At 37.5% G+C, this 56664-nt stretch carries 63 protein-coding genes, 1 rRNA gene, 1 pseudogene and 1 other annotated feature (1 of these 66 only partly in view); of the genes and pseudogenes, 50 read left to right on the top strand and 15 right to left on the bottom strand.

Annotated features, from left to right (window positions below):
* Positions 1-1143 carry the 3' portion of a Na+/H+ antiporter gene (locus ACFX4E_RS11135; protein WP_028409002.1) on the top strand. It extends 891 nt beyond the left edge of the window, so the window shows 1143 of its 2034 coding nt (coding positions 892-2034); its start codon lies off the left edge, out of view; the stop codon is at positions 1141-1143.
* A 47-nt stretch (positions 1144-1190) separates the two neighbouring features.
* Here ACFX4E_RS11135 and ACFX4E_RS11130 read toward each other — a convergent pair whose 3' ends face one another.
* Positions 1191-1727, bottom strand: coding sequence for a histidine phosphatase family protein (locus ACFX4E_RS11130; protein ID WP_060746841.1), 537 nt, complete (start codon positions 1725-1727; stop codon positions 1191-1193).
* A gap of 263 nt (positions 1728-1990) precedes the next feature.
* Between ACFX4E_RS11130 and ACFX4E_RS11125 the strand changes: the two genes are divergently transcribed.
* A complete protein-coding gene (locus tag ACFX4E_RS11125) occupies positions 1991-2872 on the top strand; it encodes a M23 family metallopeptidase (RefSeq protein WP_263034065.1) in 882 nt (293 codons plus the stop codon).
* A 30-nt stretch (positions 2873-2902) separates the two neighbouring features.
* Here ACFX4E_RS11125 and ACFX4E_RS11120 read toward each other — a convergent pair whose 3' ends face one another.
* On the bottom strand, positions 2903-3361 hold the full coding sequence (locus ACFX4E_RS11120; protein ID WP_028408998.1) for a hypothetical protein: 459 nt from the start codon (positions 3359-3361) through the stop codon (positions 2903-2905).
* Positions 3362-3560: 199 nt separating this feature from the next.
* On the opposite strand from ACFX4E_RS11120, the gene ACFX4E_RS11115 reads away from it, so the two are divergent.
* The 4 genes from ACFX4E_RS11115 to ACFX4E_RS11100 all read left to right on the top strand — a co-directional run bounded on the left by ACFX4E_RS11115 (position 3561) and on the right by ACFX4E_RS11100 (position 6495).
* On the top strand, positions 3561-4205 hold the full coding sequence (locus ACFX4E_RS11115) for a GntR family transcriptional regulator (RefSeq protein ID WP_255257722.1): 645 nt from the start codon (positions 3561-3563) through the stop codon (positions 4203-4205).
* 78 nt (positions 4206-4283) lie between these two features.
* Complete coding sequence (locus tag ACFX4E_RS11110; RefSeq protein ID WP_098334469.1) at positions 4284-5315, top strand: zinc-dependent alcohol dehydrogenase; 1032 nt, start codon at positions 4284-4286, stop codon at positions 5313-5315.
* Positions 5312-6073: a glucose 1-dehydrogenase gene (locus ACFX4E_RS11105; RefSeq protein WP_028408995.1), complete on the top strand. Its 762-nt coding sequence runs from the start codon at positions 5312-5314 to the stop codon at positions 6071-6073. Before ACFX4E_RS11110 ends, ACFX4E_RS11105 begins: the two co-directional genes overlap by 4 nt.
* A 62-nt stretch (positions 6074-6135) precedes the next feature.
* Entirely contained in the window at positions 6136-6495 is a 360-nt protein-coding gene (locus ACFX4E_RS11100) for a hypothetical protein (RefSeq protein WP_098334470.1), read from the top strand.
* Between the two features lie 44 nt (positions 6496-6539).
* Here ACFX4E_RS11100 and ACFX4E_RS11095 read toward each other — a convergent pair whose 3' ends face one another.
* Positions 6540-6770: a hypothetical protein gene (locus ACFX4E_RS11095; protein WP_043981603.1), complete on the bottom strand. Its 231-nt coding sequence runs from the start codon at positions 6768-6770 to the stop codon at positions 6540-6542.
* Between the two features lie 263 nt (positions 6771-7033).
* On the opposite strand from ACFX4E_RS11095, the gene ACFX4E_RS11090 reads away from it, so the two are divergent.
* Entirely contained in the window at positions 7034-7546 is a 513-nt protein-coding gene (locus ACFX4E_RS11090; protein WP_377238113.1) for a P-loop NTPase family protein, read from the top strand.
* Between the two features lie 78 nt (positions 7547-7624).
* Here the strand turns inward: ACFX4E_RS11090 and ACFX4E_RS11085 are convergent, their stop codons facing one another.
* Complete coding sequence (locus tag ACFX4E_RS11085) at positions 7625-8296, bottom strand: hypothetical protein (protein ID WP_060746834.1); 672 nt, start codon at positions 8294-8296, stop codon at positions 7625-7627.
* 39 nt (positions 8297-8335) lie between these two features.
* Positions 8336-8737 carry a hypothetical protein gene (locus ACFX4E_RS11080; RefSeq protein ID WP_060746833.1) on the bottom strand — a complete coding sequence of 134 codons (402 nt, stop codon included), beginning with the start codon at positions 8735-8737 and terminating at the stop codon, positions 8336-8338.
* 130 nt (positions 8738-8867) lie between these two features.
* Between ACFX4E_RS11080 and ACFX4E_RS11075 the strand changes: the two genes are divergently transcribed.
* Positions 8868-10103, top strand: coding sequence for an MFS transporter (locus ACFX4E_RS11075; RefSeq protein WP_098524681.1), 1236 nt, complete (start codon positions 8868-8870; stop codon positions 10101-10103).
* Positions 10100-10552 carry a GNAT family N-acetyltransferase gene (locus tag ACFX4E_RS11070; RefSeq protein ID WP_377238110.1) on the top strand — a complete coding sequence of 151 codons (453 nt, stop codon included), beginning with the start codon at positions 10100-10102 and terminating at the stop codon, positions 10550-10552. The genes ACFX4E_RS11075 and ACFX4E_RS11070 overlap by 4 nt, the downstream gene beginning before the upstream one ends.
* A gap of 109 nt (positions 10553-10661) precedes the next feature.
* Here the strand turns inward: ACFX4E_RS11070 and ACFX4E_RS11065 are convergent, their stop codons facing one another.
* Both ACFX4E_RS11065 and ACFX4E_RS11060 read right to left on the bottom strand, forming a co-directional pair.
* Entirely contained in the window at positions 10662-11573 is a 912-nt protein-coding gene (locus ACFX4E_RS11065; RefSeq protein WP_060746831.1) for a DMT family transporter, read from the bottom strand.
* 167 nt (positions 11574-11740) lie between these two features.
* Positions 11741-11887, bottom strand: a complete 147-nt coding sequence (locus tag ACFX4E_RS11060) for a hypothetical protein (protein ID WP_013057506.1) — start codon at positions 11885-11887, stop codon at positions 11741-11743.
* 220 nt (positions 11888-12107) lie between these two features.
* On the opposite strand from ACFX4E_RS11060, the gene ACFX4E_RS11055 reads away from it, so the two are divergent.
* Together ACFX4E_RS11055 and ACFX4E_RS11050 are read left to right on the top strand one after the other, a co-directional pair.
* A complete protein-coding gene (locus ACFX4E_RS11055) occupies positions 12108-12998 on the top strand; it encodes a LysR family transcriptional regulator (protein WP_098659255.1) in 891 nt (296 codons plus the stop codon).
* An 84-nt stretch (positions 12999-13082) separates the two neighbouring features.
* Positions 13083-14255, top strand: coding sequence for an iron-containing alcohol dehydrogenase (locus tag ACFX4E_RS11050; RefSeq protein ID WP_377238109.1), 1173 nt, complete (start codon positions 13083-13085; stop codon positions 14253-14255).
* A 38-nt stretch (positions 14256-14293) separates the two neighbouring features.
* On the opposite strand, the gene ACFX4E_RS11045 is transcribed toward ACFX4E_RS11050, so the two are convergent.
* Entirely contained in the window at positions 14294-14626 is a 333-nt protein-coding gene (locus tag ACFX4E_RS11045; RefSeq protein ID WP_098433166.1) for a hypothetical protein, read from the bottom strand.
* A gap of 199 nt (positions 14627-14825) precedes the next feature.
* On the opposite strand from ACFX4E_RS11045, the gene ACFX4E_RS11040 reads away from it, so the two are divergent.
* The 7 genes from ACFX4E_RS11040 (at position 14826) to ACFX4E_RS11010 (ending at position 21346) form a co-directional block, all read left to right on the top strand.
* Positions 14826-15863, top strand: a complete 1038-nt coding sequence (locus ACFX4E_RS11040) for an EAL domain-containing protein (RefSeq protein WP_377258961.1) — start codon at positions 14826-14828, stop codon at positions 15861-15863.
* Positions 15864-16035: 172 nt separating this feature from the next.
* Complete coding sequence (locus tag ACFX4E_RS11035; RefSeq protein ID WP_098248237.1) at positions 16036-17280, top strand: YeeE/YedE family protein; 1245 nt, start codon at positions 16036-16038, stop codon at positions 17278-17280.
* A gap of 301 nt (positions 17281-17581) precedes the next feature.
* Entirely contained in the window at positions 17582-18688 is a 1107-nt protein-coding gene (locus tag ACFX4E_RS11030) for a CapA family protein (RefSeq protein WP_377238107.1), read from the top strand.
* Positions 18689-18779: 91 nt separating this feature from the next.
* Positions 18780-18965, top strand: coding sequence for a DUF4083 family protein (locus ACFX4E_RS11025; RefSeq protein WP_050690497.1), 186 nt, complete (start codon positions 18780-18782; stop codon positions 18963-18965).
* 100 nt (positions 18966-19065) lie between these two features.
* Positions 19066-19299, top strand: a complete 234-nt coding sequence (locus tag ACFX4E_RS11020) for a hypothetical protein (protein ID WP_377238106.1) — start codon at positions 19066-19068, stop codon at positions 19297-19299.
* A 102-nt stretch (positions 19300-19401) separates the two neighbouring features.
* Positions 19402-19887 (top strand): GNAT family N-acetyltransferase, encoded by a 486-nt coding sequence (locus ACFX4E_RS11015; protein WP_342839818.1) that lies wholly within the window; start codon positions 19402-19404, stop codon positions 19885-19887.
* Between the two features lie 127 nt (positions 19888-20014).
* Positions 20015-21346 carry a TIGR00366 family protein gene (locus ACFX4E_RS11010; protein WP_098332891.1) on the top strand — a complete coding sequence of 444 codons (1332 nt, stop codon included), beginning with the start codon at positions 20015-20017 and terminating at the stop codon, positions 21344-21346.
* Between the two features lie 70 nt (positions 21347-21416).
* Here ACFX4E_RS11010 and ACFX4E_RS11005 read toward each other — a convergent pair whose 3' ends face one another.
* A complete protein-coding gene (locus ACFX4E_RS11005) occupies positions 21417-22256 on the bottom strand; it encodes an SDR family oxidoreductase (protein WP_377238104.1) in 840 nt (279 codons plus the stop codon).
* Between the two features lie 224 nt (positions 22257-22480).
* On the opposite strand from ACFX4E_RS11005, the gene ACFX4E_RS11000 reads away from it, so the two are divergent.
* From ACFX4E_RS11000 to ACFX4E_RS10990, 3 genes are all read left to right on the top strand, one after another.
* On the top strand, positions 22481-23443 hold the full coding sequence (locus ACFX4E_RS11000; protein WP_028408977.1) for a carbohydrate ABC transporter permease: 963 nt from the start codon (positions 22481-22483) through the stop codon (positions 23441-23443).
* Complete coding sequence (locus ACFX4E_RS10995; RefSeq protein ID WP_013057493.1) at positions 23443-24270, top strand: carbohydrate ABC transporter permease; 828 nt, start codon at positions 23443-23445, stop codon at positions 24268-24270. The genes ACFX4E_RS11000 and ACFX4E_RS10995 overlap by 1 nt, the downstream gene beginning before the upstream one ends.
* A 70-nt stretch (positions 24271-24340) precedes the next feature.
* On the top strand, positions 24341-25624 hold the full coding sequence (locus tag ACFX4E_RS10990) for an ABC transporter substrate-binding protein (protein ID WP_377238103.1): 1284 nt from the start codon (positions 24341-24343) through the stop codon (positions 25622-25624).
* Between the two features lie 122 nt (positions 25625-25746).
* Here ACFX4E_RS10990 and ACFX4E_RS10985 read toward each other — a convergent pair whose 3' ends face one another.
* Positions 25747-26070 (bottom strand): YnfA family protein, encoded by a 324-nt coding sequence (locus tag ACFX4E_RS10985; RefSeq protein ID WP_377238102.1) that lies wholly within the window; start codon positions 26068-26070, stop codon positions 25747-25749.
* A gap of 277 nt (positions 26071-26347) precedes the next feature.
* Between ACFX4E_RS10985 and ACFX4E_RS10980 the strand changes: the two genes are divergently transcribed.
* Positions 26348-27334 carry an MBL fold metallo-hydrolase gene (locus ACFX4E_RS10980; RefSeq protein WP_377238101.1) on the top strand — a complete coding sequence of 329 codons (987 nt, stop codon included), beginning with the start codon at positions 26348-26350 and terminating at the stop codon, positions 27332-27334.
* A gap of 40 nt (positions 27335-27374) precedes the next feature.
* Here ACFX4E_RS10980 and htpX read toward each other — a convergent pair whose 3' ends face one another.
* Positions 27375-28247 carry a protease HtpX gene (gene htpX, locus ACFX4E_RS10975; protein WP_377238100.1) on the bottom strand — a complete coding sequence of 291 codons (873 nt, stop codon included), beginning with the start codon at positions 28245-28247 and terminating at the stop codon, positions 27375-27377.
* A gap of 252 nt (positions 28248-28499) precedes the next feature.
* On the opposite strand from htpX, the gene ACFX4E_RS10970 reads away from it, so the two are divergent.
* Both ACFX4E_RS10970 and ACFX4E_RS10965 read left to right on the top strand, forming a co-directional pair.
* Complete coding sequence (locus ACFX4E_RS10970; RefSeq protein ID WP_028408974.1) at positions 28500-28838, top strand: PadR family transcriptional regulator; 339 nt, start codon at positions 28500-28502, stop codon at positions 28836-28838.
* The gene (locus tag ACFX4E_RS10965) at positions 28828-29505 is read left to right on the top strand and encodes a DUF1129 family protein (protein WP_377238099.1); all 678 of its coding nucleotides are present in this window, start codon (positions 28828-28830) and stop codon (positions 29503-29505) included. Before ACFX4E_RS10970 ends, ACFX4E_RS10965 begins: the two co-directional genes overlap by 11 nt.
* Positions 29506-29677: 172 nt before the next feature.
* On the opposite strand, the gene plsY is transcribed toward ACFX4E_RS10965, so the two are convergent.
* Positions 29678-30265, bottom strand: a complete 588-nt coding sequence (plsY, locus tag ACFX4E_RS10960; RefSeq protein ID WP_016764546.1) for a glycerol-3-phosphate 1-O-acyltransferase PlsY — start codon at positions 30263-30265, stop codon at positions 29678-29680.
* Between the two features lie 609 nt (positions 30266-30874).
* Between plsY and ACFX4E_RS10955 the strand changes: the two genes are divergently transcribed.
* The 16 genes from ACFX4E_RS10955 (at position 30875) to ACFX4E_RS10880 (ending at position 43052) form a co-directional block, all read left to right on the top strand.
* Positions 30875-31063 carry a hypothetical protein gene (locus ACFX4E_RS10955; RefSeq protein WP_225049418.1) on the top strand — a complete coding sequence of 63 codons (189 nt, stop codon included), beginning with the start codon at positions 30875-30877 and terminating at the stop codon, positions 31061-31063.
* A 306-nt stretch (positions 31064-31369) separates the two neighbouring features.
* Entirely contained in the window at positions 31370-31681 is a 312-nt protein-coding gene (locus ACFX4E_RS10950; protein WP_098248245.1) for a hypothetical protein, read from the top strand.
* A gap of 129 nt (positions 31682-31810) precedes the next feature.
* On the top strand, positions 31811-32551 hold the full coding sequence (locus tag ACFX4E_RS10945) for a GH25 family lysozyme (RefSeq protein WP_377238193.1): 741 nt from the start codon (positions 31811-31813) through the stop codon (positions 32549-32551).
* A 34-nt stretch (positions 32552-32585) separates the two neighbouring features.
* Positions 32586-32912: a nucleoside triphosphate pyrophosphohydrolase gene (locus ACFX4E_RS10940; protein ID WP_098248247.1), complete on the top strand. Its 327-nt coding sequence runs from the start codon at positions 32586-32588 to the stop codon at positions 32910-32912.
* Between the two features lie 38 nt (positions 32913-32950).
* On the top strand, positions 32951-33925 hold the full coding sequence (locus ACFX4E_RS10935; RefSeq protein WP_252123374.1) for an HNH endonuclease: 975 nt from the start codon (positions 32951-32953) through the stop codon (positions 33923-33925).
* 138 nt (positions 33926-34063) lie between these two features.
* On the top strand, positions 34064-35008 hold the full coding sequence (locus ACFX4E_RS10930; RefSeq protein WP_026106623.1) for a DNA-binding transcriptional repressor DeoR: 945 nt from the start codon (positions 34064-34066) through the stop codon (positions 35006-35008).
* 5 nt (positions 35009-35013) lie between these two features.
* Positions 35014-35337 (top strand): hypothetical protein, encoded by a 324-nt coding sequence (locus ACFX4E_RS10925; protein WP_334036353.1) that lies wholly within the window; start codon positions 35014-35016, stop codon positions 35335-35337.
* A gap of 182 nt (positions 35338-35519) precedes the next feature.
* Positions 35520-36821: a pyrimidine-nucleoside phosphorylase gene (locus ACFX4E_RS10920; RefSeq protein ID WP_016764541.1), complete on the top strand. Its 1302-nt coding sequence runs from the start codon at positions 35520-35522 to the stop codon at positions 36819-36821.
* Between the two features lie 21 nt (positions 36822-36842).
* A complete protein-coding gene (deoC, locus tag ACFX4E_RS10915; protein ID WP_013057476.1) occupies positions 36843-37517 on the top strand; it encodes a deoxyribose-phosphate aldolase in 675 nt (224 codons plus the stop codon).
* A gap of 59 nt (positions 37518-37576) precedes the next feature.
* Positions 37577-37975, top strand: a complete 399-nt coding sequence (locus ACFX4E_RS10910) for a cytidine deaminase (protein WP_013057475.1) — start codon at positions 37577-37579, stop codon at positions 37973-37975.
* A gap of 19 nt (positions 37976-37994) precedes the next feature.
* Positions 37995-39176 carry a NupC/NupG family nucleoside CNT transporter gene (locus ACFX4E_RS10905; RefSeq protein ID WP_013083603.1) on the top strand — a complete coding sequence of 394 codons (1182 nt, stop codon included), beginning with the start codon at positions 37995-37997 and terminating at the stop codon, positions 39174-39176.
* 148 nt (positions 39177-39324) lie between these two features.
* Positions 39325-39939, top strand: a complete 615-nt coding sequence (locus tag ACFX4E_RS10900) for an AmiS/UreI family transporter (RefSeq protein WP_025751370.1) — start codon at positions 39325-39327, stop codon at positions 39937-39939.
* Between the two features lie 42 nt (positions 39940-39981).
* Positions 39982-40226, top strand: a binding site (T-box leader).
* Positions 40227-40293: 67 nt separating this feature from the next.
* Positions 40294-41523 (top strand): MFS transporter, encoded by a 1230-nt coding sequence (locus ACFX4E_RS10895; RefSeq protein ID WP_377238098.1) that lies wholly within the window; start codon positions 40294-40296, stop codon positions 41521-41523.
* An 84-nt stretch (positions 41524-41607) separates the two neighbouring features.
* Positions 41608-42024, top strand: a complete 417-nt coding sequence (locus tag ACFX4E_RS10890; protein WP_235593635.1) for a DUF4275 family protein — start codon at positions 41608-41610, stop codon at positions 42022-42024.
* Between the two features lie 273 nt (positions 42025-42297).
* Positions 42298-42645, top strand: coding sequence for a DUF805 domain-containing protein (locus tag ACFX4E_RS10885; RefSeq protein ID WP_377238097.1), 348 nt, complete (start codon positions 42298-42300; stop codon positions 42643-42645).
* Positions 42646-42695: 50 nt separating this feature from the next.
* A complete protein-coding gene (locus ACFX4E_RS10880) occupies positions 42696-43052 on the top strand; it encodes a DUF805 domain-containing protein (protein ID WP_098332906.1) in 357 nt (118 codons plus the stop codon).
* A gap of 73 nt (positions 43053-43125) precedes the next feature.
* Here ACFX4E_RS10880 and ACFX4E_RS10875 read toward each other — a convergent pair whose 3' ends face one another.
* Positions 43126-44184, bottom strand: coding sequence for an LLM class flavin-dependent oxidoreductase (locus ACFX4E_RS10875; protein WP_377238096.1), 1059 nt, complete (start codon positions 44182-44184; stop codon positions 43126-43128).
* A gap of 320 nt (positions 44185-44504) precedes the next feature.
* On the opposite strand from ACFX4E_RS10875, the gene ACFX4E_RS10870 reads away from it, so the two are divergent.
* The 5 genes and pseudogenes from ACFX4E_RS10870 to ACFX4E_RS10850 all read left to right on the top strand — a co-directional run bounded on the left by ACFX4E_RS10870 (position 44505) and on the right by ACFX4E_RS10850 (position 49740).
* Positions 44505-45317, top strand: coding sequence for an amino acid ABC transporter substrate-binding protein (locus ACFX4E_RS10870; RefSeq protein WP_025751375.1), 813 nt, complete (start codon positions 44505-44507; stop codon positions 45315-45317).
* A 151-nt stretch (positions 45318-45468) separates the two neighbouring features.
* A complete protein-coding gene (locus ACFX4E_RS10865; RefSeq protein WP_098524675.1) occupies positions 45469-46278 on the top strand; it encodes an HNH endonuclease in 810 nt (269 codons plus the stop codon).
* Between the two features lie 181 nt (positions 46279-46459).
* Positions 46460-47371, top strand: coding sequence for an NAD(P)/FAD-dependent oxidoreductase (locus ACFX4E_RS10860; RefSeq protein WP_098579415.1), 912 nt, complete (start codon positions 46460-46462; stop codon positions 47369-47371).
* Between the two features lie 342 nt (positions 47372-47713).
* Positions 47714-48046 (top strand): annotated as a pseudogene (locus ACFX4E_RS10855) (putative immunity protein); the annotation flags it as partial.
* Between the two features lie 338 nt (positions 48047-48384).
* Entirely contained in the window at positions 48385-49740 is a 1356-nt protein-coding gene (locus tag ACFX4E_RS10850) for a TrkH family potassium uptake protein (protein ID WP_028408951.1), read from the top strand.
* Between the two features lie 252 nt (positions 49741-49992).
* Here ACFX4E_RS10850 and ACFX4E_RS10845 read toward each other — a convergent pair whose 3' ends face one another.
* Positions 49993-50199, bottom strand: coding sequence for a hypothetical protein (locus ACFX4E_RS10845; RefSeq protein ID WP_228116876.1), 207 nt, complete (start codon positions 50197-50199; stop codon positions 49993-49995).
* A gap of 178 nt (positions 50200-50377) precedes the next feature.
* On the opposite strand from ACFX4E_RS10845, the gene ACFX4E_RS10840 reads away from it, so the two are divergent.
* Positions 50378-50815, top strand: a complete 438-nt coding sequence (locus ACFX4E_RS10840) for a UPF0715 family protein (RefSeq protein WP_377258957.1) — start codon at positions 50378-50380, stop codon at positions 50813-50815.
* 296 nt (positions 50816-51111) lie between these two features.
* Here the strand turns inward: ACFX4E_RS10840 and ACFX4E_RS10835 are convergent, their stop codons facing one another.
* Positions 51112-51693, bottom strand: coding sequence for a TetR/AcrR family transcriptional regulator (locus ACFX4E_RS10835; RefSeq protein WP_377239137.1), 582 nt, complete (start codon positions 51691-51693; stop codon positions 51112-51114).
* A 330-nt stretch (positions 51694-52023) separates the two neighbouring features.
* Here ACFX4E_RS10835 and ACFX4E_RS10830 point away from each other — a divergent pair, with 330 nt between their 5' ends.
* The 4 genes from ACFX4E_RS10830 to ACFX4E_RS10815 form a co-directional block, all read left to right on the top strand.
* Positions 52024-52683: an SDR family NAD(P)-dependent oxidoreductase gene (locus ACFX4E_RS10830; RefSeq protein ID WP_028408948.1), complete on the top strand. Its 660-nt coding sequence runs from the start codon at positions 52024-52026 to the stop codon at positions 52681-52683.
* A gap of 845 nt (positions 52684-53528) precedes the next feature.
* The gene (locus tag ACFX4E_RS10825) at positions 53529-54884 is read left to right on the top strand and encodes a purine-cytosine permease family protein (RefSeq protein ID WP_377239136.1); all 1356 of its coding nucleotides are present in this window, start codon (positions 53529-53531) and stop codon (positions 54882-54884) included.
* Positions 54885-55823: 939 nt separating this feature from the next.
* Positions 55824-56024, top strand: coding sequence for a cold-shock protein (locus tag ACFX4E_RS10820; RefSeq protein ID WP_025751380.1), 201 nt, complete (start codon positions 55824-55826; stop codon positions 56022-56024).
* Positions 56025-56295: 271 nt separating this feature from the next.
* Positions 56296-56664: ribosomal RNA gene (locus ACFX4E_RS10815) — 16S ribosomal RNA — on the top strand; the annotation flags it as partial.

The following is a 56664-nucleotide window of genomic DNA, read 5'->3' as shown; positions in this document are numbered from 1 at the left end:
AAAGCAATTATTCAAGATCCAAACTTTAATAATGGACAAGTGCTTCTTTATATTTTGATTATTACTGTCTTTTTGCTTGTACTACGATTTATTTGGGTGATGGTGTCATGGTCAGTAGGCTGGTATTACAAAAATAACAAGCATCTAAAACCTGAGCCTCGGTCTATTGGCATTATCACGGTTTCAGGTGTACGAGGAGCTGTTACGTTAGCCGGAGCGTTTTCGATTCCATATACGCTTGATAACGGCAGTGATTTTCCGGAACGCTCTCTGATTATTTTTCTAGCAGCAGGCGTTATATTGTTAACCTTAGTTGCGGCAAGTATTCTTTTACCTCTCATTGCGAAAACAGAAAAGGCGCCGAAGAAGCCTGAGCGCAACACAAAAGAGGTTAAAGCGCGCATTAAAGTGCACAAAGCTGCTATTCAGCGGTTAAAAAGAGAAATGACCGAGGAAAATCGTGGAGCAGCCCTTTCGTTAATTTCATCGTATAATACAACGATTAATAACATCATCGTTAAAACTCATCCTTTAGAAGCCTCTGAAAACAAACAGTATGAAGAAGAAATTCGATTGCTGGCTCTTCAGGCCAAGGGGAAATTGGTGGAAAAGCTATTAAAAGAAGAAAAAATAGACCGTGAGACAGCGTATATTTGTTTGGAACATACGCACAAGCTTGAAATGGCTGTAACCAATCGCGTAAGGTACAAATTATTGGTGAGCTGGATGAGGTTTAAAAAAGTTTTATTATTACTAGTCCGAATTTTTTCACCGAATAAGCAGGCGTTAAGAAAACAAAGCTTGCGAAGAAGAAGCAAAGTGAACAAAGTACGTATTCAAATGATTGAAGAAGCGATAAAGGTCATTAAAGAAAATATGAACGAAGAAAATCGAATGATTTCACTTGCTATTATTAGTGAATACCATAGATCCATGGCAAGACTTAGAAAAGAGAGTACGGAGTATAATTCACGGAAACGTAAAAAAGCAACGAGAGATTTATGTTATAAAGCGTTTCATACCGAGCGGGAAACGGTGCAAGAACTTTATGAAAAAGGAGAAATCACGCGTGAAATCGCTCATAATATCCGAAAAGATATCGCTTTGCGTGAAGCATTAACAATTGAAGAAAATGGTTATTAAAAAGTCGCAGAGAGTAGTCTCTGCGACTTTTTCTAGTAAGTTTCATTCTATTGCTTTTCAAAAAGATAAAGCTTTCCATTAACAGCAATATCAAACCGAGGCCCTTTAAAGCCGCGTTTTATAAGTTCTTTACGCATAAACTTCATAATTCCTCCGTGGCTGACAATCAGCAAATCGTCTTCTGACTCGGAAATAGCGCGATCTAGCACTGCTGCTACTTTTCTCTTAGTCTCAGCCATATCTTTACGAGCTTGTTTGTTGATGAGTCCGGACATGCGAAACAGTAATACCCAGAGGATAAAAGGAAGTTTAAATTTTACTGGAATAATAGGCATAGGTATTTCTCTAAGTTCTGGAAGAAGCGTGATCTCTTGTTTATAAATATGCTTTGCCGTTTTGTGTGCTCGCGGCATATCGCTTGAAAAACAGCGTTTCCATTCGATATTATTCAAATCAGTCTCTCCATACGTAATATCTGATTCATCATATTCTTGAAACCAAGCCACTAGTTCATCAGTTGATAAGCGGTGGTTTTCTGGAAGACCTTTGTTTACTTTGTAATGACGTACTAATGCTACTTTCATTGTGAAATCTCCTTAAAATCTAAGCGCCAAAAACACTTATTCGGCGCAGCTTGATTTTCTTATTTAATGTTATTTTCATCATGCTGCACCTCCTTTCAAATATTTGTAAAATAAGTATAAAATGGATTAAGAAAATTGTAAATACGGAATAAAAGAAGATTTTGAGATAGAATAACTGGAAAATGAAACCTTTTTATAACATAAAACGTATTACTTATAGATAATTCAAACAAATTGAAATACATATAAAAGGGTGGATTACAATGATGGATACAGAGAGAAAAGTGAACATCAGAGAAGAGTTTGGAATTTTATTTGCAAAAGGGGATTTTAAGAAACTTTATGATTGTGTAAGCGAAGAATTTAAACGTCAAGTTTCGCTTCAGCAATTTTTGGAACAGAACAAATTGTTTAATCAAGGAGAACAGTTCTACAGACTAGAAACAAATCTCTATTTAACTCCTCAAATTGAGCAGTTTATTTGGTTAAATTCTACGCAGACAAAATTCATCAGCGTCATGTTTGATGAACATAACATTATACAAGCACTTGTGATTGCTCCTATAGAATCATTTTCAGAGAGAGATCGATGGAGTACAAACAAATATACGATGCCGATTCAAAGTGAATGGTTTGTCTATTGGGGAGGAAAGCATGAGGTGTTGAACTATCACCATCCAGTCGAAAACCAAAGGTATGCGTATGATTTAGTCGTGCGAAAAGGAAAGCAAAGCTATAAAAATGATGGAACGAAAAACGAAGATTACTATGCCTATGGAAAAAAAGTTGTGGCGCCGCTTGAAGGAGTCGTTATCACAGCAGCTGATGGTCAAGAAGATAATGAAATTGGACACACGAATAAAAGAAATCCTTTAGGAAATCACGTTATTATTGAGCATGAAGGAAAAGAATACAGTGTGCTTGCACATTTGAAGAAAGGATCGGTTTCTGTGAAAAAAGGAGACGTGGTTCGTAAAGGAACACTGGTCGGAAGGTGTGGAAATTCCGGGAATTCATCCGAACCTCACATTCATTTTCACGTCATGGATGCCTCTGACATTGAAACGTCAAAAAGTTTGCGAATTCAGTTTCATGCGGCCGTTGAACCGATTCGCGGAGATACGGTTATTCCATTTTTTTATTGATTAAAAAGCCATAGCGTTTGCTGTGGCTTTTTATGCAGGGCTTTCCTCAAATATAAAGTCAAGCACCCGTTGAAACAAGTAAAGGATAATGGCTACGGTAGTCATGACAAGGAAAAGCCCAAAATGACTAATTTCATACAGATTATAAAGCCCGATTTTAGCGAGAAAAGGAACAATAACATAACCATGAATCAAATCCAAAATAATGTTAACAATTATGTACAAGATAAACCCCGGATACGTAAGGTAAAAGACAAAGATCGTAATCACAATATGAAGGCAATAAATCGTTGCTCCCATGCTAGTAAGAAAAAATACGTTTTCTTGAACCGTCCACCAGTGCATTTTTTCCGCTACTTGATAGGCGATTGTCATCATTAATGCAGCAAATAACCCTACAGTAAAAAATCGTTTAACACGCTGTTTATCAAGCAGCAGCAGTAAAAACCATGGAATAACAAGAATCCCCCATAATATAATTTGATTCATTCATCTTCCCACCTTTTATTTATCAGTAGTTCTTAGTGTAAGAAAGAATTGTAAAAATATACATTCTGTAAAGAAAACGTTTACAATCAGATTGCTTCTCTATATACTAAATCTTGAATACTTGTATACAAGTTGGCTAAGGAAGTGATGACACATTAAAAGAGTAATCTACCCGGAAAAATGGCTTCGCGGAGCCTCGCTGGGAGAGCAAGTTGTAAGCAAATTAAGAATTCAAATTATGAGCGGCGAGCTGAAGAAAGGAACCATCCTATCGGAAAATCAGCTCTCGGCAGAGTTTGGAACGAGTCGATCTCCTATAAGAGAAGCGCTGCGGACCCTTTCAAACGAAGGACTCATTGATTTACAGCGAATGGGAGCAGTTGTTATTGGTTTAACAGCTAGGGATTTAAACGAGCTGTACGATGTTCGTCTGCTTTTAGAACATTTTGTCTTAGAACGTCTATCTGAAGTCAACCATGATTCGCTTATTAAAAAGCTTGAGCAAAGTATTGATCAAATGAACATGGCAGCTAAATACGATGACTATGTAGAGTTTGCTTATCAAGATTTGCGGTTTCATGAGCTCGTGATTATCGAAGCAGACCACAAGCGGATATTAAAATTGTGGGAAAGCATCCGTGAAATTATTTTAGCTGCTCTTTTAATTACCACTGAAAAAAGATTTCGAGATGATAAAGCAGCTGTGCTCCCACTGATAAAGCAGCATCATGAAATGATTAAAGCATTAAAGTCTCAAAATACAGAACGTATTCAAGATGAAGTGAAGCGTCACTTTGAAGACACGAGAAATACGATAACAGCTTCACTTTTGAATGAAGCATAAAAAAGGGATAAAAGATTCGAAATGTTTTGGACCTTTTTATCTTCAAGTTGTCGACAAGTATACAAAGGGGATGGAGAAATGAAAGCAGGTGTCTACGTTTCAGAAACGAAAGCCGTTATGCAGCAAAAAACGAAACCGGTTATAAAAGAAGGGGAAGCGCTTGTAAAGGTATCCCATGCTGGAATTTGCGGAACGGATATGATGATTTATTTTGGAAAACATCCTAGAGCACAGGCGCCACTGACTATGGGACATGAATTTAGCGGAGTGATAGAAGAGATTCGGGGAGAGACGGAATTTTCTTTAGGTGACCGCGTAGCAGTTGAACCTACGCTTAGCTGCGGAACGTGCGAAGCCTGTGTAAGAGGACAGTTTCACGTTTGTAAACAGTTAAAACTAATCGGCATTGATCAAGATGGAGGGTTTGCGCAGTACGTGGCTGTTCCGGTGAACCGCCTTCACCTCTTGCCAGAGAAACTGTCTAGCGCGCATGCAGCTCTTGCAGAACCTGTAGCGGTTGCCGTACATACAGTACGACGCTCACGGTTGAAAGTAGGAGACCAAGCTGTCATTTTAGGAGCAGGACCTATTGGACTGCTGATCGGGATGATTGCGAAACGAGCAGGAGCAAAAAAAGTAATGATCTCAGATATTAGTTCTTATCGCTTAACTAAAGCGAAAGAACTGGGCTTTATACCAATTGATGCAATGAAAAAAGACGTCGTAAAAGAAGTGCGTTTGCTTACGAATTACGTCGGTGCAGATGTTGTATTTGAAGTAGCCGGAAATCAAATTACAGCAAAACAAATGGTTGAAACAAGCCGTATTCAGGGAGAGATTGTGGTGGTGAGCGTATACAAAAACGCTCCAGAAGTAGATTTAGCAGCGATGCACTTTAAAGAAATTTCATTAACTACAACGAGATGTTATACAAGGGAAGATTTTCAGACGGCTATTGATTTACTGGCAAGCGGTGAAATAGCAGCAGATTCTTTAATTTCTCATAAACTGCCGCTTGAAAATATTCAAGCGGGGTTTGAGTTTATGCAGCGGCCTGATGAATCACTTAAGGTTTTATTTGCACCAAATGGAGAGGAGAATGAACAATGACAGTAGATTTATTTTCTTTAGATGGTAAAGTAGCAGCGATTACGGGAGCAACAAGAGGAATTGGAAGATCAATGGCGATTGCTTTGGCAGAAGCAGGTTCGGATATCGCTCTTTTGCAGCGATCAAAGGAATTTCTTGGAGTAAAAGAAGAAATTGAACGTCTCGGAAGAAAATGCTTTATTGTTAATTGTGATCTGGAAAATGCTTCTGAAGTAAGCGAAGCGATCTCATCGGTTGCTGCTTATTTTGGCAAGCTCGATATTTTAGTGAACAACGCTGGCATTCAAAGACGTTCACCCGCTGTAGACTTTGCAGAGGAAGATTGGGATGCTGTTATGAATGTTAATTTAAAAACCGTATGGCTGTTATGTCAGCAGGCAGGCCGCCAAATGCTTAAACAAGGAAGCGGAAAAATCATTAATATGGCATCTTTGCTTTCTTACCAAGGCGGTATTACCGTTCCGGCCTATGCTGCAGCAAAAGGCGGAGTTGCTCAGCTTACAAAGGCTTTATCTAATGAATGGGCAGCAAAAGGCGTAAATGTTAATGGAATTGTACCAGGGTATATTGCTACTGATATGAATGAAGCACTTATTAACGATGAAACGCGCAGCAGACAAATTATTGAACGTATTCCCGCAGGCAGATGGGGGGAAGCAGATGATTTTAAAGGAGCGGTTGTCTTTTTAGCATCTGATGCATCTGCCTATATTCATGGGCACTTACTTGCTGTAGACGGAGGCTGGCTAGGAAGATAACGCATGAATGAACGAATTTTTTCATATCATGAACAAACTTAATTAAAAGGAGCGTTCGTGGTATGAAAAGGTGGATGTTAAATATGGGTATTTCTGTCACAGTGCTCATAACTGCTTGGGCGGTGTATACAAAGCCTGAAGAGAAAGAGATTTCGCTATTTTCTTACGATCAGCCTTCTATCATTGTTCAAAAAGAAAGCACAGACTTTGAAAAAGCGTTAAAAGCTTTTTTGACGCAGCATGGCTTTCAAGAAGTTAGGGTGCTGAATAACTATGCGGAAGCTCAAATTCTAGTTCTTCTGCCCCGCGAACACCTTTCTTCTCATAAGAAAAGAGAAATTCAGCAAATGGTAAATCAAGTTGCCAAACAGTATCACGTTCATCCTGATGTAGTTAATGTTCAGCTATATGAAAAAAAGTAAAAAGCCTTTTAGAAAGGGGAATCCCCCCCGATAAAAGGCTTTTTTTACTCTTTCTTCTTCTCTTGTTCAGCGAGCTCTTCTTGTCTTTTAAAATGTGATTTTCCTAACGCATACACAAAACTAAAAAACAAAGGAAGTAAAATAGTCAGCAGCACAAGGCGGGTAAGCATATCGCCCAAATCATTTCTTGTTAAGTAAATATTAATAGCTGCAATGACAATATAAACAAAAATACCGAGGTTTCGTAAAAATCTCTTTAGCATAGATGCATTCATTTTTTTCACCTTACTTTTATATACTCACATTTAAGGTAAAGGAAACGATTCATAAAAGCAACCTATTTACTACAAAGCAAGAAGGAATATAGGAATTTATAATGAATATTTATAGGTTGCCTGAAAATCATGGAAATAAAAATCCTAACATGAAGTCGTTTTATAAAGCAGCTCGCTCCGAGTACACTGAATGCGCCGAGTCAGCTATAAACAGCTGCCTTCTCTTCAATCAGCTTTATTTCTTAAAAAGGTAAGGTGATGAGATGAAAAGAGTACTGGTAATGGGCGTTTCTCCAGGAGTAGGAAAGTCTACATTTGCCAAGAAATTAGGGGAAAAGCTTGATCTAGAAGTATATCATTTAGACAGCCTGTATTGGCAGCCTGGCTGGACGGAAAGAGACAATGATAGCTTTAGAGAATTGCAGGAGCACATTGTAAAAAAAGACAGCTGGATTATCGACGGGAACTACAGCAATTCGTATGACGTGCGAGTGAAGCATGCAGATACCATTATTTATTTAGAGCTGCCGCTAATCGTTTGTGTGTACCGAGTAATAAAGCGGAGAATCGTATATGCAAGAAAAACGCGTGAAGATATGGCAAAAGGATGCCCTGAAAAAGTAGATTGGTTATTTTTTACGTTTATTCTTACTACGTATCGAGAACGGAAAAAAAAGATGAGAAACCAGTTTAAAAAGCTTAAAAATGATGAGGATTACAAGGTTTTTATGCTGATGAACAGAAAGGACATCGAGAACTATATACACAACCTATAGGGGGAGTATGTGCTGAATTTTGAACAAAAATAGCCACGTAACAAGTTCGCTTGTTACGTGGCTTTATTAAAAAAACAATCATTCTTGCGTAATCTTCAACATTCCTTCTTCGTCGAGCGCAAGCGTTAGAGAATGATTAACCTTTACCATTAATGGATGAACTTCAGAGTCTCGGTTCGAAAAAAACCACCGTCTTTTAGGCGTCCCTACAAGAAAAAACGCACTGCCGCTTCCTAAAAAGTTAAAGGTCTCGTTTAATAGCCTGTTGTTGCGCACGGTGATACCGGAGTTAATAAGCTGTGTCCCTACAGAGTGGACATGAGGAGTTGTCAAGTTGATTTCTCCTATGCTTAAAAGCGACTTAGAAGAAAAGGGGTCCTTGGATGACGGGCAGTCCGAATGTCTTGAAATGTATTCAACAATATTATGAGCAGGGTCTTCAAAATAAAAGGAATGAGCATCAAATGCTTCAAAATAAATCTCATCTTTCTTCTCTTCCGTATTGAGGAAGACTCTCTGAGTAGCCCATTGCTTTGCTTCCATAAATCGGTTTGCTGGAACATTAAAAGCAAAATGGTAAAAGGGCTTTGTATGTAGAGAACTTTCTTTAAAGGTTAGCTCACTTTCACCAACCTTGATGGAAAAAGAACGCGGTGAAGCGGCGGTTAATGGGAAATCGAGAGAATTTACATAAAAATCCTTCATTGTGTCCAATAAGTGGGTGTACAGGACAGCTTGATTAATGATCATAAACCATTCCTCCTCGTTTAAGCGTTGTCTAAAATGGTATTACACAAATTTTTCGCTCTCTTTTTGATTACTGCTTTTCAAGTAAAGCTGAAAAGAGCCTTTATGCTCAGAGCCTACAAAATTAATACGATATCTCCTCGTTTTTTCGGGTGTTAAATAAAGAGAGTTATTAGTCATTTCAAAAAATCGTGTCTGTTTTGGATCTTCTACGTACAGGGACAGGTCTCCGCTTTTGGTATTTTTAGATAGCGTAAAAGCGTAGGTTACACCTTTTTTGAGTTTAATGCTCCGGGAGTAGCGGCCCGTAAAGCTGTCGTATTCGCCAAAGAAAACCTCACTTCGCTCCTTTTTTATTTTGCCTCCTACAATTTGATTTTCCTGGCCGTTAAAGTTAATAAGTAAAAAAGCGATAAGAACAATAAGAAAACTATATTTAAACATAAAAACCTCCATCTACTAAATTATAGATAGTTTTGGATTTCGTCAAATAGTGTTATAGTTTAAAAAGGAAAAATTAACAAAAAACGAATTATCTTTTTGCATGTTACGTCTAACAGAAAGGAGAAAAGAATTGACTCAGCGTTTTTATCTTTTAGCAGCAAGTCAAGTAACCGCAAATGTAGGTTTTGTTCTTTATACAATGGCTGTCACTTCCTATATAAAGGAAAACACCGGTTCAACAGCTCTTGCGTCGATGATTACGATGACGAGCTTACTTGCACGGCTCCTTAGCGGCCTTAGCGTACCTTTACTAGCCGATATGTATAAATCCATTCACATTATGCGGTTTGTTCAAGTGATACAGATAGGGATGCTTGTTGGATTGTATGTGCTGCTTACACAAGAATTTACAGTCACAGTACTAACGATGGGTTTTATCATTGTTGGAATCATTTCTTTTTTTAACGGCTTTTTTTCCATTTTTAAAACGTCAGTTGTACGCAGCTTAGTAAATGATAGTCAAAGAATGCAGGCGAATAGCTTGCTTTCAACAATTGATCAAACTTTTCTGTTTGCAGGGTGGTCGCTTGGTGGTTTCGTTTTGTCCTTAACGGGATCCACTCAGTCTCTATTTATAACGGCAGGTCTTCTATCGATCTCATTTGTTTGCTTACTGTTTATAAAAGAAGCCCACACATATAAACAAACACAAAAGCGAAGAGCGGCAAAACTAATGGAAGGATGGCGCTTTTTATGGATACATAAACGCATCAGAGCCCTCGTTATAATGGACATCATCGAGTCGCTTTTTGGAACCATTTGGATTGGAGCTATTACTCTTTCTTTTGTGAAAGAAGTGCTTGAAAAAGGAGAAGCGTGGTGGGGATATATAAACGGTGCGTATTATTTTGGAAGCATAGTTGGAGGAATTATTGTGTACCGCATGTCTTCTATGGTAAAAGGAAGGCTTTTGCTTTTTATGTTCTTAGGCTCAATCGGTTATGCTGTTTTAACCGGTTTTTACGGTCTAGTAACGAACCCGTATCTAGCTTTAGTACTTTTGATCATGATGGGTCCTGCCTATCAGCTTCGAGATGTAGCTCAGGAAACCATTTATCAAAATACCTGCAGCAACGGGATGTTTCCTAAAGTAATAGCGGCAAAATCAACTCTTGTACAGGCTGTGTTTATACTTTCCATCGCATTTGTAGGGACAGTAGCCGATCTGTTTGGGGTAAGGTTTGTATATCTATTTTCAAGCTTCATGCTACTTTTAACGGCTCTAATAGGCATGGCAGGATTAATGTATAACAAGCATTCTATCGAAATAAACAAGACACCTGCTGAACGGAGAGGAGGTATATGAGAATCATTAGGCTAACGTATCTTGTGGAGCATGATATAAAAGAGCTGTTAATAGAAAGCCAGGAGGCAGGCTTTTTCTTTCTTACCAAGCTAGTAGCGGAGTATAAAAACGGGCAAAACGTATTTAACAAAACAGGCGAAAGATTGTGGGGAGTTTACGGTAAAAAAAACAAATTAATTGGCGTAGCCGGCCTTAATCAAAATCCTTACAGCCAGTATGCTAACGCTGGGAGAGTAAGGAGGTTTTATGTTTCAGCTCAGTTTCGCAGAAAGGGTATAGGCAAACAACTTTTAAAAGAAATTATTCACTATGCAGAGAATTATTACGACAGTTTCGTTCTCTATACAGACACGGACAAAGCGAAACTATTTTATGAACAAAACGGTTTTAAACGCGTATACAATCAGCATAAAATCACTCATGAATATAAACTAAAAAATGTTCATTAATCAAACTAACGAGCGTTTAATTCAAGTAGGACATTAAAATAATATACGAATAACGCCCAGAAAAAATCTGAGCGTTATTAGCATAAATCAACCGAACCCGTTACTCTTGTTAGTTTGCTTTTTTAAGTTTAAGAGCTGTTTTAGGAGCAGGGCTTTTTTTGACAATATACAAACCGCTAAAAATAATAAGTCCTCCAAGCAGCTGCATAGCATTGATGGTCTCTCCAATAGTTACAGCAGCAAAAACAACGGCGAACAAAGGAATAACATACATGTAAACCATTACTTTTGTCGAGCCGATTTTTCCAATTCCTACATACCACATCACGAGTCCGTACACCGTCACAAATAGAACAGAGTATGCCAGAGAGCTCCAGCTGCCTATATCTGTGGGCCAGATAAGCGTTTGATAGGTGAAAAGACAGTAGACAGTAAGCGGAATAGCGCCGATTAAAGCAGACCACGCAGTCACGCGCAAAGCAGAATATTTTACGACTAAAGGTTTTGCTAAAATCGGGTACCAGCCCCAAGCAATGGCTGCCACAATCCCCATGATGTTTCCGAACCATGCAAGCTGCGACAGCGCATGACTAGAGTGACCAAACAGCAGTACAAACGCAGCCCCAAAAAAAGCAAGCACAGAGCCTAGCTGTGTTTTTAATGAAAAAGCTTCATGCTTATATAATATAGCTAGGATTCCTGTGAAAATAGGAGACATCGAAATAAGTAAAGAAGCATTGGTAGCTGTCGTATACTTAACAGATACCATAAACAGCGTTTGGTAGAGCGTAACGCCTACTATACTGACCGCTATTAAGCGTCCCCAGTCTTTTTTTTCAATACGAATGCCTCGCTCTATTATTCCTGTGATAAGTAAAAGAATAGGAGCAACCATTATAAAACGCAGTGCGCTAAATTGAATGGAAGACATATGAGCAACTCCAAATTTTCCGATTGTATAATTAGCTCCCCAAATTAACGCCACGGATAATAATATCCATTCCAGCCAGCCTTTTTTCATGTAATCACCTCGAGTAAGTATAGAAACTAAATAAGTGCGAATATCCTTAGTTACAAAGTATACAGGAAGAAATTATGTAAAAGGCCAGCCAATTCAGCTATTTTTATCTCATCCACTTGTTTTTAATACAAACAAAAAAGCAGCTGCATTAGCTGCATTCATGACTGTTATCCACATTGTTCTATCTCATCTAATCGCACAAGTTCGACTTTAAAAGCATGATCAATCGGTCGGATTTCACAGTATCCTGAATCATATACGTGAATCAGTACAAAGCGTTTTCCTTTATATAATACTTCTTTGTAGGCTGTCATGAGATACACCCTTTCTTTTCATAGGTTTGTTTTTCATTCTATGAACAAAAAACGGCGTAATTGCCTAATATAAAAAGAATTTTTAAGGTTGATAAAATTGCTTGGCAAAACGAGTTCGCTTATACTGTACTGTGATTCTAGTTACGTATAAGTTCTAATTACTAGAACAGCTTTAGCATATAGACAACGAAACCAAACAGCAGTACATAAGGAGCAGCATATGGATATTAACTATTTATATACATTCAAAGAAGTAGCGAAGTGGGGGAGCTATACACGAACGGGCGAGGAGTTAGGGTATGCTCAGTCAAGCGTTACCACTCATATAAAAAAATTAGAGGATCATTACGGTCAAAAACTATTTGAACGAACAGGACAAAAAATGAAGCTGACTCAGCCTGGTGAAGAATTGCTTTATTATGTGAATCAAGTAATCGAGTTATTAAATGAAGCAAAAGAGCGCCTTACTACGAACGAAGATGCTAGAGGAACCGTTTCAATAGGAACCGTGGAGTCGCTGGCCGCTTATTTTATTACACCGTATATTCGTGAATTAAAAAAGCAGCACCCTTCTCTAAAGATTATGCTAGAAGCGGGTTTATGTCCAAATTTAACACAAGGAATTATTGACGGAAAGTATGATGTAGCCGTTTTACTTGATCGCCTTCAAACATCTTCAAGCTTAGAAGTGATTCCTATTCGAAAAGAAAAGATGGTTATGATTGCTTCGCCTTCCCATTCTTTTAGTAAAAGAAACAGCGTTCTAATGGAAGAGTTTGAGGGAGAGACCATCATTTTAACTGAGAGCGGCTGCCCTTATCGCACGCTTTTAGAAGAGATGATGCGCAGCAGCGGTATTCATATGCAATCGGTCATCTCGTTTAGCAGTCTTGAAGCGATTAAACAGTGCGTAGCGGATAATTTAGGTATTGCTCTTGTACCGGAAATAGCGGTAAAACAAGAGATGGAAAGTGGAAAACTGATTAAAGTTCCGTTTGACCACGAAGAATTTTATCTTTATTCACAGCTCATATTCAAAAAGAAAAAATGGCTGACGGCACCTATTCAACAATTTATTTCACTTGTTCAAGAAGGTTATCAAAAATATTGATAATAGATATAGAGAATCTTCAATAATGATGAAGTTGTTTTCGTGCTACACTTTTTATAAGACATGAAACTAGAGGTGTAGAACATGAATATATTTTTGCAGCACAATCCTACAAAATTATACTTTGGAAAAAATCAAATTACGAAGCTATCGCAAGAGCTTGCTTCTTATCATAAACAAGTAAACGTTCTGTTAGTATACGGAGGAGGAAGCATCAAACGAAATGGCGTATACGACGAAGTGAAAGCTGAACTTCAGTCTATTAACGCAGTTGTTCACGAGCTGTCTGGTGTAGAACCGAACCCTCGTTTGACTACGGTTGCTAAAGGCGTTGACATATGTAAAAAAGAAAACATTGATTTTCTCTTAGCCGTTGGGGGAGGAAGTGTGATCGATTGTACAAAAGCTATTGCAGTTGGAGCCGTGTATGAAGGAAATACATGGGATTTAATTACACGTAAAAAAGAGATTACAGATGCGCTTCCTTTTGGAACGGTATTAACACTTGCAGCAACTGGGTCTGAAATGAATTCAACTTCTGTTATTACAAATTGGGAAACAAAAGAAAAGCTAGGTTGGACGTCTTCTCACGTATTTCCCGCCTTTTCTATCTTAGATCCGTCGTACACATTTTCAGTGCCGCGCGATCAAACCGTTTATGGAATTGTTGACAGTATGTCGCATGCGCTTGAACACTATTTTCATCGCACGGAAAATACGCCGATGATCGACGGCTTTATTGAATCTTTACTAAGAACGACTATACAAGAAGGTCCTAAGCTTCTTAAAGACCTGACTTCTTATAAGTATCGTGAAACGATGATGTATATCAGCACGACGGCGTTTAACGGAAGCTTAGCAAACGGAACGGACGGGGGAGACTGGGCTACTCACCGTATCGAACATGCTCTGTCGGCCGTATATGATATTCCCCACGGAGGCGGTCTTGCTATCTTGTTCCCTAACTGGCTGGAGCACGTCTTAAAAGAAGACCCTTCCCGTGTAAAGCAATTGGCTGTAAACGTATTTGGCATTGATCCAGCAGGAAAAAGCGATGAAGAAACAGCAATGGAAGGAGCAAAAGCGCTGCGCACTTTCTGGAATGACTTAGGAGCCCCGAACTGCTTGCGTGACTATGATATTGATGATCGTGAATTTGATGCGATTGTTGAAAAGACCTTTGTAAAACCAGGTGTTGGCACTTATAAAGAGCTTGACTATGCAAGCGTTCGAGATATTCTAGAAAGATCCAAATAAAAAAAGACGAGCTGCCTGCTCGTCTTTTTTATATGTACTCAATAATCCATTAGAAAATAAAGAAAAAGAAAAAAGCACAGCACAATGCATCCTGCTCCTACCGTTATTTCGGAAAAACCTTGAATAAACGTACTTTTAGGACTGCTTCCATCGTTTTGCAGATGAAATACACGTTTTCTTTTGCGTTCATGTACGATTACCAACGAACCAAAAGCAACCGATAATAAGGTGAAGAGCGGCACCGCGATTAAAAACAGTTTAATAGAATACGCCCAGTATGATAGATACAGCATATAATACATTGCTCCGGTACTTAAGGCAAAGAGTATTAAAGAAAATAAAAACCACTTCGTAAAACGGTTTTTGCTCATGTATCGTTCACTTCCTTTTATCAAGTGCGTCTTATGATGTAGACAATAAAATACGTCTATCATTTTACCAAAACTTTTTGGTACATTCTATTTTAACGGGAAAATAGGGTTTGTAAGTTTCTTAAAAGTGGTATAGTTCCTAAGAACTATCCATGTATACATACAAAAAACTGATGATAAATGAGGGAGAAGATGAGCTATGGGGTGCGACGCGTGTCTGCCAATTAGGACAGGATATACGGTTTCTTTTCAGAAATCAAGCGATGTGAAGAAATTGGAAAAATACTTTAAAGATATTTCTCAAAGCCAATGGAAGACTCTTGGAGAAGATATGGTCTGGATGAGGGAAGATATCTTTTGGAGTTTTATGGATTATGTTCATCAGCATCTAGACCCTCGGCATGTGTGGGCTGTAGAAGCCCAGCAGCGGAGCCCATTTGAAAACCTGCGGGGTATGGAGCCAATCACCGTTTTTCAAAAAATGAAAGATGCCTTGTGGATTGATGAGCTGATTGAAGACAAGCGAATTTGCTCATATTATCAGCCCATTGTATCGATTGATCACGAACGCGTGCATATCGTTGGCCACGAAATTTTATCAAGAGGATTAGAAGAAGATGGAAGTATTATACCGCCTTTTAAAATGTTTGAAGCTGCTCAAATAAGAAATAAAACCTTCGCTCTTGACCGAGCCTGCCGCTTAGAAGCTGTAAAAAATGCTAGTATTATTGATCGTCAGCTGATTTTTATTAACTTTATTCCTACAGCAATATATAATCCCGAGCATTGCTTGGCATCTACATTTGCGTTAATTCAAGAATTGAATATAAAACCCGAACAAATAGTGTTTGAAGTGATTGAAACCGAGGATGTTCAAGATATTGAGCATTTAAAAAACATTTTGAATTATTATCGTTCCCACGGATTTAAATATGCTTTAGATGACGTAGGGGTTGGTTATAACACGCTGAAGAGGCTTTTAGAAGTGGAGCCTGACGTGGTGAAGTTAGCATTTGAATTCACAAACGGAGTCAGTAAAAATGAGAAACAGAAAAAAATGGCCCAAGAGATGTTAGCTATCACCCATAAAATGGGGGCGAAGGCTCTTGCGGAAGGAGTAGAGACAGAAGAAGATTTAAAATTCCTGATAGAGATGGGTTATGATTTGTTTCAAGGGTATTATTTTGCAAAGCCTAATCCTAAACCTTTAAAAGAGATTCATTCTATTTACGCTTAGCAGCAAAAAGCAGAAGAACAGAAACTTCTGCTTTTTGTATGACTAAAGGTAAGAATATTTAAAAAATAAACAATTCACTTTCATTTTGCTAAACAGTTTACAGGAGAAGGGAAGTGCTATAAGATGATAAATATTAATTCTTAGTATTTCTATCAGAAAAGGAGTGGATGGTGTGTCGCAAACGTTGCACTCATCATATAAATCAAAGCCTACTACTGTTGTAACAGAATTAAGTCCTATGCAAAAGCCATTATTTGCAGGAGGGGTTATAGCAGCAGTTATTTTATTTCTTGCGATTGTGCTCACGACTAATTGGACGCAAGGTGTTTTATTTATTATCGGCCTAGCGTTAGGGATGACGCTTCTATACGCACGTTTTGGCTTTACATCAGCATTTCGCCGCCTTGTATCTGTCGGCAATGTTCAAGGCTTGCAAGCGCATATGCTTATGCTTGCAATTGCGTCAACGCTGTTTGCTATTATTTTAAGTACAGGCTTTAGCTTTACAGGGGTAACGCCAAAAGGATATGTTTCACCTGTAGGAGTAAGCGTGATCGTTGGTTCGTTTATGTTTGGAATTGGCATGCAGTTAGGAAATGGATGTGCCTCAGGGACGCTTTATTCGTTAGGTGGCGGCTCTTCTTCTATGATTTTAACGCTTTTAGCTTTTATTGTAGGTTCTATGTTTGGGGCGTATCATTTGCCATTTTGGCAAAAGCAACCTTCGCTTCCCCCTATCTCATTAGCTGAATCGACAGGTCTTGGTTATTTTGGAGCTTGGATTATACAGCTTATCGCGTTCGCAGCGATTTACTGGATTACGATTCAAATTGCTAAAAAGAAAAATCCGCCTATGATGAAACAGCTTCCTACTACAAAAGGGTGGAAAAAGATTATTCGCGGCTCTTGGCCTCTATTCACAGCAGCGATTGTGCTGGCCGTATTAAATGCATTGACGCTTGCTGTAAGAGGAAACCCTTGGGGAATCACTTCTGCTTTTGCATTATGGGGCGGAAAAGCGATGATGGCAGCTGGAATAGATGTATCAAGCTGGGGATTTTTCCAAGGTGCAAATGGAGAAGCGCTAACGCAAAGTGTGCTAGCAGATTCTACCAGCGTGTTAAACTTTGGGATTATATTAGGTGCCTTCATTTCAGCGACGGCGCAAGGGACATTCAAACCAGGAAAGATTAAGCCCGGAGTTGCAGGTGCAGCTGTTGTTGGCGGCCTTTTAATGGGGTATGGTGCGCGTCTTGCTTTTGGCTGTAACATCGGCGCTTACTTTGGCGGCATTGCTTCATTTAGTCTCCACGGATGGGTATGGATGGTTATGGCAATGCTTGGCACAGGCTTAGCACTATTTATCCGACCGATATTTGGACTCAAAAACCCTAAATCTAATGATTCGATTTGTTAAGTTTAGATAAAACCTTCTTTGCATGGGCAAAGGAGGTTTTTTATTTTAGATGATGTTTGAAAATCTCTATATTTTTGTAAATTCCTTGACGTTTATCAAAGATAATCAGTTTTCTTCATAACGCTTGTATTACAAAAACCTCTTGTTCTAACCCAAAAAGAAGATAGGAATTTCCTTTTTTTATAAAAATTTCACTTATTTTGCCGATATAACAGGAAGATTGTATGTATTTGGCGAAATGTACATTAAACACCATGTCCAAACACAGTTATTAAAACGTAAAAAGGGGTTTTAACGTTACATGAACAAGTATTTAAAAAAAGCTGTTATTTATGGAAGTTTGTGTTTTTTACTGGGAGCGTGCGGAGGAGCAGGAGAACAAACATCTTCTGAACCGCAGAAAAAAGAAGAAGCTGTAAAATCTAAAGAAGAAGCGACAAAAAAAGAGAAAAAAGAGGGCATTAATACAGCCATTAAAATTAGCGCAGCGGGAGATTTTACTTTAGGAAATGATGAAAGCTTCAGCTATGATTCTACTTTTAATGACGTAGCGGCAAGAAATGGCCTGCCGTATTTTACGCAAAATGTAAAGTCGATTTTTGAACAAGATGATTTAACAACGGTTAATTTAGAAACGACGCTGACAACTGCAACCGAAAAAGCAAGTAAAACATTTCGTTTTAAAGGTGATCCTTCTTTTGTGAATATTTTAAAACAAGGAAGTATTGAAACCGTTAACTTAGCTAATAATCATACACGTGATTATTTACAGCAAGGATATGATGATACAAGAGAGAACTTGAAGAAAAGCGGAATAGGCTATTTTGGCTATGAAGATACATACGTCACAACGGTAAAAGGAGTCAAAGTAGGGTTGCTTGGATATCCGGGCTGGGATGACACCAAAGAAATAAGAAGCCAGATTAAAGACGGAATTAAGTCTTTAAAAGAAAAAGGAGCTAAAATTATCATTGTGCATTTCCACTGGGGATCTGAACGACACTATGTTCCTGATACAGCGCAGCAAGCACTGGCAAAGTATACAATTGATAACGGAGCAGATTTAATTTTAGGTCATCATCCTCACGTGGTTCAAGGAATTGAAGAGTACAAAAATAAATTTATTGTCTATAGCTTAGGAAACTTTATGTTTGGCGGAAACAAAAATCCAAGTGATAAAGATACATTTGTATTTCAGCAGAAGTTTACGATTAAAGATGGAAAGCTAACGACGAATAAAGACATCAACGTCATTCCATTCCGTATTTCTTCCACAACAGCGCGAAACGACTACCGACCTACGCCTTTAACAGGCCCGGAAAAGGACCGAGTGAAAAATAAACTGATTGATGTTTCCAATCAAATCAAACAGGAAAAGTGGACAGTTTATGATGAAGATAGTAAATGAAGCTCTCAGCATTGAGAGCTTTTTTTATAAACTAAAGCAAAAACAACCAAAAAAATGATATAATGTAAAAAAATAGATTAAAGGTGGAGTTATGGTTAATACAGGTGATATTATTTTTCAAATTCTTATGCTGCTGATTCTTATAGGCGGAGCGGGGATAATTATTGCATTCATTATAGGTGTAAAAAGATTGATTCAAAGGCAGGGAGCAAATGAAAAAAGGCTTCAGCGAATAGAGCAAAGATTAGATGATATGCTGAAAAATAAAGAGTCTTAACTATACAGAAGCACTGTCAATACATCAGTGCTTCTGTACTTGACATTTTGTAAAAAAGCAGTAAGATATGTATACATCATTTATATGGGGAGGAAGTTACATGGCAAAGTCAAAAGCAAAAAAAATGCGTGATAAAATGACGCGTGAAGGAAAGCGAAATCCAGAATTAAACCGCAGTCTGTTTGTATTTGCAGACATGGAAACGCGAAAAACCAAAACAAAGAAGGAAAAACTTCAGCATCAGCAAACAAAACATAAAAAACGATTATCTGACGGAGCATACAGTACCGGAGATGATCGTTTTTTTATTGCGTTTCATACATCTAGAAAATGAAAAAAAGTTTTTTGACTATCCATCTTCACTTTGCCCAAACATTTTTACTGTAAACTTTCACAAAGAACCCTTATGATAGGAAGAGAAGGGGATGAACTAAGAATGCTTACGATTGAAAAAGTACCTAAAAACCAAGCGGGCGTTTTGCAAAATTTGTATTCTCTTTATCTCCACGATTTATCTGCGTATACACCTTCTTTAGATATTCGCGAAGATGGAGCTTTCCACTTTGAAGAGCTGCCGCTGTTTTGGAAAGTAGAAGGCCTCTCGCCATACTTTATTAAAGTAGATGATAAGCTGACGGGCTTTTTTTTACTTCTTGAACAGCCCGCACTTCAGCAAGAAGCAGATTACTGCATCAATGATTTTTTTATCTTAAACAAATACCGAGGGCAGGGCATCGCTTCCAAAACGGTAAAAGACATTTTCTCTCATCGAAAAGGAACATATATGATTATTGAGCTTGCAGGCAATAAGCGGGCTATTTCATTTTGGAAACATATTTATAAAAGCTTACATATTTCCTTTCAAGAAAAGAAAATTGAACTTGACGGAGAATCAACTCTTATTCAAACATTTAGTGTGTAAAACCCTTCTGAAAAACAGAAGGGTTTTTTATTTAAACTAAATATTAATAATTTTCAACAAATTATGTATAATTAAAGATGCTTGTCGACATTTATTCACAGGAGTATTCCTGTAAAGGAGGAGTAAAATGAAAGCGTTATCTAATTTCTTTACGGCGCTTGTGCAGCGTTTTTTACCTGATCCGTTTGTATTTGCTTTAATCCTGACGCTGATTTTATTTGTATCAGGTATTGTTTTTACTCCTCACGGACCGATTGAAATGGTTCAGTTTTGGGGAAGTGGCTTTTGGAACCTTTTAGCATTTGCGATGCAAATGAGCTTAGTGCTTGTCACGGGACATGCGCTTGCCAGCTCGCCGCTTGTAAAGAAGTGGCTTGTGAAAATAGCACTGTTAGCCAAAACTCCGGCACAAGGGGTAATTCTTGTCACGCTCGGCGCAGCTATGGCCTGTATGATTAACTGGGGGTTTGGCTTAATTGTAGGTGCGCTGTTTGCGAAAGAAGTAGCGAAACGCGTGCCGGGATCTGATTACCGGTTTTTAATTGCCTGTGCTTACATAGGGTTTTTAACATGGCACGGAGGCTTGTCGGGTTCGATTCCTCTTGTCGCTGCTACACCTGGAAACCCAATGGAAAAAACGGCTGGACTTATTCCGCTGTCAGACACGATTTTTACAGGGTACAACTTATTTATTACCCTCGGGTTATTAATTGTCCTTCCTATTATGACAAGACTGATGATGCCGACGGGAAAAGAAGTGGTAGAAATTGATCCAAGACTGTTGGCGGAAGATGAAATGGCTCCGGCTACAGTTGTTGAGACAACTTCTTCTAAGCCAACATTTGCTGTACGCATGGAGAACAGCAGGTTTTTAAGTCTGACGATTGCGCTGCTTGGGTATTCATATTTAATTTATTATTTTGCTACAAACGGCTTTAAAATGGATATTAACACAGTGAATTTATTATTTTTTACAACGGGTATTTTGCTTCACCGCACGCCTTTATCCTATATGAATGCCGTTTCTAATGCGGCGAAAGGCACCGCTGGGATTGTGATTCAGTTTCCATTCTACGCAGGCATTCAAGGCATGATGGAGCTATCAGGCTTAGGCGGGAAGCTAACGAACGCATTTATCTCGATTTCAAATGAAACGACATTTCCGTTTCTTGCGTTTTTAAGTTCTGGCGTTGTGAACTTTTTTGTTCCGTCTGGAGGAGGACACTGGGTTGTACAAGGACCTTTTATTATGCCGGCAGCTGAACAGCTCGGCGTAGATCCGGGAGTCGCTGCGATGGCCATTGCTTACGGAGAAGCATGGATGAATATGGCGCAGCCGTTTTGGGCACTGCCTGCACTAGCTATCGCAGGACTCGGAGCGCGCGATATAATGGGCTACTGCGTGACGACGTTAATTGTATCAGGCTTTATTTTTGCTATAGGACTAACGTTTTTCTAATACGAAAAGGTCAGCTGAAAAGCTGACCTTTTTTCATTACTTTCTTCTTTCCCAAGCGTATCTATCTACTTTATAAGCCAACTTCGCGTGCACTCCAGTTCCAGAATTCTTCCGCGAGTCGTTCATTTTTTGCTCTTGAAGAAGGGGGCGTAACGCGTTTTTTATAAAAGTAAGCGCCGCTAATATACGTCACTTCAGGGCTGTCTGCTAAATAAATAGCTGTTTCGGCACCTTGAAGAGGTGTTAAAAAGAAAGGGCGAAGCACGGCGTGAACGCTTTTTCCAAAACCCGTTTGACGATTAACGCCGATAGCGGTAGAGACTGCACCGGGGTGTAGGCAATTTACGGTTACAGAAGTATCTTTTAGCTTTTTACTTAAATGGACCGTAAATAAATTATTCGCTAATTTAGACTGAGAGTATCCTCGCCATATTCCGAATCCTGTTGTTAAGTGAGGGTTGTTGAAGTCTATTTTTCCAGATTTATGAGCACCGGACCCAACGTTTATAATGCGTCCTTGCTGAGATTTTTTCAGCAGATCTAAAAGTAAATTAGTTAATAAAAAGTGACCCAAATGATTGACACCAAGCATCATTTCGAATCCGTCTTGTGTTGTTTCACGCTTGATTGTCACCACGCCCGCGTTATTAATCAACACATCAAGTACACTGTAGCGAGACGTAAAGTCTTCACTGAAAGCCCGGATACTGTCAAGAGAACCTAGGTCGCAGGTCATAAGAGATATGGAATCCGATCTGCTTTGACGCTTCGCTTCTTCTAAAGCCGTATTTCCTCTTTCTTCATTTCGGCATACCATAATGACTTCGAATCCTTTTTTAGCTAGTTCAATCGTTGTGGCCAGCCCCATTCCAGAATTGGCACCCGTAATTAACGCTCGTTTGGCTGTCATGCGTATGTTCCTCCCAACTACATCTTTTTTCTAGTGTATAAGATAAGAAGATACGCCGTCCACTTCTAGCTTTTCTTTCATGCATACTTTAAAAAAATGCGTAAAATGTGCACAGGGGAGAAAATGTTGCACAAAGGTCAATATTTTACACCCTACTCGTCAATTAAAGCGGTTTCATAAATAACTGATTTCGCTAAAATAAGACATAGGGAGGTGCTAGTAAGATGAATAGCCAAAGTAAATTACAGGAGACAGAATATGTTCCTTTAGAGCAAGAACTTAAAAGAGAACCATCCATTAATACGAAAAGACGTAAAAATTTGAAAAATGTAGGTTTATTTGCACTATTTGTAGGACCCGCACTATTAGCATTTTGTGTGATTGTACTTATACCATTTTTTACAGGGATTTATTACTCATTTACAGACTGGAACGGAGTAAACGGTACGATTAACTGGGTGGGACTTGATAACTTTAAGTACTTATTCACTGAAGATAAGCAGTTTCAGCAATCTTTTTGGATCACAACGAAATATACGGTCGTTGCAATTATCTTAACGAATGTGGTTGGGTTCGTGTTAGCAATCCTTGTTACTCAAATGTTGAAGACACGAAACATTTTACGTACGGTTTTCTTTATGCCGAATTTAATTGGCGGACTTTTACTAGGATTTGTATGGCAGTTCATTTTTGTAAAAGGATTTGCATCTATCGGACAAATCACGGGAATTTCGCTTTTTGAGCTTCCTTGGCTGGGAGACGCAAAAACAGCATTTTGGGGCATCGTGATTGTAAGTGTATGGCAAGGAGCGGGTTATATCATGCTTATTTACACAGCAGCACTGCAAAACGTACCGCAAGAGCTGATTGAAGCAGCAAAAATTGACGGAGCAAGCAGATGGCAAATTCTTCGTCACATTACAATTCCAATGGTAGCACCAGCAGTAACGGTTTGTTTATTCTTAACGATTTCATGGTCATTCAAAGTATTTGATGTCAACTTATCATTAACAAACGGTGGTCCATTTAAATCAACAGAAATGTTAGCGCTTAACATTTATACAGAAGCATTTGTTAATAACAGATACGGTCTAGGTGAAGCAAAAGCCTTAATTTTCTTCATCGTCGTAGCAGCAATTACAATTATTCAAGTAACATACACCAAGAAGAAGGAGGTTGAATCGTGATGGGAAACAAATATACGAGCAAAACCTTTATTGTTGAAATTTTAGCAGTCCTGCTTGGACTAGTGTTCTTGGTTCCATTTTATTACGTGCTTTCAAACTCACTGAAGTCATTTGCAGAAATTTTATCAAACACATCGGCGCTGCCGACAACGATTCAGTTTCAAAACTTTGTTAATGCATTCAACCAAATGAATTACTTAAAAGTGCTTAGCAACTCGCTGATCATTACAGTCATTAGTAACGCAGTTCTAGTCATCTTCTGTTCAATGGCAGCTTACATGCTGGTTCGAACAAAGAAAAAAATTAGCAGCATTATCTTTATGGCATTCGTAGCGGCAATGGTTATTCCGTTTCAATCCATCATGATTCCACTTGTAAAAGTAGCAGGAAACTTAAATCTGTTAAACAGCATCTGGGGTATTGTGATTATGTATTTAGGCTTTGGTTCAGGTATGACGATTTTCTTATACCACGGATTTATTAAAGGAATTCCAGTTGAGCTAGAAGAAGCGGCAATCATCGACGGATGCTCACGTCTAGGCGTATTCTGGAGAATTGTGTTCCCGTTATTAAAACCAATTACAGTAACCGTAGTTATCTTAAACAGCCTATGGATTTGGAATGACTTCTTACTTCCGTCTCTTGTTCTTCAAGATCCTGAGCTAAGAACGATTCCGCTTGCGACATTCTTCTTCTTTGGTCAGTATACAAAGCAGTGGGATTTAGCACTAGCAGCACTTGTAATCAGTATTATCCCGCTATTAATCTTCTTCTTTGCAATGCAAAAACACATTGTTAAAGGAATTACAAGCGGTTCAATTAAATAATAGTATCGGCAACAGGGCTGGTTTTGAGGCTGTGGCGTCAAAACCAGCAGCAAATAGGGAGGAACGGAAAATGGCATTTAAAATGAAAAAATGGCCTTTAGCAGCAGGTGTTTTATCGGCTACGCTTTTATTTTCAACCGCGTGTTCAAACGAAAGCGCATCGGGTAATAAAAAAAGCGGCGGAGATCAAGTAGTAGTAGATGTATTTCAAGGAAAAGTAGAAATCGCTGATCAGCTAAAAGCTCTAACTGATCAATATACAAAAGAACATCCAAACGTGAAGTTCAATATCCAAACGGTTGGTGGAGGAGCTGACGGTGCAGCAGCTTTAAAAGCGCAGTTTGCGTCGGGGAATGCACCTGACCTTTTTACAAACGGGGGATATCAAGAGGCAAAAACGTGGAAAAATAAATTAGAAGATTTATCCGATCAGCCTTGGATTGATGATGCGTATGAAAACACACTTACACCAATGACGATGGACGGTAAAGTATACGGACAGCCAATCAGTCTTGAAGGCTATGGATTTACATATAACAAAAAACTGTTCAAAAAAGCAGGCATTAAAGAACTTCCAAAAACATATTCAGAATTAGAAGCAGCGGCTAAAAAGCTAAAAGCTGCCGGTATTACGCCATTTTCTATCGGCTACGGCGAGTGGTGGGTGCTTGGAAACCACGGCTTAAATATTCCATTTGCTAGTCAAAAAGATCCGGATGCATTTATTAAAGGATTAAATGACGGCAGTACGAAAATGGCAGGAAACGAGCAGTTCAAACAGTATGTGAAGCTGCTTGATTTAACGGTAAAATACGGAAACAAAAATCCGTTAACGACGGACTACAACACGCAAGTAACCAAGTTTGCAAACGGTGAAGCAGCGATGATTCAGCAAGGAAACTGGATTCAGCCAATGCTTAATAAAATTACGCCGAACATGGATGTAGGTATTCTACCTATGCCGTTAAGCGATGATGCAGCTGTAGCTGACAAGCTTGCAATCGACGTTCCAAGCAACTGGGTTATTCACAAACAAGCACCAGCGGCAGATAAAAAAGCAGCAAAAGACTTCTTAAACTGGATGGTCACATCTAAAGAAGGCCAAAAAGCGTTAGTAGAAGACTTTAAGTACATTCCAGCTTTTAAATCAATTGAAGCGAAAGACATTGGACCTTTAGGCGAAGAACTTCTTAAATATTCTAAGGATCAAAAAACGCTTCCTTGGGAATGGACAAAATTCCCTGAAGGCGTAACGCAAAAATTTGGAGCGGATGTACAAGAATACATCGGCGGCCAAACATCTGAAGATGAGCTGTTAAAATCATTAGATAAAAGATGGGCTGAGTTGAAGTAATAAAAAAGACAACCTTTGGGTTGTCTTTTTTGTGAGTACATAAACTGGCAATATAGCTGTATTTATCTAAAAAAATAAAAGACGGCAGAATTCATGTATTCTGCCGCTTTCTGCGTTATCACTTAACTTCTTGGCCAAAGCATAACCGCTACGCCAACCAGACACACAAGTCCGCCAATCCAATCGTATGTATCGGGCATTTTTTTATCAACCCACCACGCCCAAAACAAGCTTAAAACAATAAAAATGCCGCCGTAAGCTGCATATACACGTCCAAAGTCCGGGAACGACTGCCACGTAGCAATGACGCCGTACAGCACCAAAGCAATACCGCCTAGAAGCCCTAACCAGCTTGATGCTCCTTCGCGCAGCCACTGCCAAATCAGATAGCCTCCGCCAATTTCAGCAAGACCTGCTAAAATAAAAAGAAAAATTGCTTTAATCATAAACTATACTCCTTATATCATCATTTCATCTCTTTATTCTATCTTACTTTCTTCGTTTGATGAATCATTCGTTTGCTTCAAATAAGTACACTGGAAAGCATTCCTTTATCAATTTGTCTTCAAACCTGCTAAACTATTAATAGTATGAGTTTATGTAGAATGTTTGTGAGAGTACAAAGAGTCATTCAATTATTGATGCTCAGGGTACTTTTACAAAAGGTAGAAGTTAGCAGTAAATGGACTATATAAAAGAATGCAGATATAGGGGTTTGGTAAAATGAGTTTAGATCATAAAGTAATACGCATTGAGCTGCCTACGCCATTTCCAATTGGACCAGTGAATGTGTTTTTATTAAAAGCAGACAAGTTAACGTTAATTGATGCAGGGATGAAAACCAAAGAAGCGTGGAATGTTTTTGAAGAGGCGCTTCGTAAAGAAGGATATAAAGTAACAGATATTGAACAAGTGATTCTTACTCATCAGCATCCGGATCACACTGGATTTTTAGAATGGCTGCCGAGTGATATACCGGTTTACGGTCATAAGCTTGTGGAGCCTTGGATTTATCAAGATGAAGAGTTTGTTCAGCAGCATAATGAGTTATACCGTAATTTTCTTGTGGAGTTTGGAGTTAGTGCTGATGTAATGGGAAAATGGCTTCGTAAAGCCACGGCTGCGATTCAAGTGTATTCACCTAAAGGGCAGAAGCTAACCGGGTATTTACAGGAAGGAGATACACTTCCGTATGCGAGTGAGTGGGAAGTGATTGAAACGCCGGGACATTCCTTGAGTCAGCTGATGTTTTACAATCGAAAAGAAAAAGTCGCGTTTGGCGGAGATCATATTTTGCCAAAAGTACCGTCAAATCCATATTTAGAGCCGACCATTCAAAATCCTAAGCCAAAGCCGCTATTAGACTACTTGGCGTCTCTTGAAAAAACGTTAAACTACGACATTGATTTGATCTACAGCGGACATGGTGAACCGCTTAGTGACATTCATTCTTTAATTATCGAACGTATTCAAAAGCAGCATAAATGGGCGCTGCGCGTGTTACAAGCGATGGGGGAAGGAAAGAAAACAACGCTTGAAGTCAGCGCAGCTTTTTTCCCGGATATGTATCAAAAAGCACCGGACTTTATTTTCTCAGAAGTGTACGGCCAGCTTACGTATTTAGAGAAAGAAGGATACGTTGAATTAACAAAAAATGAGGATGGCGTCTTGCTGTGGGAAACTACACGTGTGCTTGCTCCTCAGTCATAACATAAAAAAACAGCTTCTATAAAGAAGCTGGTTTTTATGCTTATAGTGAATGCAAGCGCTCAATGCGTTTTTCAAGCGGCGGGTGAGTAGAGAATAAGCGTGAGAATTTTTCTTTACCGCTAATTTTAAAAGCGGCAATTGATTTTTGGCGGTCATCTACTAATGAAGTAGTATGACGAAGCGATTCTAACGCATAAATCATTTTTTCTTTACCACCGAGTTTAGCTGCAAGCTCATCGGCTTTGAATTCACGTCTTCTTGAATGCCAGAAGATAATTGGGCTGCTTAACATACTAAAGAGAATCTCAAATACAATCGATGTAAGGAAATAAACAACCATCGCAAACTCTTCTCGCACAAAGTTTGACACCGCTTTGGCTACTAAACGAGAGAAGAAAATAACGAATGTATTTAATACTCCTTGCAGAAGCGTAGTTGTGACCATATCACCGCTTTTAATATGCGCTATTTCGTGAGCGATAACGCCGCTGATCGCATCGCGGTCCATTCGTTCAAGCATTCCGCTTGAAACGGCAACAAGCGAGCGTCTTTTGCTTGGTCCTGTTGCAAAAGCGTTAACTTCCGCTGAATGATAAATTCCGACCTGAGGCATTTTTCTTAATCCTGCAACAGATGCAAGTCGATGCGTTTCTTCTAAAACAAATCGTTCATATTCACCTTGAGGGGAACGTTCATCAATAACTTGAACACCCATCATCCACTTTGCCATCACGCGTGACATCATAAGAGAAATAATCGCGCCGCTGAAGCCGGCAATTACGCTAAATGCCAGCAGGCCGCCGTAACCGCTGCTTCCCATATAGCTTTGAACACCTAATAAAGATGTAATCGTTGTGATTGTAATTAATACTAAAATATTAACGAAAATAAACAGTGAAATTCGTTTTAGCACAAGTCTTCCTCCTTTAACTAATACGTGCATGATAGGTATACGGTTGGAGGAGAGGAAAGGTTTCATTTATTTATTCAAATTTACTAAAAAGATTACTATGTTAAGTGATTTTATAAAAAAAAGTAAATAAATGTTTGAATATTTACCATAAATAGGTTATTATGAGTGATATAAAGCTATCTTGTCTTGCAAGGTAGCTTTACTTTAAAAATGTATCTTGTATAACAAGATAGTGAAAAGGAAGAAATCGATATGTCTTTGAGAAGTCAATTGTTAAAAGGAATTTTAGAAGGGTGTATCTTATCAATCATTCAAAAAGAAACGGTTTATGGCTATGAGCTATCCCAGAAGCTTCAACAATATGGATTAAATGATGTGAGTGAAGGTTCGATTTACCCAATTTTACTACGTCTTCAAAAGGAGGGATTAATAAAGGGAGAAATGAAAGCATCGCCTTCGGGTCCTAAACGAAAGTACTATCATCTTACGGCATCTGGTGAGAGCGCATTATGTGAAATCCAAGAGGAATGGATCAACATTCAAAACCCTGTAAATAAATTGTTGAATAGGAGTTTTTACGATGAACGCTAAGGAATTAATTAAATTAAATAATAAGAAGCGAAAAGAGCTGACCAAAGAAAATGAAGAGTACTATGATAATATGCTTGTTTACATTCGAACGAGTGTGTCAGTTTCTGAACAGCAGGCTGAAGAGTTATTGATGGAGCTTTTAGATCACCTTATTGACGCACAAGCGGAAGGGAAGCGTGCTGAAGAGGTGTTTGGAGAGAACCTTAAGACGTACTGTGATGAAATGATTAAACAGTTACCTAAAGAACCCTTAAAAAGTACTGCTTTTTTTATAAGCTTTTTATTGTTACAGCTGGCAAGCTTGATGGCTATAGTAAGCGGGATAGGAAATATCGTTGTACATTATGTTAAGGATAGCAGCCAGACTGTTTATGTCGGAACAACAATCGTCACTTTTGTTATTGTTGCAGCTATTATTTCTCTTGATGTTTTTCTGCTTTTAAAATGGATACAAAAATCTGTTTACAAAATTTCGAATAAGATTAAGGACTTTTTTCTACTCTTTGTCTTAATTTTTATTTCTCTTGCCGGGATGGTTTTTTTACCAAAGCTTATTCCACCTTTTGGGTATGTAATAGAAATTGGAGGTTTCTTATATTTAGCTGCTGGTGCCGTAACACTCATCGTTTTAAGGTGGTTAAATAGTAAATATCAAATTACAAAATGAGATATAGGAAGCAGCGAAATGTATTGTTTAGTCTATAACCAAGAGCATTTTTAAAGAAATTTCATAATTTACGTCTATCTTGGGACAAGATGTACTAAAATAATTAAAAAGGTGTTCAACTCATGAACACCTTTTTGGTCACACCATTTAAAGATTACTAACTTTAGTACGTTTAAAAATTAACCTTAGGTTCTGTACCTAATTTAATACGTTTGAAGTTTTTAATATGCTTCCATGTAATGAAAACAAAAATAATGGCTGCAAATACCATTAAAACTACATCACCTACATAAATTGATGTTAAAAAGGCAACCAATGCGCCAATAGGTGAAGATAAGGATACGTATTTAGAAATTTTGAGAGAAATTAAAAAAGCAAGAATTCCTAGAATGAAAGCTAATGGTGAAAATGCAAGGAATGCACCAGCCGCAGTGGCTACAGATTTTCCTCCTTTAAACCTTGCAAAAACAGGATAGCTATGTCCAAGAATAGCAATAAATCCAGGGACAAGCATATGCAAGTGACTATTCATCATAAGCGGTAAACAGACAGCTAGCGAGCCTTTTGCTATATCGCCGATCAACACTATAATACCTGCTTTCTTTCCTAAAGTGCGAAAGGTATTAGTGGCTCCTAAGTTACCGCTTCCGTGCTTGCGAACATCGGTTTTGTAAAAGCCCTTTCCAATCACTAAAGCAAAAGGAATTGACCCAATTAAATAAGCTAATAAGATAATTATAGCGTTTGTTAATACGTTCATTATTGGCACCTCAAATTGTGTTGTTATTATTCATTTTATAGCAAGATATCAAGAGTAAAGTTTATTTTGTTTCTGAACACTTCTATCAGTATGGATTGCTTCCCAGGGAATAAATTGTGGTTTCTTAAATAGTGGAAGGCAGCTTTTATATGGATAGAGGGTGCTGGCTGTTTCGGTAGAGTATTTGTAAATTCAACTGTATTTTTAGCGGAATAGCTTCATGACTTTATGCTGAGATGTTTTTGAATTTTCAAGCCTTCCTACGTATTAGGACGAATCCATATGTCCATTATAAATATGTAAAAAAGAAAAGAGAGTAGGCGGAAAGGCAAAAATAAAAAACTTGCTACAATACCAGCGAAGTTTTTTGCGCATCAGCCGTTCTAATTTTTTCTGCAAAAATAAAAAACTTGTAATACAATTTTTAAAATATAACATAAATGTTTAAGGATTAAAAGATATTTTGGGTATATTGTATTAGAAGCAATGTCTTTTAATATTTTTTTATAAAAAATAAGACAAATAAATTAACAAATCAAAAAAAATATAATAGAATGTAAAACAGTGTTTCGAAATATTAACTTCTTAAAGTTGAAAGGGGTTCTGCACTTGTTGTGGACAGATATCAAAGAACGAGAAGTAGTTATGTACAAAAACTGCCAGGCGAAAATTTTGGAAAAAAAGGTGCCGAATAAAATAGTCGTGCGCAATCTAGAATTCCCGGAAAAAGGCGATTGGATATCAGCCGAGCTTGATTTTGAAGCTGTTGAAAAATTTGAGAAGAGTCGAGAACACTAATACAAGAAACATTTTACAATAATTCTATTTATCATATAAGAAAAAGCCGAGCTTACATTTTGAGTTCGGCTTTTTTGTTTATATCTCATTCGTTCTCTTTACGAAGAGCTCCTCGTTATTACATGTAAAACCACGCCTTTTCCTCTCATTCATTTTCCACTATTACACTAGTCCCGTATAAAAACGTATCTTTATAAGGGACTATCGATTCATTTTTAGTACACGTATTCTTGCCATTTTTTTCATATGCTAACGTTCAGAAATAAAACCTCTGTGCATACATTGAAGACAAAGGGGGAGGATACATTGGGAAAAACAAGTCGTATATTGAAATGGGTCAGCGGGGGATTAGAGGCTCTTTGGGGGATTCCCCTCTTAGGCGGCACCTTGGTTATAAGCCTAGCCTACACGCCGCTTATTCTAATGCTCGCATTGCACATCGTAGGTTTAGTATTTGCGATTAAAACAAACAAAGTTCGGACAGGGCATATCATGGGAATTGTCTGTTCTGCTATTGCGTGGATTCCAATTGTCGGCATGATTATGCATATCTTAACGGCTATTTTCTTACTGATAGAAGCAGCCAAAGATAACGAGCCATCTGAAGACGCAGCATAAAAGAAAAGCCGCCTGATTTTTAGGTGGTTTTTTATATTTTCTAGCAAAGACTTGAAGGCTCTATTGTTTTAGAAAATCCTTTTTATGTTAGAATATTAGAAGTATTTTCTAAAAAAGGGGGTAAACATAATAGACAAAGCCAATCAAAAAAACAAAAGACTTTTTACAGCAGGACTCATATTAGTCGCTCTTGTAAGCTTTATATTTTTACTATGGAGTAAAGGATGGGTAATTCCTAATGCGATAAGTGCCAACCGCTATGATGTAAAAGGCGTAGACGTATCTTCTTATCAAGGGGAGATTGATTGGAGTGTGCTGAGTAAACAAGATATTCAGTTTGCTTTTATTAAAGCAACGGAAGGAAGTTCATTTCAAGATCCTTTATTTAAACAAAACTGGGAACAAGCAAATCGGAAAAACATGCGGATCGGAGCTTATCACTTTTTTAGCTACGATAGCAAAGGTTCCACACAAGCGGCTAATTTTATCAAAGCGGTCTCTCTTAAAAATAACGATTTGCCTCCAGTGATTGATGTAGAATTTTACGAAGATAAAAAACAAAACCTTCCGTCTCAGAAACATGTATACAAGGAGCTTTCTAGCATGATTAAACGTCTTGAATCTCACTATGACAAGCGCGTCATTCTTTATACGACGCCTAAAGCGTATGACTTGTATATTAAAAACAAATATCCTGAGTGTGATATCTGGATTCCCGATGTTGTGAAAAAGCCTACTCTTGAAGAACAGAAGAAATGGACGTTTTGGCAGTATACGGACAAAGGGCGGTTAAGCGGCTATAAAGGTAAAGAAACGTTTATTGATTTAAATGTGTTTAACGGAAATCAAGCAGAATTTGAAAAATACTAGTTTACTAGAAAGCTAAGAGATGGAGGGAAGAATAATGCCTACTTATAACAAGCTAGTGCGAGATAAAATTCCTGCGATTATTGAACAAAGCGGAAAAACCTTCAAATCACGCGTGCTGCAGCGAGAGGAATATCAACATGAGCTGATAAAAAAAGCAAAAGAAGAGCTTCAAGAATACATAGAAGCCCCAACGCATCAGGAGGCAATTGAAGAGCTCGCGGATTTACTGGAAGTTATGCAGGCGCTAGCAGCTGTGCACGGGGCCACGCCAGAACAACTTGAGAAAGTGCGTGAGGAGAAGGCCAGGGAGCGCGGGAAGTTTGATGATCGGGTTTATTTGGTGGAAACAGGAGAAGCGTAGTTTGATGATGCAATAGTGGAGGGAGCGAGCGATGGCAGGTGAGTTTTAATTTAAAAGTAGGAGAAATAAAAAAAGCTTATTTAACAGAACAAGAAATTTGGAAGATCATTAATCAATTTTTCGCTAATGGTCACTTTACCACAACGTATAAATATGGATTAATGAAAGCTTTAATTGAAAACCTATATAACGTTGACAATCGGTTAGTACTCACGTTTGATCAAGTGTATTTTTCCTTTGCTAAAATATATTGGAATTTGGTTATTCATCATGATTTAAATCAATTAAATACACACAATAGACAAGCTGGAATTCAAAAAGAGTTAAAGGAATTTCAGTTAATGCATGGTGTCCCAAATAAAGTAGTATTTGATCGTTTACCAAGTAATCTTCAATTGCAGTTAGTAGAAAGAACTAAAAAAGTGGGGGCAAGGTATGTAGTAGGGGCGTTATACGGAGATATGGAAGGTTCCATTTATGAGTTTGATAAAAGAACAGAATACATAAAGTTTAATAGCAGTATGTATATTTTTTTGCAAAAGTATAGACAAATTGTTACTCATTTAACCAATTATCATTTGGCGAAATTTTTAGAAAAGCATAATGACAAAAATAAGTTAGAAGATGTCTTGTTAAAAGTGGAGAATATTTCAAAACGCGAATCGCTGCATGCATTCTATAACATACTTTGGAAATACGAAACAAAAGAATGTTTTTATTGTGGGAAAGTTCTTTCTGATAAACGCATCGCTACTCATGTAGATCATTTTATTCCATGGAGTTATATCCAATCAGATAATATGTGGAATTTGGTGTTAAGCTGTCAAAGCTGCAACACAAAAAAGAGCAATAAACTTGCTAAGAGTGTATACCTCGAGAAGATGTTTGTTCGTAACGATAATTTTAAATTAACAGCAGTTCACAATGATTTTAACTATTATTCGGAGCGTAAGTTAGAAGCTCTTTATGAGTTTGCTGGAATGAATGGATACGTAGAAAACTGGTCTCCTTAACCCCGAGTATTTCTCTTTTCATTTCAGTTACAAAATCCCCTCTTGAAATTTTGTTCACCAAACAAGTAAACTAAAGACATAAGTTTGGTAAAATTGGGATAAGAAATTCATGAGGTAGGGGAGAACAAGTCGATGGAGATGGATCAAGAGAAATTTAATAAAGTGATTGAAGCGGCAAGGATGTATTATATTCTTGATTATAATCAAAGTGAAATTGCAAAAAAGCTTGGTGTATCAAGGCCTACGGTTTCTCGGTTGCTGCAGACAGCAAAAGAAGAAGGCATTGTTCAAATTAAAATTGTGGATTCATCTATCAATAGTGAAAAATTGTCTTCTCAACTTGAACAAAAATTCAATTTAAAAAAAGCAATCGTCACACCGGTGCCTCAATATGAAAATCACATTATTAAAAGTCATCTAGGCGTGGCAGCAGCTGACTATCTCTATGACATCGTAAAAGACGGAGATATTATTGGGGTAACGTGGGGAACAACTCTTTATCAAGTGGCCATCGATTTAAAACAAAAGTATGTGAATGACGTGCAGGTTGTGCAGTTAAAAGGCGGAGTAAGCCATTCGGAAACGAGCACATATGCTTCTGAAATTATGTACTTATTTGGAAAGGCATACAATACGCCTCCTATGCATCTTCCTTTGCCTGTAATTGTCGATCACGTTGTAGTCAAAAAAGCAATGGAAACGGATCGTCATATTAAGCGTATTTTAGATTTAGGCAAACAAGCCAATATTGCCGTCTTTACTACGGGACCCATTAAAACGGATTCGCTGCTTTTTCAGCTTGGCTACTTTTCCGAACAAGATGTAGAGATGATTTCCTCGCGGGCAGTAGGAGACATTTGTTCACGTTTTTTTGATAAAGATGGACAAATTTGCAATGAAAGCCTGGATGAACGGACGCTTGGACTTGATTTGGAAGAACTAAAGAAGAAAGAATACGCCATTTTAGTAGCGGGCGGGGACCAGAAAATTGACAGCATTTACGGAGCGCTGCAAGGGAAATTTGCAAATGTACTCGTTACTGATCAGTTCACGGCGCGCTTTTTGTTAGATAAACAAGAGTAAGGGAGATGAAGACGCTGTTTTTTCAAGAGCAAAAGCTTCATCGAATCGAAATAGTAGAAGATATTGTATCTTATTCGGCGTCATCTCTGCAGGCGCAGCGAAACCGGTATCCTTTTCAAACAGACGTCTCAAAAGACGGGGTAATTGCTAAAGGAACCACAGGCTATATTATTAAACGGGGGGGAAGAATGTATTTTTCTCCTGATGCTAATCAAAAAGGAATTGAACGTTTTACGCCGCCTGATCAGCCATACGTATTAATTCCTTATAAAAAGGTAAAGAATAAGTATCGAATCATGTTGTCATTTGTGATAAAAGCTGAAAAATAAGGGAAGACTTCCGAGTGCGGAAGTCTTTTTTTATTCACTAAAACAGCGGCTATAAATATTTTTGAACAAATGTAAATATATCTGTTTACAATTGTTCAAAGCTATTATATAGTAAGGGTGTAAGTTGTTGAAAACGTTTTAGTGGATGCACAATATGCAGATACTTTTAGGGGGAAAACGTCATGAGAATGGTTGACTTAATTGAAAAAAAACGTAATGGACATGAATTAAATAAAGCTGAAATCGATTTTATTATCGAAGGTTATACAAAAGGGGATTTACCTGATTATCAGCTATCGGCATTTGCGATGGCGATTTACTTTCAAGGAATGACGCAGGAAGAACGCGTAAATTTAACGCAAGCAATGGTTGAATCAGGCGATCAAATCGACTTATCAAAAATTGAAGGTATTAAAGTAGACAAACACAGCACAGGCGGCGTAGGTGATACAACAACACTTGTATTAGGACCTTTAGTAGCTGCGGTTGATGTACCAGTTGCCAAAATGTCTGGCCGCGGCTTAGGACACACTGGCGGTACGATTGATAAACTTGAAGCAGTGCCTGGCTTCCACGTTGAAATTACAAATGAAGAATTCATTCGTTTAGTAAATACAAATAAAATTGCCGTTATCGGTCAAAGCGGAGACTTAACGCCGGCGGATAAAAAACTTTATGCACTTCGTGATGTAACAGCAACGGTTGATTCGATTCCGTTAATTGCAAGCTCAATTATGAGTAAGAAAATTGCAGCTGGAGCAGATGCCATTTGCCTCGATGTAAAAACGGGGAACGGCGCATTTATGAAAAAGCTTGAAGACGCTGAAGAATTAGCAAAAGCAATGGTTGAAATCGGAAAAGGCGTAGGCCGAAACACAAAAGCAATCATCTCAGATATGAGCCAGCCTCTAGGATTTGCGGTGGGTAATGCGCTTGAAGTGAAAGAAGCGATTGACACGTTAAAAGGCGAAGGTCCTGAAGATTTAACAGAGCTTTGCTTAACATTAGGAAGTCACATGGTTGTACTTGCTGAAAAAGCAAGCAGCTTAGATGAAGCGCGTGCAATGCTTCAAGAAGTAATTAAAAACGGAAAAGCATTAGAATCATTCAAAACGTTCTTAAGCGCACAAGGCGGAGACGCTTCTGTTGCAGACGATCCGTCTAAATTACCTGATGCAGCGCACAAAATTGAAGTGCCAGCAAAAGAAGATGGCTACATTTCAGAAATCGTTGCAGAAAAAATCGGCGTAGCAGCAATGAAGCTAGGTGCAGGACGTGCAACAAAAGAATCTGAAATCGACCTAGCGGTTGGTATTATGCTAAATAAAAAAGTTGGCGACCAAGTGAAAAAAGGCGACTCTCTTGTTACAATTCACAGCAACAGTGAAGATGTACAGGAAGTAATGGATATCGTTTATGATTCTTACAGCACGGTCGCTGAAAAAGTGGAAGCTCCAACGTTAATTTATAAAGAAATTCATTAAGAGACAGAGAGGAAGAACAAAATGAGTCAAAACATTACGGGTATTATTGATCATACATTATTAAAAGCAGATGCAACAGAAGAGCAAATTACGGTTTTAGCACAAGAAGCAAAAGAATATTCATTCGCTTCAGTTTGTGTAAATCCAACGTGGGTAAAAAAAGCAGCTGAGTTATTAAAAGATGCTCCAGAAGTGAAAGTATGTACGGTAATCGGCTTCCCTCTTGGAGCTACTACTTCAGCAGTAAAAGCATTCGAAACAACAAATGCAATCGAAAACGGTGCAGATGAAGTAGATATGGTAATCAACATCGGCGCGTTAAAAGATAAAAACTATGACTTAGTGCAAAGCGACATTCAAGCAGTAGTAGATGCTGCAAAAGGCAAAGCGCTAGTAAAAGTAATTATTGAAACAGCTCTTTTAACAGACGAAGAAAAAGCAAAAGTTTCTGAGCTAGCTGTAAAAGCTGGAGCTGATTTTGTTAAAACGTCAACGGGCTTTTCTACAGGAGGCGCAACGGTAGAAGACGTAGCGCTTATGAGAAAAACGGTTGGACCAGATGTAGGTGTAAAAGCTTCTGGAGGCGTTCGAGGCTTAGAAGATGCAAAAGCAATGATTGAAGCTGGTGCAACACGTATTGGTGCAAGCTCTGGCGTATCAATTGCAAAAGGTCAATTAAGCAACTCTGATTATTAATAAATGACAGCAGGTTAGTACTAACTAACCTGCTGTAAACTAAGCAAAGGATGATGACGGTGGAGCCAAAACAATTAATAGATGAAGCAATCGCAGCAAGCAAACAAGCACATGTACCATATTCTCACTTCCATGTTGGTGCAGCTCTTTTAACAACCGATGGGAAGATTTATCGTGGATGCAATATTGAAAACGCTTCCTATGGATTGACGAACTGTGCTGAGCGAACGGCAATCTTTAAAGCTGTTTCAGAAGGGGACAAACAGTTTTCAGCTATTGCAGTTGTAGGAGATACGGACGGACCAATTTCTCCTTGCGGCGCATGCAGACAAGTATTAGCTGAGTTCTGTGATGATCACACACAAATTATCTTAGCAAACCTAAAAGGAGATTTTGTGATTACCAACATCAACGAAATCTTACCGGGCTATTTTTCATCAAAAGACTTACAAAAATAAGTAAGCAGTGGAGGATACTATGAAATATTTAATTGGCATCTTAGGGTTACTCGTTGTCTTTGGATTAGCGTATCTTGCAAGTAATAACCGTAAAGAAATCAAATATAAACCAATCGTTATTATGGTTGTGATTCAAGTTCTTTTATCAGCTTTACTTCTTAACACAAAGTTTGGTTTGATTATTATCAATGCGATTGCCAGCGTTTTTGGAAAGCTGCTTTCATACGCAAACCAAGGAGTAGAGTTCGTATTTGGAGGCATTGCGAATAAAGGATCAATGCCGTTTTTCTTAAACGTGCTGCTTCCGATCGTTTTTATCTCTGTCTTGATTGGGATTTTACAGCACTTTAAAATCCTTCCGTTCATTATGAAATGGATTGGCTTAGTTCTCAGCAAGATTAACGGAATGGGAAAATTAGAGTCTTATAACGCAGTAGCTTCCGCGATTGTAGGTCAGTCAGAAGTATTCATTACTGTTAAAAAGCAACTAGACAAACTGCCGCCAAATCGTTTATATACGCTTTGTGCATCAGCTATGTCGACTGTTTCAATGTCAATTGTCGGTGCTTATATGACAATGATTGAACCAAAATACGTAGTAACAGCAATCGTTATTAACTTATTTGGCGGATTTATTATTTCTTCTATCATTAACCCTTACACAGTAACGGATCAAGAAGATATTTTAGAGGTACAAACAGGTCATAAGCAAACGTTCTTCGAAATGCTTGGCGAATACATTATGGATGGATTTAAAGTAGCGATTATCGTAGGTGCGATGCTAATTGGTTTCGTTGCGCTGATGGCTGCGATTGATAACGTGTTTGAAATGTTATTTGGTCTATCGTTCCAGCATCTTCTTGGCTATGTGTTTGCACCGTTTGCATTCATCATGGGTGTTCCTGCTTCAGAAGTTGTGGCAGCGGGTGGAATTATGGCAACAAAACTTGTAACAAATGAATTTGTGGCAATGATGAGCCTATCGGATATGGCTTCAACATTCAGTGCTAAAACGCTTGGAATTGTATCTGTATTCTTAGTATCATTTGCTAACTTCTCATCAATTGGAATCGTGTCAGGAGCTGTTAAAGGCTTAAGCGAAAAGCAAGGAAATACAGTAGCGCGCTTTGGTCTTCGTTTACTGTACGGAGCTACGCTTGTAAGCGTACTGTCAGCAATTGTTGTCAGCTTTATTTTATAAGTGTAATAGAAACAGAAAGAAAAGCAGTTTCCTTTTTAAAAGGAATTGCTTTTTCTTTTTTACATGTAAACCACAACTCCGTACATCCTAAAGAAAAACATAGACGCAGAGGAGGACAAGAAAAGCTGGGGGCTTTTCTTACTGAAAAATGGATCAAATTGGACTTTTGCTGTCAGGTGCAGCTTTATTTTTAAACGGACTGATGCTGCTTGGAAAAGCAGATGAAAAAAACGTAGGCGTATTTAACTTATTTGTTGGAGCTTTTCAAGTTATTGTTCCGTTTTATTTAATTATTACGTCAGATCAAAGCAACTGGATTTTGTATGAAAGAACGGCGATTTTTTTATTTGGCCTTACGTATTTGTATGTAGGGGTGACGGTATTAAAAGGAATGCAGGGAACAGGACTTGGCTATTACTCTCTTTGGGTATCGATTATCGCTTTAGTGTACGTGACCGTTTCTCTTGTTCATTATCATGACGTAGTGAACGCCATTACATGGATTCTTTGGTCGTTTTTATGGTTTTTATTTTATGTGCTTAATACGAGCAAAAAAGATGTATCTGCATATGTGGGGAAAGTGGCGATTGTCCAGTCGTGGGTGACGTTAACGATTCCAGCGCTGTTTTCACTAACAGGCGTATGGGGAAATAAGGATATGTACAATATGTGGGGAATCGTGCTGGTGGCGTCCATCATTTATTTCGTATATCTAGGGTATCGACTATTCTTTTCTCAGCCGCAAAAAATGATTTTGAAATAAAGTATTTACAAAAAATAGATAATAATGGTAAGATGTTAGAAATTAAATGCCGTGAAGAGAAAAGTAGCCAGCGCGTATTCTTAGCAGAGAGCTCCGGAAGCTGAAAAGGAGCAAGAAAAACGCTGTTGAAACAAGCCTCTGAGCAGCGCATTGGATCTAACGTGATAGTGCGACGGCTGCTTCCGTTACAAAGCTAGAGTATAAGCGAAAGCCGTACTCGATAAGGTTTATATGGCGACATATGAACAAACTAGGGTGGCACCGCGATTCATAATCTCGCCCCTAAGACACATGTCTTGGGGGTGGGATTTTTTTATTGACCGAAATCAATAGTGAAGCGGAGGCCTTTCTTTTATGAAAAGTAAGCTGTTGTCTTGGAAATACCCGTGTTTATTGCTGTTTGGAATTGGCACTAGCAATATCGGCGACTGGATTTATTTAATTGCTTTAAATGTAATGATGCTTGATATGACGAATTCGCCGCTTGCGGTTTCAGGGCTATACATGATAAAGCCGCTTGCTGCGCTATGTACAAATATATGGTCTGGAAGCTTAATTGACCGCATGAACAAACGGAAGCTTATGATGGTTTTAGATTGGACGCGCGCTGGAATTATTGCTTGCCTTCCGTTTTTCTCATCCATACTGATCATTTATGTGCTGGTATTTATCATCAGTATGGCAAGTTCAATGTTTCGGCCGGTATCGATGGTTTATATCACAAAGCTTATTCCACGTGAAAAACGACAAAGATTTAATTCGCTGCGCAGTTTGATTGACTCAGGCGGTTTTCTTATTGGACCAGCCGCAGCAGGTGCGCTATTTATGATTGGAACGCCTGCGTTTGCTATCTATGCCAATGCTGCAGCGCTGCTATTGTCAGGGGGAGTTACTTTGTTTATGCCAAACCTGGATACAAAAACAGAAGTTAAAGAAAATAAGCTGTCTGTAAACACCATTAGAGAAGACTGGAAAGCGGTGTTTCGTTTCAGTAGAGCCAACAGATACATTATAACCATTTATGTATTATTCAGTTTCTTGATGGTCATGGCCACGGCAATTGATTCTCTTGAAGTTTCATTTGCAACAAAAGTCATTCATTTGTCCGAAAGCGAGTACGGGTTTTTAGTGAGCATAGCAGGTGCAGGCATTATGATTGGCGCAGTTGTGAATACACTGTTTGCTAAGAAGCTGTCAACGAATTTTCTCATAGGCGCCGGCAGTGTAGGAGTGTCGCTTGGCTATTTGCTGTATGCTTGTTCGTCTTCTTTTCAAACCACGGGAACAGGATTTTTTAGCTTATCCTTTGCGTTAGCTTTTGCAAGTGCTGGTTTTCAAACCTTTTATCAAAACAGCATTCCCGTTGACATGATGGGTCGAGTAGGAAGTATCTATGGACTGCTTGAGTCACTCCTGATTATTATCATGACTTTTTTATGCGGCATGGCTGCGCACATCTTTTCGATTCAAGGAGCTGTAATTGGTGGAAGCCTGATCATGCTTTTAAGTACAATTGTATTGTTTTTGTGCACGTTAAAGCCGGCGGTTTATAAAATAAGTGTAGTCAAAAAGCAAGGAATCTAACGCATGGGTACTAGTGAACAAATAAGCTAAGAAGCCGATAAAAAGTAATGAATACAGAATAAAGGGTGAAAAAGCACAGTGAAAATGAAAGATGCGTTAAAGAAAAAAGGAATGTTTGTTAAGAAACTACCGAATCAAGGGGACCTCTTCCGGAAGAGGTGGGAAAATGAATTTGCAAGTGCTTTAAGCGCATCGCAAAAAAAGAAAATTTATATGGACCAATTTCTATGGCATGCGTTCAGCTATGAAAAGCTTCCTTGCTTACAAGGAGAACAAGCGATTCAAGCATTCGAACAGCAAATAATGAACGACTGTTATTTGCTGTTTGAGCATGATGAACGAGTGCTGCAGCTATCTAAATGTAAGCATCTAACAAGCGCTGATTTAAGTGAAAATACAAACATGTATTTAGAAGATTTATATGTGGTTGATGCAGATTTCACGTGGACTTACGTGATTACCCATGAAAGCTCATGTGGACCTTACTTTTACCGCACGTAAGTAAAGATAGAGCCTGCCGTGTTTATCAACACGGTAGGATTTTTCTATAAAAGAACATTTTATTAATTAAAAGTAATTATAGGAATAAAATGGTTTTTAATATAAAATTATTGGGTATTTATTACTAACTATTATCCATCTCTCTCCTATATCTATATTACCATTTGGAGTTTTTTCAAAAAATAGGATATGAAATTAATTTTTTGTATGCTAAGGTAATTACTGCTAGTAAGCTTGTCTTACAAAATTTGTTTTAAAAAAGGAGGTTTTTGTATGAAATGGTATCTACATGTACTAAAAAATTATGCAACGTTTCAAGGAAGAGCAACGCGTAAAGAGTATTGGATGTTTGTCTTATTTAATTTTATTATATGGTGTGTGCTTTCAGCTATTGAACTTATAACAGATATGCCTCCGTTTTTGCGTATAGTTTATCTTGTTGCAGTGTTCATTCCATCTCTTGCTGTGACGGCACGCCGACTGCATGACATAGGAAGAAGCGGGTGGTGGCAGCTCATTAGTATTATTCCGATTGCCGGAGCTATTTGTCTATTAATTCTTCTTTGTCTAAGAAGTGAGTCGCAGCTAAATCGTTTTGATGTAACTAATAAAGTTGCGTAGGACTTAAACGACTAGATAATTTAATTTAATAAATAAAGAGAGGGTTTATCATGTACTGGTATATAAAAGCGTTAAAAAATTACGCGACGTTTCAAGGAAGAGCAACGCGTACGGAGTATTGGATGTTTACATTATTTTCTTATATCTTTATGCTCGTTCTATACGCCTTGGTTTTTATTGATTCAATTGCTCTACTTGTATCTATTTTAATATTGCTCTATGGAGCAGCAATGATTCTGCCTTCCCTTGCCGTTACTGTTCGCCGGCTGCATGATACAGGAAGAAGCGGCTGGTGGTATTTAATTAACTTTGTTCCAGTTATCGGAGCTATTTGGCTGCTCATCTTACTTTGTCAAAGAAGCGAAGTAACGGCCAATATTTACGATACAGACACGCAGGCATCTTAACCAGAGTAGTTTATTAGTTTAAAAGTTGATAAATTAATAGACAAATTATTTTTAGCTAAAAAGAAAACTCCTGTTAAAAAGGAGTTTTCTTTTTTTTATTTTTCCACACGCTGCTGGGAATTTCTTTTCGAAGAACAGGTGCAATATCATCTGCAAAGCGCTCTAGCTGTTCGCGCTGTTCTGCTTCGCTTAGACCGTCTATGCTGATGCTCAGCACTTCGTTTCCATAAGCGCGGTGATAGTCTATTATTTTTTCAATGATTTGCTCAGGGCTTCCTACTAAAGCAGGACCGTGTTGAACGATATCTTCTAGTGACGTGAACGGCGATTGATTATGTTTGGCTGCTTCTGTATTGCTAAATGCGTTATAGTACGGGCGATAGCGGCGAATTGCTTCTTCCGTTGTATCGGAAATATAGAGGCTGCTTGCCCCCGAACCGACGATGGCCTTGCGTGGATCATGCCCATAATAAGCGAAGCGTTCGCGGTAATGGTCAATCAGCGCTTTATATTTAGCCTGAGGGTGGAAGGAATTAGATGAAAATAGCGGCTCTCCGTATTTAGCTGCAAGTTCTGTAGACAGCGGGCTTGACGCACTTCCATGCCAAACGGGAATAGAAGTTTGAAACGGACGAGGCTGAGTTGTAACGTTAGTTAAAGGCGGACGATAACGGCCGCTCCACGTGACATTTTCTTCTGTCCAAAGCTGTTTTAAAAGAGCGTATCTTTCAGCAAGAGATTCCCATTGTTCTTCTTCTGTAATACCAAAAAGCGGATAATGACGCGGGTCATTGCCTTTTCCGATAATCAGTTCAAGGCGTCCACCCGATAGGTGATCAAGCGTTGCATAATCTTCAGCTACTCGTACAGGGTCTAAAATGCTTAGAACGGTAACGGTCGTAAGGAGACGGATGTGTAACGTTTTAGCCGCAATTGCACTTAAAACAACGGGAGGAGAAGAAGACAAAAAAGGAGCTCCGTGTCTTTCGCCGACTCCGTAAGCATCAAAACCTAACTTTTCTGCCAGCACTGCTTGATTTAACACATGCTGAAACTTTTTTTGAGCAGTGAATGTTTCTCCAGTAACCGGGTTCGGGATGTTTTGAATAAGACTAAATAAAGCAAATTTCATACGTTTTACCTCCAAAAGATAAAATGGTGGACGACAATAAAAAAAGCAAACGTACACGCATTATCGTGTCCATTTGCCTCCAGTTGACTGGTAGATATGTAGTTTCAATGTTTTATTAGTTGTATCTTAAGCGGTAGATACCAAGCTGTCAAGATAATCTTTTTCTAAAAACCTACTTGATTTATCGGTTAACTAGTATTATGATGTGAATAATCTTACACGAAGTAAGCCCACTGGTTAACCAGAGGCTCTTGAGGAAGCAGCTGCTTCCTCAAGAGCCTCTTTTTATTACATAATATAGGGATTTAGGGGAGGAACGTATGAAAAAATATTGGCTGTTTTTACTTTCAATTGTAGTAGCTGTGAGCGTGGCAGGATGCGGAACAAACGCATCTTCAAGTGCAGGAGAAAAGAAAGAAAAAGATGTTCAAACGATTGTGGTTGGAACAGGCACTCAGTTTCCTAATATTTGCTTTATCGATGATAAAGGCAAACTGACCGGCTATGATGTAGAAGTAGTAAGAGCAATCGACAAAGAGCTAAAGGATTATAAATTTGAATTTAAAACGATGGAATTTTCAAATCTGCTTCTCAGCTTAGAAAGTAATAAAATTGATATGATTGCTCATAACATGGCTCAGAACGCTGAGCGAAAGAAAAAGTTTTTATTTAATGATGAAACATATAATTATTCTCCGCTTTATGTAACAGTTCCTAAAAATCGAAATGATATTCATTCATTAAAAGATTTAGAAGGTAAAAAAATGATTGTAGGAGCTACAAGCAATGCGGCAGTTTATCTAGACAAATACAATCAAAAACACGGCAATAAAATCGATGTAGTTTATGCCGGTCAAGGTGCGGATGATGCTACTACTCAATTAAAAACAGGCCGGGCAGATGCTACGCTTGCAACACCATTTTCCATCGACTTTAGCAATCAAGCGCTGAAATTTCAGCAAAAAACGGTTGGAGATATCGTGATTAATTCAAAAGTATATTTTATGTTTAACAAAAAAGACGAAAAGTTAAAGTCGGAAGTCGATCAGGCGATTAAAAAGCTGAAAAAAGACGGTACATTAAAAAAACTCAGCACAAAATGGCTAGGAGAAGACTATACCGTGCAAAATTGACTATAGCAAAAAAGCAGCTGCCCATACAGCTGCTTTTTTTGTATGATATAAATCCAATAGATAGAAGAAACGATCTGCAAAGAAAACAAAAATTAGTGTATAGTAGAGCTATAAGTACTATAAAAGCAGGACCGCAGTAGGAGGCAATTCATTGATTACGGATTTACAGCGCGGAGATTTCTTTCAAAAAGGACATCGTTATCGCAGAAAACAAATTCATAAGCTTTATAAAGGACAGGAACAAAGCGAAATATCAACGCCGAAAGCGCATCCATATATTTTTATTTTCACAAAAGAAAGCGGAAGTGAATACGGAACAGGACACGGATGGAATAGAGATAAGACCTCTTTTTTCTATACCGGAGAAGGTCAAAGAGGATCAATGCAGCTCATTAAAGGCAATAAAGCGCTTCGTGAACATTTTTTATCAGGAAAAGCCGTTTACTTGTTTCACTACGTGGAGCCGGGAGTAGTCGAGTTTATTGATGAAGTGACGTATATTAATCATCAATTAGAAATTATGTGGGACTCAGACGGAGAGCTTCGTGAAGCCATTATTTTTGAACTTGAACGAAATCCTGTGATGGAGGAAAAAGCAGCAAAGCTGGATGTTTCAGCTTACTCAACTGAACAACTTTGTCATATAGCGCTAGGGGAAGACAAAAAGACAAATATTTATGAGCAAACCGCAGCTCTTAAACAATATGTTTACAAACGCGCAGCTGGTATTTGTGAAGCCTGCGGAGAAAGCGCGCCGTTTATCGCAAAAGATGGAAGCTCCTTTTTGCAAATGTATTATCTTTCAAAGCTGTCAGAGGGCGGGCTCGCTAAGCCAAAGGACGCTGCGGCACTATGTCCCAACTGTCATAGCCGTCTACGCTACGGGAAAGATAGTGAAGTATATAAAGAAGAGCTGATTATTAAAATTAATGAAAAAGAAGCAGGAAAGAAAAATGAGTAATATCGTCTCTTTTCATTTTATAAAAAACCGTCTCTAAGCAGGTCAGCTGCCGAGGCGGTTTTTTTGTATAAAGAATGACTTCAAAAAATAAAGACAGTAAAGCGTATAAAAATAATAGAAGAACAGATAATGAAAAACTGAAGCTTTCGTTTAAAAATAGTAAAAGCTGGGGTGATGTGCTGTGGCAGACAAGTATGACTGTGTCATTATAGGTGGAGGAATTGCAGGACTTCAAGCTGCTATTCAGCTTGGAAGATATAAGCGTAGTGTATTGGTTATTGATTCAAACGATGGACGTTCCAATCTTTGCAAAAATTATCAAAATATATTGGGGTGGCCAGAGGGAATAAGCGGTCAAACTTTAAGAGAAACGGGAAGGCAGCAAGCAAAAAGCTACGGCATTCAATTTGCAGAAGAGCGTGTCCTTCAGTGTGAAAAAGAAATAGAAGGGTTTAACGTCATTACAAACTCTGCGAACTACGAAGCAGCTACTTTACTGTTTGCGACGGGAGTAGTAGATCGGATTCCGCCTGAACTTCAGCAAGAGCTATATCCGTGCATGGGAACAACCGTATATGTATGTCCCGACTGCGATGGGTATGAAGTAAATAATAGAAGGGTATTAGTACTAGGGTCAGGAAAAGCAGGAGCCAGTTTATCTCTTACGTTAACATATTGGACAAATGACATTATATACATTAATCACGACAAAAAAGAAATTGGACCTTTAGCAGATACCTTGATGCAAAAAGGAATTACCTATAAAGAAGGGGCCATAAAAAAAGTCATAACTGAAGCAGAAAGGTTAAAAGGAGTCATCCTCGAAGACAATGAATTTATCTATGGAGAAAGAGGTTTTTTAGCGTTCGGAGGAAATAAAGTTCGAACAGAATTAGCGCATGGGCTCGGAGTAGAACTCCTAGAAAATCAGCACATTATCGTAAATCCGCGTACAAAAGAAACAAATGTTTCAAACGTGTGGGCAGCAGGAGACATTGTGGCTCATTCTGAACAAGTTACGGTAGCGATGGGAGAAGGTTTACAAGCCGCTATTTGGATACACAAACGCTTGTTAGAGCTTTATGAAAAATAATTGGTTTTTTATCCGTTTCTGAACACGCTACATTCTAAGTGGGAAAAGTCGATTTTTAGTATTTTGTTTGTAATAAAACTCTGTACAGTATTCTGTGTTCAATAACCTTTCTTAGTCTATTTTATATTACAATCGGATAAGACAAAAATAAGAAAAGTGATAATAGGTGTTTATTGGATATGCACGTGTATCAACAGGATTATAAAAATAAAAGGTATTTTCTACAAATAGAAAATACCCCCCGTTGGTTGCTACATTAAAAAGGTTAGGTTTGTTATAGCGTGACTTTATTTACCTGATAGCTTGGATGATTTAGGACAATAAAAAGGGTTAGATTTTCTCAATGACCATTTAAAAGATGAACTATGTATAAATTTGAGAATAGAAACTTTGCAAAAACGAATAGAAGAAAGTATTAGAGCTTTTGATTTACGAAAAGTTGGATTTATTGTAAATGAATTGGCTAAAGACTCCAAATCTGACGTTAGTAAATATTCTGCACGTTCATTTGCCCAAGCCATAGCAACAGGACATATGAGAAGACAGGCAATGGTTAGCAGTGACTACGCAATAAAGGTAACAAATCTTTTAACACATAACTCCTTAGATTCCTCAACAAAGAAAAGGATAAGGCAATTAAAGATAATAGATGAATTGTTAGAATCGCCAAGCTGATAATCAACAATAAGAAACAAGGACACTATGTTTTATTCAATATAGTGTTTTTCTTTATTCAAAAAATCAACAATAAAGTTTAACAGAGCCTTATAAAACTATTATTTTTATAAATTAATTTGTTATTTTACTCCTTTACATAGAAGATGTGATCTTTTTATTTTTAATAAATTTTATCTTATTTAAAGTATATTAACATTAGATACTTTATTATTTACTTAATGTAACGTACTTTCTGGGAAGATAGGAAGGTAATAAAAGTAATGACCATCTTTTGAAATAAATGGGTATGATATATAATAAATCTTTAATCAAAACATTTTGAAGGGAAATATAATATGATAATTTCTAAGCCGCGTAAAAAACATAAAGTGAAGCATCTGGAACCTGCAAGTATCTTGTTCGTGGGGTTTTTAGGATTAATATTGCTCGGCACCGGCTTATTAATGATTCCTGCTGCTACAAGCGATAGACATCATCTAAGCTTTATTGATGCTCTTTTTGAAGCCACTTCTGCTGTATGTGTAACAGGCCTAGCCGTGGTAGATACGGGGACAACATTTACTTTATTTGGACAGCTCATTTTGCTTGTGCTCATTCAAGTTGGTGGCTGGGGATTCATGACTATTGGTATACTCATGTTTATTGTACTGGGTAAAAAAATAGGATTACAACAAAGATTAATACTTAAGGAATCTCTAAATGCTTTTTCGCTACAAGGCGTTATTGCATTAGTCCAACGTGTTGTGCTAATTACATTGGCTGTGGAAGGTATAGGAGCGCTTATCCTAGCTATTCGTTGGTCCCAAGAAATGAGCTGGGGAAAGGCTATTTATTATGGCATATTCCATTCTATCTCTGCTTTTAATAATGCAGGATTTGGTTTGGAACCAGATAATTTAAGCAAATGGGTAGGAGATCCAACCGTAAATATTATGATTACGTTACTTTTCATAATAGGAGGGACTGGATTTTTTGTCATTGCAGACATTTTTCAGAAACGAAACATAAGAAAATTTTCTCTTCACACTAAAATTGTATTAGTTTCAACTATCCTACTAAATGTCGTGAGTACACTCATTATTTTTACTCTAGAATATCATAACTCTCATACTTTAGGTCAATTAAGCATGGGGGATAAATGGTGGGCAGCTTACTTTCAGGGTGTAGTTCCTCGTACTGCTGGTTTTAATACCTTGGATATCGGGGCGCTCACATTGCCTTCAAAAGTGTATATGATGGGTCTTATGTTTATTGGAGCGGCTCCAGGTTCAACAGGCGGTGGAATTAAAATAACTACGTTTGTCTTAATATTGTTTGCTTTATGGTCAGTATTGACAAATAAAGAAGAGATTAATGTTTTTCGACGCCGAATTCCTAAATCGCTTGTGTATAGAGCTTTTTCTATTGCTACTTCTGGCATTATTTTTGTTTCTATTATTTTCTTTCTACTCACAATCACAGAAAAAGGTATAGACATGTCTACCCTTTTGTTTGAAACGTTCTCTGCTTCTGGAACAGTTGGATTAAGTGCTAACTTTACAGGAGATTTAAGTCCTATAGGCCGAATTCTGATTACAATTATGATGTTTATTGGCAGAGTGGGACCTCTTACCATTGGCTTTGTACTTGCGATTCGTTCAAACAAACAATCTAAAATTAGGTATGCAGAAGAAAAGATTCTTATTGGTTAAAAATTTATTTTAAATATATAATTTGGTCAACATATTCATGATTTAGGCACAAGTAGCCTAAATCACGAATATCTTTTTTTATTATAAACAAACTACTCAAGGTGCTGAGAATTATCTTCGATCTAAATCTCATTAACCTGTAGAAAAACTCCCTATTTATTGGAGGGAGTTTTTTCTAATTTTAAACTGTATATGATTTTAGTTAACATAAAACGGATTCTAGGTAGCATAAAAAAGGTTAACTCATTAGAGTTAACCCTTTTTATTTAATAGAGCATATCCTAATTTGGAAACTAAATATAAAGCAAAAATCATTACTAATGTTCGAGATATTAGATAGCCATCAATAGCTAGCTCATAACCTTTCGGAACTAATAAGTTTGGGTTAACAAATAAATAAATTGATAATGCCAATGATAAAAAGATTAAAATGTAAGCTACAACTGACCTATTTTCCATAAACATTCCACCTTGCATTTATATGTATAATCTAAATAATAACATTTATGGATAAATAAAGTTATTTAATTTACATAATCAACATTATCGGTATCCAATCTTCATAGAGCTGATTTTAAAGTACTTATTCATAAAATTAATTTACTTTGAAAACACTGATACGACTATAAAGTCTATAATGGTTAAAAGGATAAGTATTCCATTAGCCTTATACTTTATTAATACGGAGGATATTATGATTCAAAGATATGTATTGTCTATATTGCTATCTTCAATTTGTCTATCTTTATTGTATTTAATTATTGAATACGGAGTTAAAAATCTTATTTCAGCTGCATTTCCATTCAGTATGATTATAAGTACAGTAGTATACTTCATTTTATATACAGTTTTTGGGCTACCTACATCTCTACTTATAATTAAAAAGTTACCGAGATTTAGTATAATAAGTTTACTGAGTTATTTATCAATATTTTCTATCGTTTACTATATTTTTTATACTATAACTTATAATCCTGTTCCATTTATAAAAAACTTTGAGGTTTATATTTATATAGTTAGTACATCAATTGTTTATTGGTTTTGGTGCAATATTATGGTATCAAAACCTAGCTAATAAAAGGTTTCGAAGTCAGTTGATAATTGTATACGCTATACAAAGTTAGTTAACATAAACACTCTTTCCGGAAGACATACAAAAAAAGAACCCTTGTCGCAGAACGGTTCCGCCGAGGGTTCTTTTTCCGGAGTATGCAGCTTTTTATACATCCTTGATAGACCAACGTTTTTTCAGTAAGCGATTAGTGAAAGAATGAATAAAAAGTGCACCTTTTATTCATATGCCTGTACGGTAAAATATAGTCTATATGGAGACTGAACCCCAAAAAGAATTGATATTTAATATAAGTTTCATTAAAAGAAATACTTACTCATGCCATTTTTAAATATAGGTAGGGTCTTAGTCACTAGCTCTTCTGGTGAAATAGGTCTTCCATCTTTATTCCATGAGTATGTAGCTCCGTATATACTCCAACTCAGTATAGTAGATAGGGTCGTTACCAATTGTTTGTCCTCTAATACAATGGTATTTTTAGTGCCTTTTAGCACAAGATCAGCTATTAGCTTTTGTAACTCTTCTTTAATGTTACTTTCTATAATAGTTCCTAAAGAATTGTAACCTTTAGGACATAAGTCACTTAACTCTTTATGGTGATCACACATGGCTAGAAAAATATTTGTAATGACTTCTTCATTGAATCCCTCGTGACCATTTAGTCCTTTTTTCAATTTGTCTGTAAAAGTATTGGTGATGGTAGAATGTAATAAATCAAATTTATCGTCAAAGTGCGCATAAAATGTAGCGCGGTTAATAGTAGCCTTTTCAGTGATATCACGTACCGTTATATTGTTGAAATCTTTTTCACTAGCTAACGAGATAAAAGAGTCTACAATCAATTGTCTTGTACGAAGTATTCTCGGATCTTTTTTTGGCATAATCAATTTTTTCTTCTCCTTTTTAGGCTACACAATGGTGTTTAAAAACGACAATTCAATAGAAGTGTTGTGTAAACAACATATTAGCCATTTTGGTGGTTGTTAATAGTTCTTTTTCATCTTATCATCAACTATACAACGCGCGTTGCTTAAATAACACATGTTTTTGTGGAAGGGTTTTTGATCAAGTAAATTGTTGTGACCATTCAGAATCATACCCAAAAGATTGAAAATACGATTGGTTCTTAATAAATAAAGTAGTACCTATTGTAACAAATGAACTCTCTTAGAAAAAAGAATTAGCTAAGAAGTTATGGAGGGAATTATATTATGAAAAATATTGTAATTGTTGGGGCAGGACCAGGATTAGGAATGTCTATTGCGAAGAAGTTCGGAAAAAACGGATTTCGTGTAGCGCTTATAGCCCGTAATGAAGAAAAGTTGAACCAACTGGTTATTGAACTAGAACAATTAGGCATTGAAGCAGCATCATTTCAAGCTGATATATTAAATAAAGATCAAATTAGTTTAGCTTTCACAACGATCAAAGAGAAATACGGATTTATTGATGTGGTTGAATACAGTCCAACTCCAAGTATCGATACAGTAACAAACGCATTAGATGTAACAGAAGAAAATGCGCTATACCAATTTCAATTCAACGTTTTAGGTGCGATATCGAGTATTCGAGAAGTGCTTCCGGATATGTTGGATAAACAAAGTGGAGCTCTGTTATTTACGACAGGTGGAGCCGCAGTCAATCCAGTACCAATGATGGGCAATGTCGGAATTGCAGTTTCCGGTCTTCGTAATTATATCTTCAATTTGAATAGTGAATTAAAGGACAAAGGTATTTATGCAGGGCACATTTCGATCGGAATCTGGATGCAGCCGAATTCGGGAGTTCAAGACAAAATTGCCGACATTTGGTATGACATGTACACCAAAAGAGATCGAGTCGAAGAATTTATTACGGAAGATAAAGTATGAATCGGGTAGATTAAAAATTAATCGTCTCGGGTATAAATCCGGCATCAATCACCAAAAAGGTAACCGTTTTTGATGTGAGAAACGGATACGCTGATCGAAGCACAGAAATGGGTGGATTAACCCCAACTCTACATGTAGAGTTGGGGTTAATCCGTTTTTATGTGTCCGTACATGTATTTTATTTTATTTACTATGATAATTACTTTAACGTCTTGTAATAGAATTGAATATATCGTTCGCAAAAGTATACCTTTACGGACTTTTCTTTTATATAAGGAATCTATCACTTTGATCGTTCGTTTTCGTTTTAAAGCAAATTACGAACGTCTTCATATGTTTATGCACTTTTATGAACGTTTTTGATTAAATAAAAAGAAGTTTGATATTTGAATAAATAAGTTAGATTGGAAAAGCTGGCGCAGGGAAAGCAACTTGAATACCTCAAGTAGTATTGGACGGTCCTAAAGAAATTGTTGATAGAAGATGCATCTATGTTATTATGTATACTAATGCTCTAAGAGACCGTATAAAAAATTATCAAATTAAATAAGAAGATACCTAAGCAGTTAGCTACTAAAACCTTGCAGTTCCTCTTATTAAGAAAGTTTATCCCTCCATTGCACCACTTTTTTTATGAACAGCAATTTATAAAAGGAGCACAGATGAAATTGTTACTTAATTAAACGTAGCGAAGTCTTATATAGCTGTTATATCAAATGATTCAAGGGAATACATGTTAATTATACGAATGATTCATCACCTACTATAAGTAAGTATTAAAACGTTGAATTATGTAGTTTGACTTAGAGTGCAAGCGGCAAATATCTTACAAGGTGGTATATCTATTGAAAGTTGAAACACGTAGCGTTGAATTTGTTCCAGTAGACGAACGTCATGGAAAAGCAAAAGGTTTGTTCCCCATTTGGTTTGGAGCAAACATGCACATTACAACTCTTGTAACAGGTGCATTACCAATTAGTTTAGGTCTTAATTTATTTTGGAGTTTCGCAGCTATTATACTTGGAACCTTATTGGGTGCTATTTTCATGGCTTCACATTCTGCTCAGGGACCTAAACTTGGAATTCCTCAAATGATTCAAAGTCGAGCACAGTTTGGAGTAATCGGAGCTATTTTTCCGTTATTTCTTGTAATGTTCGTGTATTTAGGTTTTTTCGCAAGTAGCAGTGTGCTTGCAGCACAAACATTAAACAGTTTAATACCCATTAATCAAAGCTGGGCTATAATAATCTTAAATATTCTTTGTTTTATTGTTGCAATTTTTGGCCATGATTTAATTCATAAAATGCAGAAAGTATTATCATGGTCTTCATTTGTTGTGTATCTAGCAGCAACAATTATTATATTTCAGTTACCACTTCCGACAGGAAGTTTTTCATTAAGCGGTTTGGATTTACCTGTATTTTTACTCGCTATCAGCATTGTAGCAACATGGCAATTAGCATATGCACCATACGTGGCAGACTATTCACGCTATCTGCCCGTTAATACATCAACTGCACAAACCTTTTGGTATAGTTACCTGGGTACATTTGTAGGGACTGTATGGATGATGATTTTAGGAGCAACTTTAACAACTACTATTCCTAATTTCCTTGATCATTCTGGTGGGAATTTAGCTCACTTATTCGGAAGTTTTGCTATCTTTATGTATTTGATCATTATTTTTGGTCAACTAGCTATTAATGTTTTTAATTTATATGGTGCTTTCATGTCAACCATTACAACTATAGAACCCTTTTGGAAGCTGAAAGTAACACAAAAAGTTAGAGTAGGGATGATGTTTTGTGTTACATTGGCAGGTACTATCCTATGTTTATTAGGCCAAAGTAATTTTCTATCATTTTTCTTAAATTTTATCTTTTTCATTAGTTATTTCTTGATTCCTTGGACGTCTATCAATCTTGTGGACTACTACTTATTACGCCGTGGTCAATATAATGTGAAAGATATCTTTGATGTAAATGGTCAATACGGAAAAATAAACGGAATCACTTGCATGGCATTTGCTGTATCAATTATTGCAGAGATTCCTTTTATTAACACATCATTCTACATTGGTCCTATAGCAAAGGCATTTGGTGGCGCAGATATTGCCTGGCTAATTGGAATAATAGTTCCTGCAATCTTATATTATTTTCCGATGAAACAAAAGTTAAATAAAGAGGTTTGTGGTAACTGAACTCGAAAGAAAGGCCTGTATCTAAACAGATACAGGCCTTTCTTTAACCCATGAAAAGAGAATAAACATTCTTTTTTTATGTAACAAAAACGAGATGCAAACGATTATGCATCCCGTCATGTGAAGAAGGAAAAAAATAGCTTTTAATGCAGCATATGATCTTTAAGGAACACCTCATTTACGTAATTACATTGCCTAATGAAACAGTCACTTGAAAAAGTATATTCTCTTTAACAAACACCTCATTTAAGCATTGAACTAAAAAAATATACAATGTGAACGAAATCGTTCTTGGTCTGGGACAAACACCTCATTTGCATAGTTATAAATGAACGTTATTGTCTACCCATTATATATATTCTTACTACGCTCATGACTACCATCCCCTTATGAATCAAACATACATCGATTTACAATAAGGTTTTCTAAAATATGCCTGCTGTAGACACCTCATCCCAAATGTAAGAAGCTTTGTAATGATTAGTTGTAATCAATAACTTGTTTTCCTTCTTCCTTAAATAGAATATCCCAATAGCCTATTTATAATTCAGTAAAGCTAACAGGGGTTTTTTGGATTACATGCACCCTTTATTTATAACAAAGATTAAATAAAGAAGCTTTATTATGAATAGCTATAATAAATAGAGATATGTATGTACTTATTCATTTTATTTGATGTGTTGGAGCATCAAATAGCTATGCCACTTATGCCCTATCATAAATTTTGGATAGGGGAAAGGTGAGTAGATAGAATTTGTTAAAGGTATTGTTTTCCTTATTTGCTATCAACTCTACTATATGTTATACTACAGATAACTTATTTTTGTTCGGTATATTGAGAAAAGAAAAAACCTAATTAGAAGTTTTTATCTTGAAATAGTATGTTTGGGCAAGATTGGTAATACATTTGTGGAGTATTCCACAGCAGGAGGCAACATTATGACACAAGGTACAGTAAAATGGTTTAATGCAGACAAAGGTTTCGGTTTCATTGAAATCGAAGGCGGAGACGATGTATTCGTTCATTTCAGTGCTATTCAAGGTGAAGGTTTCAAATCATTAGAAGAAGGTCAAAAAGTTACTTTTGATATCGAAGAAGGTCAACGTGGAGCACAAGCTGCTAACGTTCACAAAGCATAATTAAAAGTGATAACAAAAAAGGCTCCTTATAAAGGAGCCTTTTTTTATGGTCTTATAATTAGCAAACTATGATTTATCTACTATTAGTTCAATGGAAATAAAAAAAGAATGTTTTTTTAGAAAAACTATTGACGTTTCATTTGATATGTTTTATTATTATTAAGCGTCGTTGAAACGACAACTTATGATTTGAACATTGAACTTTGAAAACTGAACAAAGCGACAAACGTCAACGTTAATTTTTATTTTTTAATTGAGCAAGTCAAACATTTCTTCGGAGAGTTTGATCCTGGCTCAGGATGAACGCTGGCGGCGTGCCTAATACATGCAAGTCGAGCGAACTGATTAGAAGCTTGCTTCTATGACGTTAGCGGCGGACGGGTGAGTAACACGTGGGCAACCTGCCTGTAAGACTGGGATAACTTCGGGAAACCGAAGCTAATACCGGATAGGATCTTCTCCTTCATGGGAGATGATTGAAAGATGGTTTCGGCTATCACTTACAGATGGGCCCGCGGTGCATTAGCTAGTTGGTGAGGTAACGGCTCACCAAGGCAACGATGCATAGCCGACCTGAGAGGGTGATCGGCCACACTGGGACTGAGACACGGCCCAGACTCCTACGGGAGGCAGCAGTAGG

The sequence above is a fragment of the Priestia sp. YIM B13491 genome, from assembly GCF_042787605.1.
GTDB classification, from domain to species: domain Bacteria; phylum Bacillota; class Bacilli; order Bacillales; family Bacillaceae_H; genus Priestia; species Priestia megaterium_E.
Note: the sequence above shows the minus strand (reverse complement) of the source record. Positions and strands in the feature narration are given on the sequence as shown.

Excerpts from the sequence above, each read along its gene's own strand:
- ACFX4E_RS11130 (WP_060746841.1), bottom strand. The coding sequence starts at position 1,727 with ATGAAAGTAGCATTAGTACGTCATTACAAAGTAAACAAAGGTCTTCCA.
- ACFX4E_RS11125 (WP_263034065.1), top strand. The coding sequence starts at position 1,991 with ATGATGGATACAGAGAGAAAAGTGAACATCAGAGAAGAGTTTGGAATT.
- ACFX4E_RS11120 (WP_028408998.1), bottom strand. The coding sequence starts at position 3,361 with ATGAATCAAATTATATTATGGGGGATTCTTGTTATTCCATGGTTTTTA.
- ACFX4E_RS11110 (WP_098334469.1), top strand. The coding sequence starts at position 4,284 with ATGAAAGCAGGTGTCTACGTTTCAGAAACGAAAGCCGTTATGCAGCAA.
- ACFX4E_RS11105 (WP_028408995.1), top strand. The coding sequence starts at position 5,312 with ATGACAGTAGATTTATTTTCTTTAGATGGTAAAGTAGCAGCGATTACG.
- ACFX4E_RS11100 (WP_098334470.1), top strand. The coding sequence starts at position 6,136 with ATGAAAAGGTGGATGTTAAATATGGGTATTTCTGTCACAGTGCTCATA.
- ACFX4E_RS11095 (WP_043981603.1), bottom strand. The coding sequence starts at position 6,770 with ATGAATGCATCTATGCTAAAGAGATTTTTACGAAACCTCGGTATTTTT.
- ACFX4E_RS11090 (WP_377238113.1), top strand. The coding sequence starts at position 7,034 with ATGAAAAGAGTACTGGTAATGGGCGTTTCTCCAGGAGTAGGAAAGTCT.
- ACFX4E_RS11085 (WP_060746834.1), bottom strand. The coding sequence starts at position 8,296 with ATGATCATTAATCAAGCTGTCCTGTACACCCACTTATTGGACACAATG.
- ACFX4E_RS11080 (WP_060746833.1), bottom strand. The coding sequence starts at position 8,737 with ATGTTTAAATATAGTTTTCTTATTGTTCTTATCGCTTTTTTACTTATT.
- ACFX4E_RS11070 (WP_377238110.1), top strand. The coding sequence starts at position 10,100 with ATGAGAATCATTAGGCTAACGTATCTTGTGGAGCATGATATAAAAGAG.
- ACFX4E_RS11065 (WP_060746831.1), bottom strand. The coding sequence starts at position 11,573 with ATGAAAAAAGGCTGGCTGGAATGGATATTATTATCCGTGGCGTTAATT.
- ACFX4E_RS11060 (WP_013057506.1), bottom strand. The coding sequence starts at position 11,887 with ATGACAGCCTACAAAGAAGTATTATATAAAGGAAAACGCTTTGTACTG.
- ACFX4E_RS11055 (WP_098659255.1), top strand. The coding sequence starts at position 12,108 with ATGGATATTAACTATTTATATACATTCAAAGAAGTAGCGAAGTGGGGG.
- ACFX4E_RS11050 (WP_377238109.1), top strand. The coding sequence starts at position 13,083 with ATGAATATATTTTTGCAGCACAATCCTACAAAATTATACTTTGGAAAA.
- ACFX4E_RS11045 (WP_098433166.1), bottom strand. The coding sequence starts at position 14,626 with ATGAGCAAAAACCGTTTTACGAAGTGGTTTTTATTTTCTTTAATACTC.
- ACFX4E_RS11040 (WP_377258961.1), top strand. The coding sequence starts at position 14,826 with ATGGGGTGCGACGCGTGTCTGCCAATTAGGACAGGATATACGGTTTCT.
- ACFX4E_RS11030 (WP_377238107.1), top strand. The coding sequence starts at position 17,582 with ATGAACAAGTATTTAAAAAAAGCTGTTATTTATGGAAGTTTGTGTTTT.
- ACFX4E_RS11025 (WP_050690497.1), top strand. The coding sequence starts at position 18,780 with ATGGTTAATACAGGTGATATTATTTTTCAAATTCTTATGCTGCTGATT.
- ACFX4E_RS11020 (WP_377238106.1), top strand. The coding sequence starts at position 19,066 with ATGGCAAAGTCAAAAGCAAAAAAAATGCGTGATAAAATGACGCGTGAA.
- ACFX4E_RS11015 (WP_342839818.1), top strand. The coding sequence starts at position 19,402 with ATGCTTACGATTGAAAAAGTACCTAAAAACCAAGCGGGCGTTTTGCAA.
- ACFX4E_RS11010 (WP_098332891.1), top strand. The coding sequence starts at position 20,015 with ATGAAAGCGTTATCTAATTTCTTTACGGCGCTTGTGCAGCGTTTTTTA.
- ACFX4E_RS11005 (WP_377238104.1), bottom strand. The coding sequence starts at position 22,256 with ATGACAGCCAAACGAGCGTTAATTACGGGTGCCAATTCTGGAATGGGG.
- ACFX4E_RS11000 (WP_028408977.1), top strand. The coding sequence starts at position 22,481 with ATGAATAGCCAAAGTAAATTACAGGAGACAGAATATGTTCCTTTAGAG.
- ACFX4E_RS10995 (WP_013057493.1), top strand. The coding sequence starts at position 23,443 with ATGGGAAACAAATATACGAGCAAAACCTTTATTGTTGAAATTTTAGCA.
- ACFX4E_RS10990 (WP_377238103.1), top strand. The coding sequence starts at position 24,341 with ATGGCATTTAAAATGAAAAAATGGCCTTTAGCAGCAGGTGTTTTATCG.
- ACFX4E_RS10985 (WP_377238102.1), bottom strand. The coding sequence starts at position 26,070 with ATGATTAAAGCAATTTTTCTTTTTATTTTAGCAGGTCTTGCTGAAATT.
- ACFX4E_RS10980 (WP_377238101.1), top strand. The coding sequence starts at position 26,348 with ATGAGTTTAGATCATAAAGTAATACGCATTGAGCTGCCTACGCCATTT.
- ACFX4E_RS10970 (WP_028408974.1), top strand. The coding sequence starts at position 28,500 with ATGTCTTTGAGAAGTCAATTGTTAAAAGGAATTTTAGAAGGGTGTATC.
- ACFX4E_RS10965 (WP_377238099.1), top strand. The coding sequence starts at position 28,828 with ATGAACGCTAAGGAATTAATTAAATTAAATAATAAGAAGCGAAAAGAG.
- plsY (WP_016764546.1), bottom strand. The coding sequence starts at position 30,265 with ATGAACGTATTAACAAACGCTATAATTATCTTATTAGCTTATTTAATT.
- ACFX4E_RS10940 (WP_098248247.1), top strand. The coding sequence starts at position 32,586 with ATGCCTACTTATAACAAGCTAGTGCGAGATAAAATTCCTGCGATTATT.
- ACFX4E_RS10930 (WP_026106623.1), top strand. The coding sequence starts at position 34,064 with ATGGATCAAGAGAAATTTAATAAAGTGATTGAAGCGGCAAGGATGTAT.
- ACFX4E_RS10925 (WP_334036353.1), top strand. The coding sequence starts at position 35,014 with ATGAAGACGCTGTTTTTTCAAGAGCAAAAGCTTCATCGAATCGAAATA.
- ACFX4E_RS10920 (WP_016764541.1), top strand. The coding sequence starts at position 35,520 with ATGAGAATGGTTGACTTAATTGAAAAAAAACGTAATGGACATGAATTA.
- deoC (WP_013057476.1), top strand. The coding sequence starts at position 36,843 with ATGAGTCAAAACATTACGGGTATTATTGATCATACATTATTAAAAGCA.
- ACFX4E_RS10905 (WP_013083603.1), top strand. The coding sequence starts at position 37,995 with ATGAAATATTTAATTGGCATCTTAGGGTTACTCGTTGTCTTTGGATTA.
- ACFX4E_RS10900 (WP_025751370.1), top strand. The coding sequence starts at position 39,325 with ATGGATCAAATTGGACTTTTGCTGTCAGGTGCAGCTTTATTTTTAAAC.
- ACFX4E_RS10895 (WP_377238098.1), top strand. The coding sequence starts at position 40,294 with ATGAAAAGTAAGCTGTTGTCTTGGAAATACCCGTGTTTATTGCTGTTT.
- ACFX4E_RS10890 (WP_235593635.1), top strand. The coding sequence starts at position 41,608 with ATGAAAGATGCGTTAAAGAAAAAAGGAATGTTTGTTAAGAAACTACCG.
- ACFX4E_RS10885 (WP_377238097.1), top strand. The coding sequence starts at position 42,298 with ATGAAATGGTATCTACATGTACTAAAAAATTATGCAACGTTTCAAGGA.
- ACFX4E_RS10880 (WP_098332906.1), top strand. The coding sequence starts at position 42,696 with ATGTACTGGTATATAAAAGCGTTAAAAAATTACGCGACGTTTCAAGGA.
- ACFX4E_RS10875 (WP_377238096.1), bottom strand. The coding sequence starts at position 44,184 with ATGAAATTTGCTTTATTTAGTCTTATTCAAAACATCCCGAACCCGGTT.
- ACFX4E_RS10870 (WP_025751375.1), top strand. The coding sequence starts at position 44,505 with ATGAAAAAATATTGGCTGTTTTTACTTTCAATTGTAGTAGCTGTGAGC.
- ACFX4E_RS10850 (WP_028408951.1), top strand. The coding sequence starts at position 48,385 with ATGATAATTTCTAAGCCGCGTAAAAAACATAAAGTGAAGCATCTGGAA.
- ACFX4E_RS10845 (WP_228116876.1), bottom strand. The coding sequence starts at position 50,199 with ATGGAAAATAGGTCAGTTGTAGCTTACATTTTAATCTTTTTATCATTG.
- ACFX4E_RS10840 (WP_377258957.1), top strand. The coding sequence starts at position 50,378 with ATGGTTAAAAGGATAAGTATTCCATTAGCCTTATACTTTATTAATACG.
- ACFX4E_RS10835 (WP_377239137.1), bottom strand. The coding sequence starts at position 51,693 with ATGCCAAAAAAAGATCCGAGAATACTTCGTACAAGACAATTGATTGTA.
- ACFX4E_RS10830 (WP_028408948.1), top strand. The coding sequence starts at position 52,024 with ATGAAAAATATTGTAATTGTTGGGGCAGGACCAGGATTAGGAATGTCT.
- ACFX4E_RS10820 (WP_025751380.1), top strand. The coding sequence starts at position 55,824 with ATGACACAAGGTACAGTAAAATGGTTTAATGCAGACAAAGGTTTCGGT.